36 protein-coding genes and 1 rRNA gene (1 of these 37 running past the window's edge) are annotated in these 57,671 nt (G+C 51.7%); 18 read left to right on the top strand and 19 right to left on the bottom strand.

Annotated elements, in window-relative coordinates:
• Positions 1-4,626 carry the 5' portion of a hypothetical protein gene (locus QZN53_RS00185; protein WP_163436604.1) on the bottom strand. 699 nt of this gene lie to the left of the window's left edge, so 4,626 of the gene's 5,325 nt are visible here — the first part of the coding sequence; its start codon is at positions 4,624-4,626; its stop codon lies off the left edge, out of view.
• A 99-nt stretch (positions 4,627-4,725) separates the two neighbouring features.
• Between QZN53_RS00185 and QZN53_RS00180 the strand changes: the two genes are divergently transcribed.
• Positions 4,726-5,622: an A24 family peptidase gene (locus tag QZN53_RS00180; RefSeq protein WP_163436602.1), complete on the top strand. Its 897-nt coding sequence runs from the start codon at positions 4,726-4,728 to the stop codon at positions 5,620-5,622.
• Positions 5,623-5,681: 59 nt separating this feature from the next.
• Here the strand turns inward: QZN53_RS00180 and QZN53_RS00175 are convergent, their stop codons facing one another.
• Both QZN53_RS00175 and QZN53_RS00170 read right to left on the bottom strand, forming a co-directional pair.
• Entirely contained in the window at positions 5,682-7,160 is a 1,479-nt protein-coding gene (locus QZN53_RS00175; RefSeq protein WP_163436600.1) for a hypothetical protein, read from the bottom strand.
• 85 nt (positions 7,161-7,245) lie between these two features.
• Entirely contained in the window at positions 7,246-8,070 is an 825-nt protein-coding gene (locus tag QZN53_RS00170; protein ID WP_163436598.1) for a TIGR02147 family protein, read from the bottom strand.
• Positions 8,071-8,307: 237 nt separating this feature from the next.
• Here QZN53_RS00170 and QZN53_RS00165 point away from each other — a divergent pair, with 237 nt between their 5' ends.
• On the top strand, positions 8,308-10,434 hold the full coding sequence (locus tag QZN53_RS00165) for an immune inhibitor A domain-containing protein (protein WP_163436596.1): 2,127 nt from the start codon (positions 8,308-8,310) through the stop codon (positions 10,432-10,434).
• Positions 10,435-10,477: 43 nt separating this feature from the next.
• On the opposite strand, the gene QZN53_RS00160 is transcribed toward QZN53_RS00165, so the two are convergent.
• Positions 10,478-11,338 (bottom strand): TIGR02147 family protein, encoded by an 861-nt coding sequence (locus QZN53_RS00160; protein ID WP_163436595.1) that lies wholly within the window; start codon positions 11,336-11,338, stop codon positions 10,478-10,480.
• A gap of 129 nt (positions 11,339-11,467) precedes the next feature.
• Between QZN53_RS00160 and QZN53_RS00155 the strand changes: the two genes are divergently transcribed.
• From QZN53_RS00155 to QZN53_RS00130, 6 genes are all read left to right on the top strand, one after another.
• Complete coding sequence (locus QZN53_RS00155) at positions 11,468-13,096, top strand: LamG-like jellyroll fold domain-containing protein (RefSeq protein ID WP_163436594.1); 1,629 nt, start codon at positions 11,468-11,470, stop codon at positions 13,094-13,096.
• 171 nt (positions 13,097-13,267) lie between these two features.
• Positions 13,268-14,653 carry a right-handed parallel beta-helix repeat-containing protein gene (locus QZN53_RS00150; RefSeq protein WP_205428102.1) on the top strand — a complete coding sequence of 462 codons (1,386 nt, stop codon included), beginning with the start codon at positions 13,268-13,270 and terminating at the stop codon, positions 14,651-14,653.
• A 15-nt stretch (positions 14,654-14,668) separates the two neighbouring features.
• Complete coding sequence (locus tag QZN53_RS00145) at positions 14,669-16,180, top strand: polysaccharide lyase family 1 protein (RefSeq protein WP_163436590.1); 1,512 nt, start codon at positions 14,669-14,671, stop codon at positions 16,178-16,180.
• 107 nt (positions 16,181-16,287) lie between these two features.
• Positions 16,288-18,681 (top strand): DUF4859 domain-containing protein, encoded by a 2,394-nt coding sequence (locus tag QZN53_RS00140; RefSeq protein WP_163436588.1) that lies wholly within the window; start codon positions 16,288-16,290, stop codon positions 18,679-18,681.
• Between the two features lie 287 nt (positions 18,682-18,968).
• A complete protein-coding gene (locus tag QZN53_RS00135) occupies positions 18,969-21,878 on the top strand; it encodes a glycoside hydrolase family 43 protein (protein ID WP_163436587.1) in 2,910 nt (969 codons plus the stop codon).
• Between the two features lie 108 nt (positions 21,879-21,986).
• A complete protein-coding gene (locus tag QZN53_RS00130; RefSeq protein WP_294650714.1) occupies positions 21,987-24,791 on the top strand; it encodes a T9SS type A sorting domain-containing protein in 2,805 nt (934 codons plus the stop codon).
• A 64-nt stretch (positions 24,792-24,855) separates the two neighbouring features.
• Here the strand turns inward: QZN53_RS00130 and QZN53_RS00125 are convergent, their stop codons facing one another.
• Positions 24,856-26,388 carry a hypothetical protein gene (locus tag QZN53_RS00125; RefSeq protein WP_163436585.1) on the bottom strand — a complete coding sequence of 511 codons (1,533 nt, stop codon included), beginning with the start codon at positions 26,386-26,388 and terminating at the stop codon, positions 24,856-24,858.
• A 231-nt stretch (positions 26,389-26,619) separates the two neighbouring features.
• On the opposite strand from QZN53_RS00125, the gene QZN53_RS00120 reads away from it, so the two are divergent.
• Positions 26,620-28,326: a hypothetical protein gene (locus QZN53_RS00120; RefSeq protein ID WP_294650711.1), complete on the top strand. Its 1,707-nt coding sequence runs from the start codon at positions 26,620-26,622 to the stop codon at positions 28,324-28,326.
• Positions 28,327-28,329: 3 nt separating this feature from the next.
• Here the strand turns inward: QZN53_RS00120 and QZN53_RS00115 are convergent, their stop codons facing one another.
• The 4 genes from QZN53_RS00115 to QZN53_RS00100 form a co-directional block, all read right to left on the bottom strand.
• Positions 28,330-29,394: a histidine phosphatase family protein gene (locus QZN53_RS00115; protein ID WP_163436581.1), complete on the bottom strand. Its 1,065-nt coding sequence runs from the start codon at positions 29,392-29,394 to the stop codon at positions 28,330-28,332.
• Entirely contained in the window at positions 29,394-31,307 is a 1,914-nt protein-coding gene (locus tag QZN53_RS00110; protein WP_163436579.1) for an SUMF1/EgtB/PvdO family nonheme iron enzyme, read from the bottom strand. The genes QZN53_RS00115 and QZN53_RS00110 overlap by 1 nt, the downstream gene beginning before the upstream one ends.
• 178 nt (positions 31,308-31,485) lie before the next feature.
• Positions 31,486-32,850, bottom strand: a complete 1,365-nt coding sequence (locus QZN53_RS00105) for an SGNH/GDSL hydrolase family protein (protein ID WP_294650707.1) — start codon at positions 32,848-32,850, stop codon at positions 31,486-31,488.
• A gap of 107 nt (positions 32,851-32,957) precedes the next feature.
• Positions 32,958-34,607: a glycosyl hydrolase gene (locus QZN53_RS00100; protein ID WP_163436578.1), complete on the bottom strand. Its 1,650-nt coding sequence runs from the start codon at positions 34,605-34,607 to the stop codon at positions 32,958-32,960.
• Between the two features lie 178 nt (positions 34,608-34,785).
• On the opposite strand from QZN53_RS00100, the gene QZN53_RS00095 reads away from it, so the two are divergent.
• Positions 34,786-35,634, top strand: coding sequence for a TIGR02147 family protein (locus QZN53_RS00095; RefSeq protein WP_072801375.1), 849 nt, complete (start codon positions 34,786-34,788; stop codon positions 35,632-35,634).
• 2 nt (positions 35,635-35,636) lie between these two features.
• Complete coding sequence (locus tag QZN53_RS00090; protein ID WP_163436576.1) at positions 35,637-36,866, top strand: CIA30 family protein; 1,230 nt, start codon at positions 35,637-35,639, stop codon at positions 36,864-36,866.
• 69 nt (positions 36,867-36,935) lie between these two features.
• Here the strand turns inward: QZN53_RS00090 and QZN53_RS00085 are convergent, their stop codons facing one another.
• From QZN53_RS00085 to QZN53_RS00075, 3 genes are read right to left on the bottom strand one after another with little or no spacing between them, the layout of a single operon-like run.
• Positions 36,936-38,828: a glycoside hydrolase family 5 protein gene (locus QZN53_RS00085; protein ID WP_163436574.1), complete on the bottom strand. Its 1,893-nt coding sequence runs from the start codon at positions 38,826-38,828 to the stop codon at positions 36,936-36,938.
• Positions 38,829-38,854: 26 nt separating this feature from the next.
• Positions 38,855-40,057 carry a carboxypeptidase-like regulatory domain-containing protein gene (locus QZN53_RS00080; RefSeq protein WP_294650693.1) on the bottom strand — a complete coding sequence of 401 codons (1,203 nt, stop codon included), beginning with the start codon at positions 40,055-40,057 and terminating at the stop codon, positions 38,855-38,857.
• Positions 40,057-40,896 carry a TIGR02147 family protein gene (locus QZN53_RS00075; RefSeq protein WP_163436572.1) on the bottom strand — a complete coding sequence of 280 codons (840 nt, stop codon included), beginning with the start codon at positions 40,894-40,896 and terminating at the stop codon, positions 40,057-40,059. Before QZN53_RS00075 ends, QZN53_RS00080 begins: the two co-directional genes overlap by 1 nt.
• Before the next feature lie 296 nt (positions 40,897-41,192).
• Between QZN53_RS00075 and QZN53_RS00070 the strand changes: the two genes are divergently transcribed.
• Positions 41,193-43,520, top strand: coding sequence for an Ig-like domain-containing protein (locus QZN53_RS00070; RefSeq protein WP_163436570.1), 2,328 nt, complete (start codon positions 41,193-41,195; stop codon positions 43,518-43,520).
• On the opposite strand, the gene QZN53_RS00065 is transcribed toward QZN53_RS00070, so the two are convergent.
• The 3 genes from QZN53_RS00065 to QZN53_RS00055 form a co-directional block, all read right to left on the bottom strand.
• Positions 43,492-44,979 carry a DUF2339 domain-containing protein gene (locus QZN53_RS00065; protein ID WP_163436569.1) on the bottom strand — a complete coding sequence of 496 codons (1,488 nt, stop codon included), beginning with the start codon at positions 44,977-44,979 and terminating at the stop codon, positions 43,492-43,494. The genes QZN53_RS00070 and QZN53_RS00065 overlap by 29 nt on opposite strands.
• A gap of 46 nt (positions 44,980-45,025) precedes the next feature.
• Positions 45,026-46,126, bottom strand: coding sequence for a protein kinase (locus tag QZN53_RS00060; RefSeq protein ID WP_163436567.1), 1,101 nt, complete (start codon positions 46,124-46,126; stop codon positions 45,026-45,028).
• A gap of 75 nt (positions 46,127-46,201) precedes the next feature.
• A complete protein-coding gene (locus QZN53_RS00055) occupies positions 46,202-46,999 on the bottom strand; it encodes a TIGR00730 family Rossman fold protein (RefSeq protein WP_163436565.1) in 798 nt (265 codons plus the stop codon).
• Between the two features lie 127 nt (positions 47,000-47,126).
• On the opposite strand from QZN53_RS00055, the gene QZN53_RS00050 reads away from it, so the two are divergent.
• The gene (locus QZN53_RS00050) at positions 47,127-47,339 is read left to right on the top strand and encodes a hypothetical protein (protein WP_163436563.1); all 213 of its coding nucleotides are present in this window, start codon (positions 47,127-47,129) and stop codon (positions 47,337-47,339) included.
• Between the two features lie 114 nt (positions 47,340-47,453).
• On the opposite strand, the gene QZN53_RS00045 is transcribed toward QZN53_RS00050, so the two are convergent.
• On the bottom strand, positions 47,454-48,155 hold the full coding sequence (locus QZN53_RS00045; protein WP_163436562.1) for an outer membrane beta-barrel protein: 702 nt from the start codon (positions 48,153-48,155) through the stop codon (positions 47,454-47,456).
• 86 nt (positions 48,156-48,241) lie between these two features.
• On the bottom strand, positions 48,242-50,839 hold the full coding sequence (locus QZN53_RS00040; protein ID WP_294650681.1) for a TIGR03960 family B12-binding radical SAM protein: 2,598 nt from the start codon (positions 50,837-50,839) through the stop codon (positions 48,242-48,244).
• Between the two features lie 191 nt (positions 50,840-51,030).
• On the opposite strand from QZN53_RS00040, the gene QZN53_RS00035 reads away from it, so the two are divergent.
• The 3 genes from QZN53_RS00035 (at position 51,031) to truA (ending at position 54,378) form a co-directional block, all read left to right on the top strand.
• The gene (locus QZN53_RS00035; protein ID WP_294650679.1) at positions 51,031-52,365 is read left to right on the top strand and encodes a GGDEF domain-containing protein; all 1,335 of its coding nucleotides are present in this window, start codon (positions 51,031-51,033) and stop codon (positions 52,363-52,365) included.
• 298 nt (positions 52,366-52,663) lie between these two features.
• A complete protein-coding gene (locus QZN53_RS00030; protein ID WP_163436558.1) occupies positions 52,664-53,626 on the top strand; it encodes a hypothetical protein in 963 nt (320 codons plus the stop codon).
• Complete coding sequence (gene truA, locus QZN53_RS00025) at positions 53,626-54,378, top strand: tRNA pseudouridine(38-40) synthase TruA (protein WP_163436556.1); 753 nt, start codon at positions 53,626-53,628, stop codon at positions 54,376-54,378. Before QZN53_RS00030 ends, truA begins: the two co-directional genes overlap by 1 nt.
• On the opposite strand, the gene QZN53_RS00020 is transcribed toward truA, so the two are convergent.
• Together QZN53_RS00020 and QZN53_RS00015 are read right to left on the bottom strand one after the other, a co-directional pair.
• On the bottom strand, positions 54,375-55,103 hold the full coding sequence (locus QZN53_RS00020; RefSeq protein WP_163436554.1) for a pyridoxine 5'-phosphate synthase: 729 nt from the start codon (positions 55,101-55,103) through the stop codon (positions 54,375-54,377). The two genes, truA and QZN53_RS00020, sit on opposite strands and share 4 nt — an antisense overlap.
• Positions 55,104-55,116: 13 nt before the next feature.
• Complete coding sequence (locus QZN53_RS00015) at positions 55,117-56,184, bottom strand: divergent polysaccharide deacetylase family protein (RefSeq protein WP_294650673.1); 1,068 nt, start codon at positions 56,182-56,184, stop codon at positions 55,117-55,119.
• A gap of 72 nt (positions 56,185-56,256) precedes the next feature.
• Between QZN53_RS00015 and miaA the strand changes: the two genes are divergently transcribed.
• Entirely contained in the window at positions 56,257-57,141 is an 885-nt protein-coding gene (miaA, locus tag QZN53_RS00010; RefSeq protein ID WP_163436550.1) for a tRNA (adenosine(37)-N6)-dimethylallyltransferase MiaA, read from the top strand.
• 468 nt (positions 57,142-57,609) lie between these two features.
• Positions 57,610-57,671: ribosomal RNA gene (locus QZN53_RS00005) — 16S ribosomal RNA — on the top strand; the annotation flags it as partial.

Raw genomic sequence — 57,671 nt, 5'->3', positions numbered from 1 at the left:
GTTGAACGTGGAATTATTCTTCCACGTGCTACCGTTCAGTTCGGCCAGGTAAACAGCGTTGCTCTTGAGGTACATGACCAAAGCGTTTGTGGCGCCGCTCTTTACAAGAATCTTTGCCTGCGTAACGCCTTCAATGGTGTTGCCGATCTGGGTGAACGACTTGTATACGCTGAACTTGCCTGTGCTATCGAGCACGCCGACATAGACCGTAGAACCATCTGCCGCCAACTGGATCGAAGTTACCGGTTGGGTAAAGGTAAAGGAACCGAGGTCTTCCCATTTGTTGTCCTGGAGTTGTTTTACGACAATCTTCTTGGCCGCGTCATCATGGTAGGCGACGGTAGGTACGTCGCTTACAAGCGTCATGACCGACGGCGTATTCGATGTGCTCTTTGCAATGACGGTGTCCGGACCCTGATTACGCCAAGCCTTGCGGAAGTACACCTTGCGGCTGACTTCTTCGGCGCGGTGCCTGTTGTAGAAGGAATGCGTCGGAGTTGTTGACGTACTGTCGCGGTAGTCTAGAGAAATGGTCATGGAGCCTTCGGTCGTTTTGCGGATGAAGGCGGTGTTGAATTCAGCGATGCTTGTGTCGAGGCCGCCGTCCTTCTTGCCCTGATAGAAGTTGCCGTCGACGTTGCTGAATTTCCACCAGTAATCCTGCATGTTTTCGTTACCGAGGTCGCCCATGATGGAATTTTTGGCGGTCCATTCCGGCGTGTAGAAGTAGATAGCTTCATCATCGACGGATTCGTCGCCACTCCACAGGTAAACGGTATCTGCTGCGGTAATGACACCTACCGGATGATGTTTCATCAAGAGAACTTCGGTCGTGTCGCTGAAGGTTGCCTCAGTGCTGGATTCCTGAGCAGACACAATACAATACATGTCTTTACCCTTTTCGGAGTATGTCGAATCCTTGGGGATTCGGAGCGTTTTCCCGTTGGCGGTGTAGTCGTACTTGATTTCTTTCGGTTCCAGGGTCTTGCCGGTGGCTTTGTCCACACAATTCCATTTGAACCAGTCAATGCCCTGCCATACGTCGTTAACGGTGGCGTCGAGAATAAATTCATCGCCTTCGTTAATGTAGATGAGCTGTTCCTTGACGCGAATAATTGGAGTGTCTGTCGAGTAGGTAATCTTCATGGTGTCAGAAACCATGTTGCCGTCGTTATCGGTAGCGCGAGCGACGCAGTAGAATTCTGCTTCGGCTGCGGGGGCTTTCCATACGGTGTCAAAGTCGCTGACGGTTTTCCACTTGCTTGCAATCTGTTCGGGCGTGCCGCAGCTCCATTCTCGCTTGGCGATGCTTCCCGGGTCCGAAGGCAGATTGTTATTGTCGTAGGCGTCGGCATTCAAGGTGATGTTGTAGCCTGCGCGAACGACCAAGCTCTTCTTGGTGACTTCGATGCTCGGAGGTGCAAGGATAATGTCAATCTTGACGGTATCCTTGGCAATGTTGCCGTCATCGTCGGTGACGCGGGCAATGCACTTGTAGCCGTTCTGTGCGGTAGAAGGCATGACCATGGTCGTGCGCGGCGATGTGGCGGAACTGTAAGTAAAGCCGATGTTTTCGGCGGAGGCTGAACCGCAACCCCATTCGTACTTGACAAGCGAACCCAAGGAGTCCTGTGCGTGAGCGTTCAGTTCCACAACGTCCTTGATGGTAACCTTGCTGTAGTTGACGTATGCGGTGACAGACGGCATACCGACAACGACCTTGTAAATGGCTGTGTCGCGGGCGGTGTTGCCGTCATCGTCAGTAACCTGGACTACGCAGTAGTAAGCGTTTGTGGCGGTCTGCGGCATAACGACTACGGTCTGTGCCGAACTCATATCTTCCCATGCCGGGTTCTTGAGATCGGCAAGCTTGTCGCTACAAGCGCTTTCGTATTTGGCTATGTAGCCGAGCTTGTCGGATGCAATTGCTTTGATTGTCTGTTGACTGTTGATCTTGACCGTGTCTCTCTTGGTGTTCAGACGAATGGTGGGCGGGTCGAGCAAAGTCTTGAAAATAAGCGTGTCAAAACCTTGTTCGCCATCGTCGTCGGTAGCCTTGAAGATGCAACGGTGGTTATCAACTTCAGCGCCCGGAAGTGTTAACTGGAGGGCGATGTCGCTGACCGATGAAGTGGGCGGGTCAATGTCTTTCTTATAGTCGTAGCTGACCATTCCGTTGCTGCAGCCCCATTCAATCTTGTTGATGGTGCCGAACTTGTCGCTTGCCGATGCCTTCACGGTGACGACGCTGTTGATCTTGTATTCGTTCGTCTTGCTTTCGGTGGTGACATCAATCGTCGGCGGATCGCTAATCACGATTACCTTGGTGGTGGCGGTGCTGGATTTGTCGTTTTGGTCAGTAACGGTTGCCGTAATCGTGTAGGTGCCCACGGCCATGTAAGCGATGTTAGCTTCTTCGGTATTGTTTGCGGGGCAGACGTAGCCAGTTGCCAACTTATCTTTGCCGGAGCAGTTCCACGTGATTGTCATGTCCGAGCTGGACTTGCCCTTGTAAGTCTTGACCTTGAATGCGACAACGTCGTTAAGGCTTACGGTGTCATCGAAAGCGGGCTCGGTAAAGATAATGGTGGGGTCGTCTCCGCGGATACCGAATTTGACTTGGGCTTTTACGTCAGCTCCGTTTTCGGTGTAAGATACGGTCATCAGGTATTCTTCACCTGCAGTTGCCAAATCTTTGAGTTGATTGTAAGAGTATGTTAAAGTGGCCCTGCCGTCTTCATCGACTTCGGTCGTTTTTTTGGTATCGTCCAAGCTCCAAGACCATGTGACCTTTCGGGGGGCGGGCAAAGCATCGCTGATTTCCGCGTTGAATGTGAGGGTCTCATCTTCGCCAATGCGGGCGTTCTTGTCGCCATTAACATCCAGAGCAATCTTGGTTGCCATGATGGTGATGGTTTGTTCCAGCTTTTCGATGTTGCCGGCTTTGTCCTTGGCGCTGTAAACGAGCTTATGGTTACCGTCGACTAGATTGTTCAGGCTCAAGGCGCAGTTGTAAATGGCGCCCTCTTCGCCGATGCTGCATGTTAAGCGCTCTACCTTGCCATCGATGCTTGCGCTGACTGAATCAATGCCGGTACCCAGGTCGCGGGCGTAAAGCGTTTGATTGTAGGCGCGTGTTGTCAGGGTGTCGATGTTTTTCACGAGAAGCATGGGCGGTACGGTATCTTTCAAAATGATTTCATCCATGCTGATGGTGCTGCCCGATTCAACAAAGAGACTGTCAATCGTGCGGCTCTGGTATTCCCTGAGCGAATCAGAGGTGATGGAGGCGGCGTATATGCCTGCATCGACCTTGACGGTGTAGTTACCCTTGCTGTCGGTGTAGGTGTCGAAGGTCTTGTTTCCGTTGCTGAATTCAACATGAATGTTGGAGTGGTTGTCTTTGCCTTGGTATTTGGCCACGCCAGTAAAGGTTCCTTGTGCGGAACTCAGGTTGCCAATGAAGAAGTTCCACGGACGGCTTGTATTTTCGCCGGTAGAAATACGCGTGAGTCTTACGATGTCGTAGCCGTCGGTAGCGTACATGTCCCAGTAAATGCGGCCAGTTAAAGCCTTGCCCGGTTCGCTAATGAGGGTGATGTTGTTCTTGCCGTTGGCGTCAATCGGTTCAAAAATGTTCGAGGTGTATGCCTTTGCAATCAAGTCGTCGTCAGTGAAAGCCTTTTGCGGCGGTTGACTGTTCTTGGAAACCTGTGCATATATAAAGTACTGTAAGTTCTGCGGGTTGTCGTCGTCTTCGCCTTCGTAGTAAAAGTAGAAACGGTCGTTAATGTTGTGACGGGCGCCGTCTTGCGGGTAAATGACCTTGAGCCTTGGAATGCGGTTGAAGTGCAGGTTCACGCTATCCTTGGTTTCATTGCCGTCATCGTCGGTCACGATGACGTAAATCTTCTGGTTGCCAAGGGAATCAATCCTGCTCTTGTCGTTCTTGATAGTCAGGTAGAGCGAGTCGTTGTCTTCGTACATCTTGTACTTGACGGTCTTGGCGGAATCTTTCTTGCCGCCGGCATCGAGGTCGACCTTTACGTCTACAATCGTTCCGAAGGAGTCGTTTGCCAAAATCGGGAAGGTGATATCGCCATCGTGCTTGGTCCAGAGGGTGTCCTTGGGGACAACCAAGGTGGGTTTGGTGTCGATGACCTTGACCCATGCCTTTCGGGTGGCTATACCGGAGGTGTCGGTTGCGTTGTTTCCGTCAAAGGCGACGAACTTGGGCTCGTAGAGGCCCGGTTTAGCGTATACCCATGTCTGCAGTTTGGCGTTGTCGCCAATAACGGTGGTGTCCTTTCCGTTCTTTTTGGTAAGCGTCCACTGGAACCTGTAGATCTTGTCCACGTTATAGGGGAGGACGGCGAACAGGTACACGGTGTCGTTGACAGTAACGGTCAGGGTGTCCGGAATGGTGTCGGCTTCCATGACTGCGGTATTTATCATGGAATCCGCGAATACCTTGGGGTCCTGAATAGGCTCATTGAAGACGAAAACGCGGGAGTGGTTGTTCTTCAGGTTGACGTTTTCCTTAACGGGAGATTCCCTAGAACATCCGAAAAGGGCTAGAGCAGCGCTAAGGCCGAGGGTGAACATTAAAAAATGGGGTACACGCATAGCACATCCTCAATTAAATACTAAACAATTTTTACACTTTAAATCTATCTTTTTTATTTGAAAAGCGTGAGTGAAAATTTACACTGATGGAGCAAGATTATGGAAGAAATCCCACTTTGGTACTGCCTGGCCGTATTTTTTATGCTGGGAGCCTGTGTTGGCAGTTTTTATAACGTAATTGTGTACCGCATGCCCCGCGGAATTTCGCTGATTAACCCGCCTTCGCATTGCCCGCTTTGCAAAAAGCATATCCCGCTGTATTACAACTTGCCTATTATAGGTTGGATTATTCTAAGAGGGAAGAGTGCCTGCTGTAAGCAGCCCATTAGCATTATTTACCCCATTGGGGAATCTTTGTGTGGCCTTTTGGGTGCTCTTGCCTTGTATGCGGCTACCGGTTTTACTACGGATTTTACTGCTCCGGTGCAAGGTGTTGAGGTGTGGGCCGATGCGTTGGCCTTGTTCTGGTTACTGCTTGGCATTTACCCGGTAAGTGCTGTTGACTTTAAGTACAAATTAATTCCTGATTCTATTTCGGTGGGCGGCATTGTCGCGGGCCTTATCATTTCTTTTATTCCGGGGGGCGTGACTCCGCTTGAAAGTATCGTGGGTGCAGTTGCTGCTGGTGGTGGCCTTTATTTGCTTGGCTGGGTGGCGACCAAGGTGCTGAACAAGGCTGCCATGGGCTTTGGCGATGTCAAGTTGCTGGCCGGTTTTGGCGCACTCATGGGTGTGACCCGCGCGGTCGAAGTGCTGGTGGTTGCCTCGATTCTTGGCATTTTGATTATGGTGCCGTATGCAAAGATTGCTGAAAACCGTGCCGCTAAAAAGGCTGCTCAAAGTAAGGCTTCGCAAAATAAGAATGCTTCCGCCGAAGAAGACGAAGGCGCTGGCCAGATTCCTTTTGGCCCCTTCCTTGCGGTGGCCGCCCCGTTCATGTACCTGTGGGGCGATGCCTTGAAGGAACTTTATTTAAAGCTCGTCGTGGGCGAGTAAAAACGTCCATAGTAAGTAGATTGCTTCGCCCATTTGTAATGGGCTCGCAATGACGTATTCTAAATATCTTTCTGCATTTCGTAGAAGGCGTAGAGCCAGGCTTTTAGGCGGGTCCAGCTTCTGTCGCCCTTGTAGCGAATGTAGTCCCCGAAGGAATAGAACAGGATGTCTTTTGCAAGACCAGGGGTCGCCCTGATTCCTTCGACGCTGTAGAATTTCTCGGACAGTTTCAAATCGGTATCGCGGATGGTAACGCCGTCCACCGCAATAGTCAAGTGCTTCTTGTGGATTGCGAGCGAGTAGTGGTGGCGCTTGCCGTCAAGAATGCTGGCCTTGCCGTATTCAATGGAATCGGTAGAGGCGGTGTCGATGCCGTTATAGATTCTAGTGCAGATGGCGGTAGAATCTTTTTGGCAACGGCGGATTTCGAAGCCCAGGCTATCGCAGTTGCCCAGCAGGACGGTGCTGTCGGCAAGGCTGTCCAGTTCAAGCCAGAAACTGATGGCGAAGCTGGAATCTTCGAACACTTCAATCCAACGCCAAAGAGTGTCCGTTTCTACTTCGGGCCAGTAGGCTCTGAGGCGATTATAAGTATAGGAGTCCTTTAATTCTCCGCTTGCTAACGTCAACTTCGCGGTCGGATCCATCTTGGGAACGACAATCCAGTATAGAGTCGTGTCGTTGAGCAAGTCTTTTTTCTTCGAAGAAGTGGAGATGACGTTGCCGAGTTGGTCTAGGAAGAAATCTGCTTTCCAGTTGTAATGGTAGAAATCGTCATCGGCAATCTTGACCGGGACAATCAGCGAATCGATCACGGCACCGCCTATCGTGTCGTACATGTCCGATTCCGGAAGCTTGAAGTCGAAATCGAGCAATGTTTTTTCGGCGATGAAGGCGTCGCTTGCGTACAGGGTATCGCCTGCGCTGAAATTCCATTCGACACCAAGCGTGCGGAGTTCCTTGCCGCTTTGAATTTCAATTTGCTTGACGTAATCATCGTTGTCAAAAAGCGGGATGTTCTTGACAATGGCGTAGCCGCGCTTGATGTCGTCCTTGGAAATCTTCTTGCAAGTGAGGGTTCCCGTAATGCAAAGGGTTGAGCCTTCAGAGAAAATTTCTTGCGTTTCTTCGCCGTGGCTACTCTTGACGGTTTCGGTGTAAGAGGTCGAAATCTTCAGGGTGGCAGGTTCCTGCACGTGGACGTATACCGTGTCCACATCGTTCCGCTTCAAGACATCGACGCCGTAGAGCGTGTCTTTTTCGCCGTTTAGTCCTGTTGCGGTCGCAACGACGCTGTAAGCGCCCGTTATGTCTTCGAATACGGCGTAGTCCCCGTATTTGACTGTGGCGGAATCCAACAATTTTGTCTTGCCGTCTACGATTTTGGTCAGTGCGAAATTGACCTTGGCCGACTGTTTGGGGTTGTATTCGTCGACGTAGGAGTGGAGGGTAAAAGCCACGGTGTGCCCCGATTCAGTTTCGGTGAGCACTCCGGCGTGGTCCGATTCGTGGGCGTCATTCGGTGGGCTGCATGCCACAACCTGAGACAATATTGCCGCAACGACGAGGGACAAATAAGATTTGATTTGTTCTTTTTTCATTTTACATCCCTATCGTTAGTGGCTAATCCAAATTTGAGAACAGGTGAATGTTCAACTGGTAAACCCCATCGGCTTTTTCTTTGTCCTCGCCGATAATGCGCCTGGCCTTTGCCTTGAATTCCTGCAGTTCGGCTTCGAGTTTCTTGTAAGCTTCGCTCGAAATGCTGAAGGTGAGCGTGCTCATCGTAGTCGGCTGCTTGGGCGGCGTCATGAGGGCTTGCTTCGAAAGTTCAAAGCATTGTAACTGGTATTGCTTGATCAGGTCGGCGTTGTTGTACGGGCCGCTGCTGATGCTTTCTTTAGTGGGCTTCCAGAATCCGTTTTCGTTCTTGCGGGCGAGCCCGAGCCTTTCGAGCAGGGCGAGCGAATCTTTCAGTTTGCCAAGCGGAACCTTGGGGAATATCCGCTTTTGAACCGGAGTCATGTCGTCGTCCACGTCCATGGCGTCTAATACGGCGAAAAGGGCGCTGTTGTACCAGTGACTGTAGTACTCGTAGGCGTCCTCGTTCATGATATGCTGCGGGTTCGGGTGCTGCTTTAGCAGTTCCTGCATCGCGGCGTTGCGGATAGATTCGTTTTTGGCCTGGTCCAGTTCGACCAGGGTTTCAAAATATTTGGCTTCTTTTTTGTCGAGTTCCAGGATTTCGATAAATTTCTGTACCATGCGGGGGCTAACCTTTTTGCCCCTGACAACGTCTGCAAAGTAGCTGCGGCTTTTTTCGAGGCCGAGCAGGTTGCAAATTTCGGTACGGGTAAAACCGGGTTCCTCTTTGGCTCGGGCAACCTGGTATTCTTCCAAGAACTTGCGGAAGTGAGTAAACTGGTAAATGTCTAAATAGCGATTCACGTTTTTTAATATAGATTTTTTGCGGGGATATTGTATAAGAATTTTTAAAATTTTTGAGAACATGTTGAACTGCTCACAAAAAGGCGGTAAAAGGGTGAAAAACGGGAATTTTTTACACATTTTCATGTTTTTTAATGAATTTGGCCCTTTTCTTACACGCTGCTAACACATTTTTACTACTCTAAATAGGAATATTTGGGCGAAATTGGATTATTTTATGGGAAAGGATTTTGGGAAATGAAAAAGGTGCTTTTTACATATGTGATAGCGGCAATGGGCATTCTGGTTTCGCAGGTGAATGCACGTCCGGCTGCTCCGGGTTTCCAGACTATTTCTAATAAAGACGGTAGCTCCGTTTCGATTCGTCATTTTGGTGACGAACATTACTTCTTTACAGAAACCTCTGACGGGTTCCTTGTAACGGGTGATGGCAACGGCAGTTACGTGTATGTGGGCGAAGACGGTACTCCGAGCAAGTTTATTGCAAAGAATCCGGTGGACCGTACCGCCGAAGAAAAATCGTTCTTGAACGGGCTAAATCAGGAGGCGGTTCACCAAAAGCACCAAGAACTGAATGGTGGCCGATTTCCCGATGAAGAAGGACTGAACAGCGAACAGACGTTTACCCATACGCCCGTGATGGCGTACAACCAAGACGGCGTATCTGCCACGATGCTTCGCCGTGCGGTTTCTGAAAAGTGGACGAAGGGAGAACGCTGGTTCCCGGTGCTTTTGATTGGCACGTCCGATAAAAATCATGGCGATTCGGCTGCGTTCTATGATTTCTTGAACAAGCCGGGCTACAACGTCAACAACAATATCGGAAGCCTGCGTGACTACTTCTTGTATGTGTCCGACAGCATGTTTTCGCCGCATTTCGACGTGTACCCGATCAAGCTCAACAAGGCGTTGACGGACTATGGCACCGGCGACAATTTTAAGGAAGGCCAATTTACTGCCGAGGGCCTTACGGAGTTGGCAAAACGTGCCGATTTCCAGGCTAATGCGGCCAAGTATTGTTTCAGCGGAACCAATGTCGATGGCTTTATCTTCTTGTTCCCGGGCATGGAAGAAGATGCCCTTAAGCAGAGCGGTCTGTTCTGGGGACACCAGTTCTGGATGCAGTCGAACGGATCTTCTTCGGGTTGGTTCCCTTCGGCGTATAAAACAGGCGGCTATACTTTTGACAAGTACTTGTTTATCGCCCAGTATGCGGACGGTTCCAGGAATTCGAAAATCAACAAGATGGGTACGTTTGCCCATGAGTTCAGTCATGTGATGGGCTTGAATGACCATTACGGCAAGGACGCAAACAACAACCAGGTCGACGGTCCGAGTGTCTACGACATTATGTCGCTGGGTATGTATAACGGCTCTACGTTTAACGAGGGCAACGCGCCCATGGGCTATTCCGCCTACGAAAAAGAAATTATGGGCTGGCTGAAGCTGAAAGAACTTGAAGCCGATAAAACGTATTCGCTCAAGAAATTGAGTCAGTTGCAGGCGTACTCCGTTACGAACCCGAACCAAAACGATGAATACTATATTGTGGAGTATCGCCCTGCGGAATCGTATGATTCGTATATCAAGAATTCCTTGGGTTGGGGCGCTCGCTCCAGTGCCAACGGCGTGTACGTGTGGTATATTGATTTTGACCAGAAAACTTGCGTGACGAACAATAACGCAAATGGAGACATTAATCACCAACGAGTGGCGATTGTGGCGGTGCAAGGTGCCAAAGGTTATTACGCGGATTTCTCGTACGTAAACAAGAATGGCAAAGCCTCTGTACCGGGCATTTACAATATTGTACTCAACGGTAATGATAGGGCTTGCTTTACTACGTCGCAGGGAATGTCTTTGTCGGCTTGCCCCGAAGAAGAATCCAGTTCTTCTGTGGCAAGCTCCAGCAGCATTGCAAGTTCTAGCAGTATCGCCAGAAGCTCCAGTAGCATTGCGAGAAGTTCCAGCAGTTCGGCCAGAAGTTCTAGCAGCGTGCGCAGCTCCAGCAGCGAGCAGAAATCGTCGAGCAGCGTTGCTTCTAGCTCTAGCCAGGCGGTCGCGGAATCTTCTTCAAGTGTTGCGCCGGAATCCAGTTCGTCTGCGTTTATGAGCGTTGTCGATGCCGGTACCGTAGTGCCGCAGGTGCATTACTCGCTGGATGGCCGCATGCTCCATGTGTCTACGAATGTCGCAGGGGTAAAGACGCTTCGCCTATTCGATATGCAGGGGTACTTGTTGTATGCAGAATCGTTTACGGGAAATGCGGCGACGCTTGACCTTGGCAACGTGAGCCGTGGCGCATTCGTGGTACGCCTGACGGTAGGCAGCAAGGTAATTGCTGTCAAGAAAATCAATCTTTAAATGCTTGATTACGAGCGCCGCCAAGTGTCGCGCGGCGGGCGGTCTATTTCTCGCTGCCTTTTCCGCCGACGGGGAACAATGCAAATTCCAGTTGGAAAACTTTATCGCTCCCTTCGTCTTCTTCGGCGAGGAGGGCGATTTCTTTACGGAATGCGTTGATGCGTTCTACGATGCGCTCGTAGCCTTCTTGGCTGATGCCGAGCGTAAGGCCCGAAACATGGCGCGTGCCCGGAGCGTCGCGGTCGATAGAATCAGCCGCAAGTTTGAGGCAATTCTGGTGGTAGCCGCGGAGTGCCAGTTTCGAGGTACGGTCACCGGTGGTAATGGCGCTTTCGGTCAGCACGTACTTGCCCGATTCATCTTTCTTGATGAGTTGGCATTCTTCGAGTAGCTTTACGGACTGTTTTGCCTGTTCAACAGTGATGTTCGGACGAACTTGCTTGGCGAGCGCCTCGTAGTTGCCGTCAAAACCGAACATTCCGATAAGGCTGCGAATAGTGAGGTGACGCCAGTCGGAATATACCATGTACTGAGCATGCCCGAGCAGGTGCTGCTTTTCGGCGAATCGTACGACTTTGAGCACGGCCTGCATTTGTTCGAAGGCGACGTTGCGTTCGTCGGTGGTTTCGGCCTGGTTGAACTTGACAAGCGCCACGAAAAATTCGGTTTCGTGCTTGCCGAGGCGAAGCCCCGAAGCCACTTTGGGAATGCTTTGGCTCGAAAGGTTCTTGCCGCCGTTCATGACGCGGCTAATAAAGTCCTTGGCCTTGAAACCGATCTTGTCCGAAAACACGCGAAGCGAAAAGGCGGGGTTCGCCTCTTTCTTTGCGTTGTAGTAATCTTTCAAAAATTCCCGGTAATCCAGGTATTCGAAGATCCTTTTTGTCGGTTTCTTTTCGCCCATGCCTTAAATGTAAGAAAAATGGTTGCGAAGAGGGGTGATAGTGCAATATTCCCGTTGTCTAGAAACAACGCGTTATCATAGGGAATATTTGTTTTCCTTTTTAGCGAAACTATATTTATATTAGTGGTGATGGATACTTTGAAATACTTTTTAGCGGGTTTCGTTGCCCTTTTTGTGGGTTGTTCTTCGGACAGCCATGTGGCGGGCAATAGTGCCGAAACGGGTTCCCCGGAACTCGCGGGTATCTTGGTGCTTGATAATGGTAAGCCTGCCGCCCGTACGAAAGTTCAGTGTGTGCCGGGCGACTACAACATCGTTGCTGCAAGCGAGGCTGACCAAGTCCTGCCTTCCGCGTTCGAAACCGAAACGGATGAAAACGGAAACTATGAATTTGACACCATTCCGTCGGGCAGTTTCTCCTTGGAGGCTTTCCACCAGGAATCCGGCCAGATGCTTCTAGTGCAGGACCTGAGTGCCGAAGAGGACGAGCCCCTTGCTGTAAATGACACCTTGCGTAATTCCGGAACGGTCAAGCTTCTCGTATCGGGCGCGTTCCGCGAAAACCAGGGTGGCGAAGCCATCGTTATCGGGACGACAATTCGCAGAAGGGTTTCTGTACAGAACGGGAAAATCGTGGTCGATAGCCTCCCGGCAGACACGTTTGAACTTATTGTTTACATGGATGGCATGAGCCCGTTTGGATTTAAGGATGTTTCCGTAAAGCCTGAAGAGACTACAGTCTGGGGCGATTCGGTGACATACTCCTTCAAGGCTCCGCTCGCACTCCCCGATGAAATCGATTCGCTCGGCACCGTCGTGAGCGATTTCCCGCTGGCCATTCGCTTGACGGAAAAAGAAATTGCTTTCGATTCTGCGGAGGTGGTGAACGGCCGCTGGGAGGCCGTGCGCATTTCGCAGGACGGAAACCGCAGCAAGAAACTCCCTATTGCGCGAACCTACTTTGATGCTCGGACCAAAGAGGCTGTGTTCTGGGTGCGTGTCGATTCGCTGAATGTTTCAGATTCCCTGGAACTCCATTTTGACAACACCATGAACCCCGCGTACGCAAAGGATGTGTTCCCCACGAACCGCAGCTATTCTTTGGTGTGGCATTTTGATAGCGGCCTTGCACCCGTGGACGATGGAGCGGAAAAGGGATACTTCGAAGGTCTGCCGACAGGGGCCGTGGCTGCCGACGGTGTTGTTGGTAGGGGAGTGGAACTTGATGAAGGCGATGTTATTGTCGTCGAGAATTCGAGTGCGACTGATTCCTCGCGCAAGGTGAACTTGAATTACGACGGTAGCGAATATTTCTGTTTCTCGGTGTGGGTAAAACTTGACAATCTCGAAGAAAAACAGACCATCTTTGAAAAGTCCAAGGAATATGCGTTGCGCTATGATCCGGAGAAGGGCTTTGTGGTTGACCTCTGGGTTCCCGATACGAGTTCCGATTCAATAAAATACGCCTGGGTGTCTGGAACGTCTGATATTAAGGCGGGCGAGTGGGTCTATGTTGCCTTCAGCCGCCACACGACTTCGCAGTCCAATTTCTACGTGAACGACCGCAAGATTGAAACGGAGCCGGAACAAATCGCTTGGACGGGCGTCCGTGAACTGGCCGACTTCAAAGTGGGCGGCTTTACCGGCATGATTGACGAACTCATGCTTGGGAGCTGTTACCGCGATGACGACTGGACACGCCTTACCTACCTGAACCAGCGTCCCGAAAATTACTGGCCAGCCCTTTCGGCCCGCTAGGCGTAATCCATAAATAATTATTTTTTTGTAAAAATGAGAACATTTTTGCAAAAAAATCGCTGTATCTATTGACTTTATGAAAAGAATAACTTATATTCTGTTTTGATATTTTGAGAACATTTTTGAGAACGAAAATGAATGTTTGTCGGAATATCAAAGGATGTACTTGGGATGAATTATTTGAAGAATATCCGCTTGGTGGAAATTTTGACGGCAACTTTTGCCGTTTTGGCGCTTGCCGGGAATACCCATGTAAAGCCTGGCGACGATTTTGTTTCGGCCATGACTAAGGCCTCCGCCGGAGATACCGTCTTTTTTGAAGCGGGAACATACCAGGTGCCCTATACAGAGGGTCAGGCGAATACGATTACACTTTCTAAGTCAGGAATGGCGGACAAGCCCATTGTGTTCTATGCGGCGGGCCATGCGACCGCCGTGATAGACTTCCAGTTCCCGGAACTCACCTATGTCGACAAGGGCGTGGGGCTGAGCATGACCGGCAGTTATTACGAACTTCACGGTCTCGCCATTACCCGTGCGGGATACCAGGGAGCCTATGTGACAGGGTCGTACAACAAGTTCTACAACATGTCGTTTTTCGAAAACCGCAATTCCGGTTTGGAAATTAACAAGGGCGGGAATCATACGCTGGTGGTCAACGTAGATGCGTACCGTAATTATGACCCCAAGAAAAAGGGCGGCATGGCTGACGGCTTTGCGAGCAAGCAGACTCAGGGAGCAGGAAATGTGTTCATCAACTGCCGTGCTTGGGAAAATTCCGACGACGGTTTTGACTTTTTTGATTCACCCGACAGTGTCATTGTCTATGATTCCTGGGCGTTCCGGAATGGGGTCAATGTTTTTGGCTATGCGGCCGAGCTCTTTGATGGAAACGGCAATGGCTTTAAGATGGGCGGCAATAAAGCCCAAGCGAATCACCGTTGCACGCGTTGTATTGCGTTTGACAATCCGGTAAAGGGCTTTGACCAGAACAACAATACGGGTGGCATTACGGTGGAACAGAGCCTTGCTTACCGCAACGGAAGCAGTGGTGCCGCCAATTATGGAATGGGTGGGGCGCTGAATGCGGGGCAAAAGCATCACCTGCGGAACAATATCTCTTATAAGGGCAAAAATGCCGACTCTTTTGGTTCGTCTAGCGAACAGAAAACGAATTCCTGGAACATTTCGGTGACTGTGAGTGACGATGACTTTGAGTCGTTGGACACGAGCCTTGCGACGATTGCCCGAAATGCGGATGGACTGCTCCCGTACACAAAGTTGTTCCGCCTGAAAAAAGGGAGCGTCTTGATTGACAAGGGGACGGAAATTGGCTTTGATTATGTTGGCTCGGCACCGGATCTTGGACCTTACGAATATGGCGAAATTGCAGCAGAATCCAGTTCTTCGGAAGTGTCTTCTAGCAGTGCTACAACGACTGTTATTCGCCGCAGGGTGGCCCCTGCTGACAGACGTAAAGATGCCCCGAGGTTCAATGCATTGGGGCGTTCGGTAAAATCCGCGGAACCTTTCCGTTGGAGCGTCAGTTGGTTTTAATAAAGAGGTGGAAAAATGAAAGCAAAATATTTGGCAATTCTCTTGATGAATGTGGGGCTCTTTGCGGCTACCCCTAACTTCGATATGGTGGGGTATGCCACTTTGGAAGGGGGCACTACCGGCGGTAACGGGGGCAAGGTTGTGGAAGTCTCCAACTTTGCAGAATTTAAGCAGTACGCCGAAGATTTGGAAACTCCTTACGTCATTATCGTGAAGGGGGAAATCAATACCGGTATCAAGACGTTTATCGATGAAAATGGCCATGTGGCCTCTTCGGGTACGGCAACGACTTATGGCGAATTGGTCTTGGTCGGCAATAACAAGACGATCATCGGTAAAGGCGAATCGGCGTTCCTTAATCGAGTGGGCCTGATGATTCAGAATAAACATAACATCATCATTCGTAACATCAAGTTCACCATGAGCGATGTTCCCATTAGCAAGACCGACGAAAACAAGGTGATCGCTTTCCGCAATGGGGCAGAAGTTGTCCTCAATGACCCGGACTGCATCGCGATTTCTGCGGACTCTGCTGCCACTAACTGGGCTGACAAGAATAAGCAGGGAAGCCATAACATTTGGATCGATCACTGCGAATTCTATAATGCCTACACCGGCAACAAGGACCGCTACGATGGTCTGCTGGATGCCAAGAACAACATTTACAATGCGACTTTTAGCTGGAATTATTTCCACAACCATCATAAGGGAAGCCTCATTGGCAATAGCAACGGAGATAGTCTTCGTCATGAAATAACTATCCACCATAACTTTTATAAGGACCTGGATGCGCGTACTCCCATGATGCGCCATACTAAAATTCACCTTTATAACAACTATGTTCTCGGTCAGGGAACAGGCAACGGCCCGAATGTTCGCTATGGTTCTGACGACTACTTTGAAAATAATCACTATGCGGGCCTCAGCAAGGCGATTTTCGCTGGCGATGATGGCGTGGCTACCATTGTTGGAAACTATTACGAAGGCTGCGCCAACTTCCAGAGTAGTGGCTGTAACAGCAAAAAAATGAAGATTTCCGTAAATCCCGGTACTTCGCTTACTTCCAAGGATACCGCATGGGTCACTTACGATACGGAAATCCCTAAGGGAACTTTCAATCCCAAGAGCGTCTACAGCTATAGTGCAGATCCCGTAGGCGATGTGAAGGGCTTGGTGACAAATTATTCTGGCATTGGTAAAATTGATATCAGCGAATATGAAAAAGGAACGAAAATCGACCCGGTGATTGTTAGCTCAAGTTCTGTCGCCGAAGTAAGTTCTAGTAGCGTTACGAGTTCTTCAAGTAGCTCCGAAAACACAACGCGGTTGATTGCAACCGATGTCGAGTTCACCATTTCGCCTATGACCAAGGTGCAAATTTTCTCCTTGACAGGAAAACTGATCAAGCAGGGCTTTTACAGCGAATGGGAACAATTGAAGTCTAGCCTCCCGCAAGGCCACTACATTGTGCGAGGGCTTCACCAAACATTAATATTCCAGTCCCGAAGAAAATGCTCTCGTCTTTAAGGTAGTGGAGCAATCGTTGTCTGTAGACAACACGTAAACAAAGTTTTCGACACTCCTTAGCTTGCTAGGGAGTATTTTTTATGTCAGCATAAAAGTTGGAGTGTGTTATGCGAAAAAGTTGTTTGGGATTGATTCCGGGCGCCGTTTTGTCGGCTGCCCTAGGTGTTCACACATACGCGGCGTCGGGTGATGCTTACACATGGCCCGGTTACCGCAGCGACCTGGATTACGACACGAAGTCTAATCTGGGCGACATTCAGCCGCCGACCAAGTTCAATAACAATTGTTCGGGCGTTACCGGAAAGAAGGCCGGTAAATGGTGGGCGTTTTACTGGGGCAAGGATCGCGACAGCCGCATTACCGACGTGACGATTGATTCGATCCTCAAGAAGTACGATACCGATTTCGAGTACCTGTACAATGAGATGGGATGGGCGCCGGATGCCCAGGCGCAAGAAGGCCAGTACAGTGCCGTTTATTACTATGGCTCGGGTACGTGTGCCGGTGGTGCGAAGGACGATACCACGGGTGGTTGGCAGACATGGGTGGCGGGCTACACGGCGGTGGCGGCTTCGTTCTATCCGCTCTACAGTTTTAACACGAGTTGCCCCTACCGCGATCGCGTGGCGCAGATGGATGCGATGATTCACGAGGGAATCCACTCGATGACGAACGGCTACCCTGGCGCAAAGGATGCACACTGGTTCCAGGAAGCGGGTAACACATGGATTCAGCAGGATATGTTCAGTCACCGTGATGGTGTATACAGCGGTATGGGATTTTTGAATGCGGCGACGGTCATTGCGCCGTTCATGCCGATCGAATGCTATTCGGGCTGGCTCATTGACGGCACCTTCGGTGGCCCCGGCGGCGGTGCCGATGACGGAGGCGTGACCGGCAAGAATCAGCGCTACCTGCTGGGCGGCTCGCAGTACAGCAACATCTTCCCGACTTTTATCGGCACATGGATTGGAACGGGTGCTGTGCGCTGGATTTACGGAAACGCTTACGGCAAGACCAAATACCTGCTCGAAACCTACGGCCTCGACAAGGGCCTTGGCGATGCGGGCGTGCGCAGGCTCATTACCGAATTCCGCGCAAGGCTTGCGATGCTTGACATGAAAAAATGGTCCGGCGAAATCAAGAATTTGCTGAACCAGCATTTTGGAAGCGACACCTACTGGGAACAGGACATGTGGGACAATAACAGGAAAAGCTACACCTGGACCATGACGCCCTACCAGACGGTGACGGAAAGCAACGGCTACCTTGTTCCGAATCAGGAAACAACTCCGGGTTGGTCTGGCTCGAACGTGGTGCCGCTGAAGGTACAAAGCGGCGCTAAAGAAGTGACGGTGAGTTTCTACCCGAACGGCGCGAATTCCAATAACAGTAACATGAATTTCTTGCTGTGCTACCGCGCAACTGACGGTACACCTGTGTACAGCGAACCCATTACGGGCGAGGGCTCTGCAACGCTTCGCCTGGACAAGACGCCTTCTTCGACAAACGGTGCGCAGATGGTTTTCGCGGTCATCGTGAATACCGATTACCAGTACACCGGCAATACGGGAATTCGCAAGCTGCATTACGATTATAAGTTGAAACTGGAAACGGGCGTGAGTGGCGCAGGGGCTGCAAACGTCAAGTATTACAACGACTTTAAACTGGATTACAAGTGGCCCGAAATCGGCGAAACCCCGGTTGTGTCCAGTAGTTCTGTGGCATCGAGCAGCTCTGTCGCTCCCGCAAGTTCTAGCAGCGTGGTGGCTTCCAGCAGCTCCGAAAAGATTGTCTTGGACGGAGCCACGACATATTCCATCTCGGTGACGCTTCCGATTGACGACAATTATGCGACGGTCGCGGCAAAATTTGATGTAAATGAAATCGCGCAAAAGCTTGGGCTTACTGCGGCGACTCTTTCCCAGGCGACCTTCTTTGCCCAGGAAAGCGACGGCAACATGGTGACCAACAGCACCGCCACCGCTCCGGGACACTGGTTCGGTAAAGACGGCAAGGTGGTGGAATGGGGTGAGTCCGCCTACGTGTTCAGCGAAGCCGACTTGTCGAAGGGGACGCTTGCCGTTGGACATTATCCGAACCGCGTGAAGGACGGCGAAAAATACAGCTTTACGCAGGGGCTTTCGTACAACGGAAAGTCGGTGCTGTTCAAGGTAAATGTGACTATCACCAACGAAAAGGGGAGTGGCGAGGCGACAGCGGCGTTGATGTATGGACTCGAGGGACTTTCGACTCATGTTGACCTTGCGCTTCGTCGCGGCCAGATCGAGGTGCGTTACACGCTTCCGCTGCGTGACAATGTAAAAATCAGCCTGTTTACGGGCTTTGGCGCTCTAATAGCCCAAGAAATGGTTGGCGTGCAGAATGCCGGTGCGCATACGTTTGCGTTTGATATGAATGGCTTGCCTATGGCGACCTATATCGTGAAGGTGACGACCGGCAGCTACCGCGAGGCGAAATCGATAAGCATTTTCCGATAAATCGATGATACCAAACAAAGGCATCCCGGCGAATGCCGGGGTGCTTTTTTGCTTTGCTAGGGGATATTTTTTATTTGGTGTAAATCTTATGCTCGGCCATATAGATAGCTAGGTAGTCGATGACGCCGGATTCTGCGCCCTTCGGGGCGCATTTTGTAAAATGTGGACTTTTTTTAAGAAAAACGTTGCTAAAATCTCATCATATTATTCTAAAATATTGTAAAACTATTGACTTTTAATTGCAAAAAGTGTAGTTTTTTTATATATTCTCTGGAAAGGAGTGTGGTATGGGTGTATTGGAAACATTCAGGGCGGCGTGTGTCGCCTTATCTCTCGCGGCTGTTGCCGCATTTGCGGCCTCGGTCGCCGTTCACGATCCTTCCGTCATTGTGGTCTATAAGGACGCGGGCGGGAATTCGTATCCTGAAAACGATGCGGCCAAGTCGCGGACGAAGTATTATTACATATTCGGGACCATGAACGGGGCGGCATATTCCCGCGATATGCTGGACTGGACCCCGTTTACGCCGCAGCTTTCGAGGGGCGGCACGGTGTATGTCACTGGCAACGAGGCCAGGGACGATTACTACAGCGTGTTCAAGGCGGAAGCCGACTATGCGGAACATACGAATTCCGCGACCGCCAAGGGGAACTTGTGGGCGCCCGATATCGTGTGGAACAAGAAGCTGAAAAAGTGGTGCTTGTACTTTTCGATGGCGGGCGAGGACTGGAAAAGTTCCATTGTGCTCCTGACATCCGACAAGATCGAGGGGCCGTACGAGTACAAGGGTGCGGTCGTCTATGGCGGGATGGACAAGCAGACGGCGGGATCTGCCGCCAATGCCGACTACGCGAAGGTGACGGGTTCTTCGACAATCGACGAGCGTTACTATATCGCAAACAACGGTGTCACTAATTTGGGCAAGTGGGATGGCGGCTATGGTTCCAGCTGCATCGACCCGAACGTGTTCTACGACGAGGATGGAAACCTGTGGCTCCTGTACGGTTCGTGGAGCGGCGGGCTTTTCCTGGTCAAGCTCGATGAGTCTACCGGTCTCAGGGACTATTCGTACAAGTACGGGAACAACGGCGCGGCCAAGTGGAGCGGGACTTCGATGCTCGAGGACCCTTACATGGGTATCCACGTGGGTGGCGGTTATTATGTGAGTGGCGAGGGTTCGTACATCCAGTATTTCAAGGATGCGGACGGCAATGGCTACTACTACCTGTTCGTGAGTTACGGGTTCTATTCGCCCGAGGGCGGCTACACCATGCGCGTGTTCCGCAGCAAGGACGTGAAGGGGCCCTATGTCGATGTGGATGGGACTCCTGCGATTTTTGAAAAGTTTATCCTGAACTATTGGGGCAATACCGACCGCGGATTCCCGATTGTCGCGAATTACCGCTGGAGTTTCTGGGCCGAAGACCGTGCCGAAATTGCGGATGGGCACAATTCGCTATTGCGCGACGACGATGGCGGCATGTATCTGGTTTATCACCGCAAGTTCAACAACCATACGGGTTGGCACAATGTCGAGACTCACCAGCTGTTCTTTAACAGGATGGGCTGGATTGTGGTGGCACCTTTCGAGTATCACGAGGGTTACGGGCTACTGGCGCGTGCGCTCGACCGCAGCGATATCGCGGGCCCGTACAAGGTGATTATGCATAACCCGCCCAGGAACAACCCGCAGACCTGGGAAGATTCCGTGGCGGTGAACCAGGAACAGAACATGCAACTCAATGCCGACGGTACGGTGACAGGCGCCTACACGGGAACCTGGGATTACGACTATGCGAAGGGCCGGAGCTACGTGACGCTTACTCTGGGTGGAACTGTCTACGAGGGCGTGGTGCTTGACCAGTTGCAGAACGATATGAGCAAGCGGACGCTTACGTTCTCGGCGATGAACAAGGCGGGGAACCGTGCCTTCTGGGGTTACCGTGTGCCGAAAACCGAAGTGCTGCAGGATGCCCGCTATTACGGCGACAGCGTGAAGGTCGTTGGGAAAAAGGACTTTAGCACGGCATGGGATGCCTATGACGAATTTGAGTCCGTGAAGGTAAGCGGGAACTTTGTCACGGAATTTGAATTCAGGAACAAGGTAAAGAGCGGAGCCGAAAACTGGAACAACTGGGTGCTCGTCTTTAGGAACGGTGGCGACATGTGGTACCTGCGTGCCGACGGCTATTCCGTGGAAACGCTCGGTGGCGAAAATACGGTGCACTACTGGAATGCCTGGGGTGAAAACTGGGATGCCTTCAAGAAGATGTACGACGGTGCAAAAGTCCGCCTGCGTGCAGAAAAGGACGGCTACCTGATAAATGTGTATGCGTTCTTGCGCGGTGCGGCGAAGGATGGATCCGACTCGCTAGTGTATGCGGTTACGGCTACGGGGACACCGGTTGGCGATTACGAAATCTTGCTCGGTGCCGACGCGGCGTCGCTCGAGTTGAGCCGTGTTGCCTACGGAGCACTTGAAAATCGCATCGTGGCGGGTACGATAAACGACGGTGGCGAATACAATGTAGCGTTCAATGCGCAGAAGACGGCTGAATACAAGGTCTCGGGCGACTTTAGCGCAACATTCCGCTTTATGAATTACGGAAACAAGCCGGTTTACGGGCTTGCCGATGCGAACAAGGTGAACAACTGGGACAATTACATTGTGCGTGCGACTGCCGGCGGGGCGACGACGCTGTTGCGTGCCGATGCCTTTGCGATGGATAACGCGGGGACGTTCGATTACGATTTCGACTGGAACTGGGACGATTTCGCTGGCATCATGCGCAACGCCGAAGTGGTGATGGATGTCTCGCGCGAAAAGGATGTCGTTACCTACTCGGCCCGCATCACGGCGCAAGATGGCAAGGCGTATCACTATAAGGCGGTAAACAGGGGCGCATCGACTGCCGAGATGTCGCTCGGGTTTACTTGTGAGAAGAGTGTGGTCGACCTGCTTTCGGTTTCCGTGAATAGCGTGGCGGGCGACAGCACGCAAATCCAGGTGGAAGATCCTGATTCTTCGACCACTTCGTTTGCGGTTCGCAATGGCGTTGAAACAGGACGCAGCCTGCAGGATATGCGTGGCGCGAAGGTTTACGATGTGCGCGGTCGCCTGTTGGGAACTGCGGACAGCCCGCGGGTAAAGGAAATGCGTTTGCGCAAGGCCCGACCGCCCGTTTTTGCGAAGTGACAAAAGCACCGCAGGTGCCCGCCGTAGTCCGTGGACAACTGGAAATTTCTTTTACCCTACCCCCGGAGCAAATCCGAGGGTATTTTTGTGGGCAGAAAGGAGTTTTGTATGGGATGTTTGAACTCTATTCGCGTATTGGGCCTCTCGGCGGCGCTTGCCTTTGCTGCATCGCCCGTCATCAAGGTCGATTTTGACATGAGCGGACGCAATTCGAGCGAGGTTACGGAACCGAATTACGTGCCCTGGGTGGTTTCGGGTGTCGCTTCGAAAGATACGACGCTTTCGGGCGTGAAGGTGAATGTTGCCGGAAGTGCTAACCTCAAGGCCAACTGGTACAAGGCCGGGGTGCAGTCCCCGAGCTATGCGCGCCTTGTGTGCGACGGAGTGATGGTCGAAGGCGGTGGGGCGATTACGCTCACCTTCTCGAATCTTGCGGCAGGGACGCACAGTCTCTTGTTGTACCTGAACAATGTCGATGGAACGGTGGCGAGCAACAGCATCGATGTCTACGTGAACAACTCGAAGCAGGCCTCGATCAAGCCCACGAATCGTGCGCTCTCGACAGGCGAGGCGGCGATTGCCTACGTGACTTTTAATGTAAGCGGTACGGGAGCCTCGACCGCGATAAAGTTGAATACGGGCACGGTTACCCTGAACGGCTTTGAACTGAACGTGCCCAATGCGGCGGCACAGGCGACAGGGCCTTCGCCTGCGGATCTGGATTATCACGCTCCGCATGAAAACGGGGCGCTGACGCTTTCGTGGACGGCGGCGAAGTCGGCCGTAAAGCATCGTATCTATTTCGGGACGGATTCGGCGGCTGTGCTTACGGCAACGCCCTCGAGCACTGCGGTTTACAAGGGCGAACAATCCGGCAGTTCGTATAAGGTGAGCGGTACGACTCCGCTCCAGACATACTACTGGCGCGTAGATGAGGTCGATGCGAACGGAACGGTCACGGCAGGGAATGTCTGGTCGTTCAAGCCGGGCCGCGTCGCGTTCGAGGGTGCCGAAGGTTATGGCCGCAACGCCCTGGGTGGCCGCGGTGGCAAGGTGGTGTACGTGACGAACCTGAACGATGACGGTGCGGGTTCCTTGCGCGAGGCGTGCACGGCAGAAATTGGCCCGCGTACCATCGTGTTCAAGGTGTCGGGAATGATCCAGCTGAAATCGCGTTTGGTCTGCAATCAGGATTACGTGACGATTGCGGGGCAGACGGCTCCCGGCAAGGGAATTACCATCAAGAGCGCCCCCATCGGGTTCACGGGCAAGGACATGGTCATCCGCTTCATGCGTGTGCGCCTGGGCTACGGTGCTACCTACGATGGTATGGGGCTCACCGGTGGCGACCACAGCATATTGGACCATGCAAGTATCAGCTGGACGATTGATGAGGCGTTTAGCAGTCGTGGTGGCAAGAACCTTACGCTGCAGCGCACACTGATTTCGGAGGCGCTGAACATTGCGAACCACCAGAATTACCCCGTCGGGACGGGACACGGGTATGCGGCGACTATCGGCGGCGATATCGGCAGCTTCCACCACAACCTGCTTGCACACAATGCGGGCCGCAACTGGAGCCTGGGCGGTGGCCTCGACGGGAACGGCTACTACGCGGGTCGCCTTGACATATTCAACAACGTTGTCTATAACTGGGTGAGCCGCGTGACCGATGGCGGTGCGCACGAGGTGAACTTCGTGGGCAATTACTACAAGGAGGGCGCCGCCACTACCTTGCACGGCTATACTTTGCGCGCACAGTTCGAAGGTACGGGCAAGGGCTCGCAGGCGTATTACTACCACAACAACGTTCTCGAGGCTGCGGGCGGCAAGTTCACCTGCGACGGCACCAACGACAATTGCGGTCGAGAGTATTCGCTTTCTGGCGGGCAGGTGCTGGATTGGGAACCCTGGAACAGCAAGCCCTTCTTTGCCTCGTATGCAACTGTCCAGAGTGCGAAGGCCGCCTACAAGGATGTGCTGAGCGATGTGGGCCAGCGCATGCCGGTACTTGACAATCACGACACCCGCGTGATAAATGAGACCAAGAACGGAACCTACAGCATGAAGGGTTCCGTGGGTAGCATGGCGGGCATTCCCGACCGCGAAACCGACGTGAAGGATACGGCGAACATCAAGGGCTGGGAGCCTTACCCGAGCGTAAGCTGGGCCAACGATTACGATAGTGACCTCGATGGCCTCCCGGACTGGTGGGAAAGTATGTATGGTTACAATCCGAAGTCGAAGAGCGGTGACTTTAGCGAAGCGAACAGGGACCGCCTGGGCGATGGCTGGACGGAACTGGAACGCTACCTGGAATGGATGGCCCGCGCGCACTACACCTTCGCGAAGGGTGAAACCCAGGTAATTGACCTTGCGCAGTTTACCCGCGGTTACGACGGCGGAACCTACACCGTGTCGGCCCCGAGCGGCGTGACGGCGACCGTGAGCGGTTCCAGGTTGACGGTGAAACTCGCCGACAGTTTTGGCGGCGTAGACTATATCAAGTTTACGCTCAAGGATAACGCTGGCGATACCTTTAGCCGCTACATCGGCGTGACGCAGCAACTCGCAATTCAAAATTCTGGCGAAGGAGATTCAACGGTGCTTAACGATACAACTCAAACGGATTCTTCGACAACCTTAATTGCATCCTTCTCTCCTGCACAGAAATTTCATTATGTCGTAGAGGATGATGTCGTGTATTTTTACGGTATTCCTGTCAACGCGCAAATTCGCGTGACTGATCTGAGTGGCAAAAATCCGATGCTGAGCAAGGATGTCGTGACTGCAAACGGCACGGCATCGGTAAATCTGCAACCCTTCGGCAGGGGCGTCTATATCGTGAATGTTCGCGGAATGGATCGCGATGGCTCCTGTTTGAGCAAGACTATCAAGGTTATGCGCAGATAAGTTTCGAAATAAGTGCGCCTCGGCGAATGCCGAGGCGCTTTTTATTGACAAAGTTGATTCAAAGCTAGAATCCTGTATAGCTGAACGATTTATGGCCGAGCTTTTGGCCACAACTGCTGACAAATACAGCGGTCAACTTACCGACGCGAATGCCTGCAAGATTTCCGCCATTTTCGCCAAATTCACGGACGAGGTTACCCTGCAAGTCGAACAAGCGGACTTTCGTGCCCTCGGGTGCGCCTTGTACATGCAAGAAGCCGTTTGATACAAACATGCTCATTGACGGAGCGAGGTGTGCCATCTTCAGGGAGGTCTTCGAAGTGTCCTGTTTGGAAGTGTCCTGCACGGTCGTGTCCTGCTTGGAGGTGTCCGGCTTGGGTTCTTCGTACGGGAGCGAAGGCGTTTCCCAGTCAATCCAGTCGGCATAGTTGTCAATCTTGAAACCCTTGCCGTTCGTGGGCTTGACGTGGATATCGGTATTGGCGCTCTTGCCGCGCAGGAACTTGTCGACAAATGCTGTTACGGTGTTGTTCTGGCTGCTGGCTGCCTGGCAATGCTCGTGGCCGCCGGTAAAGTCAAAGCCGATGCGGTCCTCGATGCCCATGGACTTCCACACTTCGCTTGCTACCATCATGGACTTGTAGCCCGATTCGTCGCCGAGCCATTCGTAACCGGGGTTTCCGAGCGCAACCACCGCACGCGGGGCAATCATGGCGATGAGTTCGTGGTGATCGTGCGGGAGCTTGTAGGGGTCCTGGCTCTTGAGGCTCTGCATGAACCAGCTGTAGTTTGTGTTGTCGATTTTTTCGATGTTCGTGCCGCGGCTTGCGAAGTCGGCGGAAGTGCGCCAGGAGTTGATGCCGCCACCACCCGATTCTTGGGCGATGGTGAGCGTCACGCGTTCGTCAAAGGCGCCTGCGAAGAGAGCCATCTTGCCCGCATAGGAACAACCAGTGACTGCAATTTTGCTCATGTCCAGGTGGTACTGGTCGGCAATTTGCGCAAGGCCGTCAATCAGGCGGCTTACGCCCCAAGACCATGCGGAATAGTCACCGTTCTGGTTCTTGTTGCCGTAGAACTTGTAGAAGCCCACGTTCGTGTCCTTCTGACCGTTCATGGAGTATTTCGCCACCTGGTCGTGGCTGAAAGGCACCTGCACAAAGCCGCTGAACAGGCTCGAGGAAAGCGACCCCGTACCGCTATTCATGCCGATGATAATCGGGTGCGGGCCGTTGCCAGACGGAATGTTGAATTTCGATGTGATCGTCATCGTCTTGCCGCCTTCCTTGACGGTGACCGTGAGGGTGCCGCCGCTGTAAGTGGCGCTCACGTCGGAAGGAATCGGCTTGTCGCCAATTTCGTACTTTTCGATATCGGCCTTGATTTCGTTACGGCGTTTGCTCCAGTCGCCATACTTGGTGACCTTGGAGCCGTCGTGGAATTCAAATGGGTTGGGGAGTTTTCTATTGCTCTTAAGTTCGCCCGCCTTGGCGCCAAGATCCTTGCCGCGGTTTTCGGTGTCGAAATTGAGCGGTATTTCTGCAAATACCATGGAACATAAACCAAAAAGAAGCGCCGTATGGAGGCCCTTTTTCATGTTTCACTCCTTTCGCCAAACAGAAACCCAAACCCATTGTGTTAAACAACCTTAATTATAATGGGTACTTTAAATATATGCTTGAATAGCATAGATATGGTGTTCAAATTCTTTTTACTGTGGACAAATATGTCCACATGTTTTGTGCCGTAGTCCGTAGACAACCTTTTATTGGGGAGCCTATATTTTTTTGGCTGCTTTTGATATATATTAGGCAAAAAAGGGATGCTCATGGGTTTGAAATTTGGTTTTTGCAAGAATTTTGCGGTTCCGGCGCTTTGCCTAACAGTGTTTGGTGTTATGGGGGCGGGTGCCGAGCCGCTGGCTTTTCCTGAGGCGCTCGGTTTCGGGGCGCAAGTCACGGGCGGTCGTGGCGGAACCGTGTATCACGTGACGAACCTGAACGATGACGGCGCGGGCTCTTTCCGCGATGCGGTCAGTCAAGGGAATCGCATAGTGGTCTTTGACGTGGGTGGCATCATCAACATCAAGACGGCGGTTTCTATCAAGAGCAACATTACCATCGCGGGGCAGACGGCTCCGGGCGAGGGAATCGCCATTCACGGCGGTAAACTCAGCACGGGCAAGCAGAGCAACATCATCATTCGCTACCTTCGCATTCGCCCTGGCGAAAATACCGCGTCCGAAAAGGATGATGCGCTGAACCTTTACGATTCCAAGAACGTGATTGTGGACCATTGCTCGGTGGAACTTGCACCGTGGAACAACTTCGGCGGTTCCTCGGATAATGCAAGCTATCGCGTAACGGGGATAACGGTACAGAATTCATTGATTGCAAACCCCATCGGACAGCAGTTCGGGGCGCATATCGAATCGGTGGATGGCACCTGGGCGTGGTACTACAACGCCTTCGTGAACACGCACAATCGAAATCCGCTTGACAAGATTAATGACGTGTTCGTGAACAATATCCTCTACAATTTTGAGGCGGGCTACACAACGCATACGAGCACTCATTTCAATCACGATATCGTGAACAATTACTTTGTCTATGGCCCGACTGGCAAAAACGAATGGTTTCAGGTGGATAAGAACCAGAGTATTTACGCGAGCGGCAACATGATTGACAAGGACCGTGACGGAAAACTGAACGGCGGGCCTTCTAGTATTTACTACTACCAGGGTGTGGGCGAGGAACTTGCGAAACCCTGGAGCGAACTTACGACATCGGGCCCGATGCTTAGTGCGGCTAGCGCTTGGCGCTACGTGAATTCGCAGAGCGGAGTGCTCCCTTACGACGATATTGATTCCCTGATATGGCACCAGGTGGGGACACTGGGGAAAGAAGGAGCCTTGGTGAAAAGCGTTGGTGCCATGGGAATCAAGACCAATAATGGTTGGGGTGAGGTGATTGCGGGCGAGGCCGCTACGGACAGCGACAAGGACGGTATGCCCGATTACTTTGAAGACGCGATGGGTTACGACAAGTCGAAAGACGATGCCATGACCAAGGAAAGCGATGGCTATGTGCGCATCGAGAAGTATATCAACTGGCTGGGTGCTATGCACATGCGCATTGCGGACGATGTTTCTCGCGATTTTGACTTGCGCACGATTACGCGCGGGTTCCAGGAAGTAAAACCCACATATAGCGTGTCTGCGGCGGAAAATGGCTCGGTTGAACTGCAGAATGATGGCTATACGGCCCGATTTACTCCTGCTGCAAAGGGGCTTGCATCATTCAAGTACACCGTCAAGGGAAACGATGGTACCGAATATACGGGTCGCGTGGAAGTGCTTGTGGAAAGTGTGGCAGGAGCCGACACTACTGTTGCTACGGGCGATTCTTCGAAAACGGCAATTGTAAATCGTGGGACGACTCTCCCGAACGGCTTGCAAATTCCCGCCCGCAATGGGTTCCGTGACCTGAAGGGCCGACGCTATAGCAAGCAAGTCCCGTACAGGGTATTGTTCTAGACGCTATTTGGTGTAAATCTTATGTTCGGCCATATAGAGGGCCAAATAGTCTATGACGCCGGATTCTGCGCCTTTTACGGGGATGTAGCGCAAGTTGTTCTGCGCATCGGCAATGACGGCTAGCCCGGCGATGTAGTTAATCCAGTGATAATCTTCGTGATACTTGAGAGCGACCTTTTTCTGTGAACCGAAAACGGCGAGTGGCATCACAAAGATGTCGTGCGATACCATGATGGTGATGCGTTTCCACTTGGATAAATTTTTCAGGATGACCGCTTGCATGAATTCTTGTGCGCGGGGCTCTAGCTCGTAGAATGCTTCGGAGAATTCGCCTTCGTATGCCCAGTGAGCCATCAGTTCGATGGAATTGCCTTTTAGACCGAGTGACGTCGCGTATTTTGCGAGAGAGTCGGCCGAAATTTTCAAGAACCAGTTGCCGGTGATGTCGTAATTCGTGATAAGTTTCGGGAGTGAGGCTTCTCCGCGTCCTTTCGAGATTTGGTTTGCGGTTTCGTTCGTGCGCACGAATCCCGAAGTGACGTACGAGAATTCTTCTTCGCTCTTGAGGGTTGCCCCTAGATCCTGTGCCATCTGGATTCCGTTTGCGGTGAGTTCGGTTTCCAAAGCCACGTCATCTTCACGTTCGGAATGGCGGATGATAAAAACAGCCTTTTCGTCGGGCGCGAGACTCTTGTAGACATCGGCGACCGTGGCGAATCCGTCTTTGTCCAAAACGATTTCCGGAGAGGTATCCATGATTGCGGACGAAGAAGATTCCTCAATCGAGGAGGAACTGCCGACTTGCAGTTCTGCTGAGGATGATAGGGCGAGCAGAAGATACTCGCTAGAAGAGGATGCCGGAATGGCCGAGGATGACATTGCCAGAGAAGGCGTTGCCGAAGACGACCATTCCGGGGAATCTTGCTCGGACGACGACACGGGTATCCAGGAGTGATTAGAGGATTTGTCGGACGAGCTTGATTCAATATCGGGGTTAGATACGTTGTCGTTGCATGCCGTGAGTGCTGCAACGCATGTTGTGGCAAAGATGAAATTGGACGTGCGCATTATGACCCCCACTGGTAATCTCCTGCTTCGTAAACGGGATTTTCTCCGTTGAAGCCGCGGGGACGCTTGATTTTGTCATCGTAAAGGGTCTTGTTGAATATGCGGAAATCGCCTCGTTCATAACTTTGGAATGAAATGTGACAGAAAATGGGGCCTGCAGGCATGTATTCGCTGTAGCTCATGGTTCGTTCGCCAACGGTGTAGAGGTAATTGAAGTATTTCCCGTTCAGCACGATGTGTAGCCCGATGTTGCCTACGGTGAACCAGCGACCTTTTGCAAGAATATTTTCGTGATGAGTGTCGTCGTAGTCCATTACCACGAATTCGGCGTCGCCGCTCTTGTCGAGATGGAAACGGTACTTGTGGTTGCCTCCGCAACAACGACCGTCAAAGAACCAGGTGTATCCGCTGGCTGCGGCGATGCGTGGGTCTCGTATGCTTGTGTCGGGGTGGGCGAGTTGTTCGTCTGTCACGAGGCGCTCGGGTTCCACAGCCGCAATCAGTTGTTCCAGTGTTTTCGGGTTGCTTACTGTCGGGGTGTTTACCTTATTCTTCGCTTCGCTCAGGGCGCGACGGTACAGTCGGTAAGGAATGCCGTCGTCACTAATCATGGTGAGTTCATCTTGGCTGAACACGTAGTAGGCGTACGTTTTGGTTCCGGTTTTGGTGACCACGTTGAAACTGCGGTTGTTGAGCGTGTACCATTGCCCCGAAACATTGGGAAATCCGGAAACGGCAGCAATTCCGTCTTCGCCGATGATAACGGTATAGTCGTCGCTGATCCAGGCTTCGTCGGCTGCGGTAATGAGGCGGCAGTCGCGGTTTTTGTCTCCGGCACAAACCGCGTCGCTCGGGTTCGCCGCTTCGCAGGCGCTGATCATTCCCGGCGGAAGTTCGGTAGAGGCTCCTAGCCTAAATCCCATGTCGGCGGCGCCATCGCGGCTACGGATGGCCCGGCGGCTCACCCGAGCGAATTCGGCGGGTTCGCCGTAACTGCCGCCACGTCGCGTCTTGTTGCCAGAACCCGTGAGCTGAACCGGGTTGACTTTATCGCCTGCAGTATAACCCACGAGCCAGTCGTACACCCATTCCCAGGAATTGCCGCTCATGTCGTAAAGCCCGAGCTTGTTCGGCTTCTTGCTGGCGACGTCGTGTGCCTTGCCACCGCTGTTTTCGGAATACCAGGCGACATCGTCAATGGCGTTGCCTCCTGAGAATTTGAAGCTGTCGGCAATCCCATCCTTACCTCCGCGAGCAGCAAATTCCCATTCGGCATCGGTAAGCAGGCGGTATTGCCTGCCTGTCAATTGCCCTAATTTACAAGCAAAATTATTCGCATCAAACCAGCTTACACCTATTTTGGGGGCGTTCCCTGATTCCCAAGCGTTTTTCTTGCCGCCCATGACGGCGTTCCATTGGCTGACCGTGACTTCGGTTTTGGCGGCAAAGTAGTCGCTGACGGTTACCTTGTGCGCGGGTGTCTCGTAAATTTTGTCTTGTTCGGCGCAGTTGTCACACCCGCGTGTGTACGAACCTCCCGGAACATGAATCATGTCAAATAAGACGCCGTTTACAGTGTCGGAAAAATTTGCAGGTGCAATATATGAAAATCCGGTTCCGCTTGAAGAACTTGGAGAGGCTACAAGTTCACCAGACGAGGAGGAGCTAACAAAAAAGACGTCCGATGAACTTGTTGCAGTGAGTCCGCTCGAAGAATGGGTATCGCCTGCGCTGAAAGCGGTTTCGGAGCTGATTTCCTGAAGAGAATCAGCGTTTGATGAATCCGGAAAATTCGTTGCTGAGGAATCGCCCTCGGTGGGGGGAGTTAACCCACTTCCGGGCGATTCCGAGCAACCTCCAAACATCCCGGCGATAAAAGTAACCGCTATAACACCCGAGGAAAACTTGTGCATGCGCACCCCCATCGAGTCTACATCCTTAACCGGTTTTAATATAAACTTAAACTAAAAGGAAAAGGCGTTATTTATTCTTTTACTGTGGACAATTGTGTCAACACCAATGTTTGCGTTTCAAAAAAAGAAGCACTCCGTTCGGGGTGCCTCTTTGTTTGGTTTAGGAAGATTTGCGCTTTTACTTTGCCCGTACGGTACTTGTCTGCACCGCATTTTTGCCACGGATAATGACTATGTACTGCCCCGTCGGGATGTTTTCAAATTGTACTTGTCCGTAATTCTTAGAAAGGGCCTTTTGGGAAATGAGTTGCCCCGTTGCAGAAACAAGGGTTACGGAGGTTACATTTAGTAAGTTGCCCTCAACGAAGATATTCTTGCCTTGCGCGTAAATTCGGGGGACCATAAACGTGCCTGACATCTTTAAAGTCGTGGAGGAGTCTGGCGTTTTGGTGGCGGTGTCGCCTGCGGCATACAAGGGGGCGAGCGCTTCTGCCCACAAGTGGTGCATGGCTTGACCGCCCTTGGTTTCGGCATTCGGGTGTACACCGTCGCTCGCCAACAATTCGGGATGTTCCTTAAAGTAACTGTAGAAATCAGGACCCTGCGGCAGGTCGTTATCTTCGACGAGTTTGTCGACAGCCTCCAAAAATGCCGGATTGATTTGCCAGCCCGCCTTTGCGGAATCGGTCGCGATAATCCGTGCAATCACGGGCGTGATTCCGTGAGCCTTTGCAGAGTCGATAATCGTCTGCATGTTGCTCACGTAGGTGTTCAGGTTCCAATCGCCACCGTCCCAGGCATCGTTGGTACCCATTTCGATTGCCCAGAATTTGACGTTGCCAGCGTATTCCAGGTATTCGCTTAGGTGTTCCACGACTTCGGTGCTGTTGATGCAGCCAATGCCACCGCGCAACATGGCGGGCGTGTATTCCGGAAACTTTGCATGAATGAGCTGCGCCGTGGTGGAATCGGTATCCTGTTGCTTGATTCCCATCTGACTGATGCTTGTGCCCATAAAGAACCAGGTGTCGGTTCCGCCTGCGCTCATGTCGAATGCCTCGATTTCAAGAAGCTTGCCCACATCGCCTTCGCTTGCGATCTTGAACCAGGATTTGCCCGCAAAGTCGATGGTTACGCCACGTGCCATCACGGGGTTGTTCTGGATGGTGGCGGCCACTTCCCAGTCTCCGTCGGTACCGTCGGTGGAATTCGCCGAAGTCAAAATCCTGAAATTCGAGAGTGCGACGCCCGAGTGGCCGCAACCGCTCGTGAAATCGGTCGCCCAGGCACAATCGCCGAACGATTCCCAGTTGATCAAGAGCTTTTTGGGGCCTTCGCCCACGTTCAACGCGATTTCCTTGGCGCTGCTACTCTTCCAGTTGGTCAAGTAACCGTCCGTCAGATAATCTGTCGTTGTGGCTCCTGTATGAGCCAGCAAACCGCCAGAAACCAACTTGTTCGGGGTAATCCCGTAAGAGGCGCACATTCCGCATAACAAAAAAGTTGCGGTTGTGTTCGCCATTTTTAAAGTAAAACAACCCATAAACACTCCAATTCAAAAAAGCGACGCTCAAAAAATAAACTCCAACCCCCGTTGTGTATTCATTTTTTTTGCGTCGCCTTTAAAATTCGTTGAAACCGACTCAATAACTACTTTTTGATGTATACCGCGTTCAATCTGCGTCCCTGGATTCTTTGACGTACGATGTAGCGCCCCTGCGGAAGTCCTTGCGTAGAAATTCCCACGTAATGGCCGTTCATGTCAAAGATGCCGATTGTTGTTGCAGGGCCGTAGAATGGCGATACCTTTGCAAGACGCGTCGTAGAGGTATCCTGGTTGGGTTTGTACTTGTCCCAACCGGGCATGTCTTCGAGCGAAAGAATTCGTTCGTCGTCCATGTTGCTCTTCCACACGGCGTCTTTCGTCTGGCTGGGCCAGGTTCCGCTCCAGGTGCTGTACCACGGCATCCACCAGCTCCATACGGCCTCGTCGGTGTGCATGTTGTTCACGTCGGGAATGGGCCCGTTTTCGCTGAGTGCAAGAATCTTCGTGGAATTCGATGCGTTCTTGAACTTGTCAAAGGCGCTCGCGTTGCTTGAATGGTCGTTGTCCTTGTTGTAAATGTCTATAGAAAGTACGTCGTAGTATTCGCTGCCCGGATCCCAGGAGGTGACGGTAGAACCTTCGGGGTTGAATACCCAGATCATGTTCTTCACTCCCTTGACCTTCACCATGCGGTCAAATACCAGGCGGTAGAGGGCCGCGAACTGCTCGCCCGAATTGATACTCCACCAGAACCACTTGCCGCCCGCCTCGTGCAGGGGACGGAAAATGCCTGCAACGCCATCTTTCTGCAGTTCGAGGAAGTAATCGGCAATATGGTCAATGTCAGCGATAATTCCCTTGTAGGCCGCACTTTCGGTGTCCCATTCGGTGGTGCCGCTCTTGAATCCGGTAGAGAAGTCGAAGTCCGTATATTCGTTGGTCCCTGCCGCACTCTGGATGTAGAAGGCGTCCTTCTTGTCGAGGGGATCCTTCCAGTGCCAGGTGAATGCAGGGATACCGCCTGCTTTCCAGAGACCCTTCGCTATAGAAATCGCCTTGTCGGTGTATTCCATGTTCCAGCTACCGGAAGCGTTCGGGCCTGTTGCAAAAAGGAAGTCGAGACCGACGAGCGCCGGGTACTTGCCCGTGCGCGTGTAGATGTACTTTACATCGTCGTGGGTCTTGAAATCGGCGCCCAGCGTGTATCCGCTCATGTCGCCGGTCATGATTCCGCTAATTGTTTTCTTGCCGAAGTTTTCACGCAAGAAACTGTAGAGCTTTACTGCGTTTTCGGTCGCGTTCGGGGTGACCGGGCTTGCGGAGAGCTTGAAGGGCTTTGATTCGTAGGCAGAAATGTCGATGTAGTCCACGTCGATCCAACCCCAGTATTTTTCAATAGCGACGGTATTTGCACCTGCCTTGAGCGTTACGGCGGTCGTGATGTCTGCCCACCCGGTCGTTGCCGCAAAGTCAATCGTGCCTGCGGTGGCACCATTCACCTTGAGATAGTTTGCCTTAAAATCGCCCGCCTTGTAGCGGATAGTGAGCGTGTATTTGCCTGCCGATTCGACAGTGACTCCCGCGAAGGTAATGTTGCCTTCTTGGAGGCTTGCATAGCCTGTGCCCGAGACTTCGCTGCTGTTGACAATTTTTGCCTCGGTTGAGACGGTTGCCGATTCAGCTTCGTACTTGGTTGCAAATGCGGTTGTTGCGAGGGTTGCCGCAAGAATTGCGACTGTATTTCTTTTAAACATTCAAACTCCTTGATACACCATTGTACCCTAAATTTATGTTTGTGAATGCATTTCGAGGAGTTTTTTTTGGGGCGGGCGTGGACAAAAATGTCAACAACTCCGAAAAAAAACATTAAAAAGCAGTTGCGAAAATAGATTATTTTGATAATAGAAACTATATTATTGGGACGGGTCAACCATGTTCGCAAGAAACAAAATCAACATATACGATTACACCGACTACCGTAAATTCCTGCAGGACTTTTACGAACTCGAAAAGTCGCTCGATCCGACCTTCAGCTATCGGGTCTTTGCGTCTGCTGTGGACATGGACGCAAGTCTCTTGGTGAAAATCTTGCAGGGTAAGCGTCATGTGTCTTCGAAAGGTGTTGAACCATTCGTTGAATTGTTCCGTTTCAAAGAGGCGAAGGCTGAATATTTCCGCGAAATGGTCGCTTACGGCAAGGCAAAGACCGACGAAGAGGTGCGCAAACATTTTGAAATACTCCAGAAAATGCGCCCCGCTGCTTGCCGCGAACTTGATGAGGCTCGCTACCGTTATTTTCAACAGTGGTACTATCCGATGATTCGCTCGGCACTCGACGTATTTGATTATCGGGGCCCGCAAAATGCCGCCGCACTCGCCGAGACATGCATTCCGAAACTTACCGCTACGCAGGTTGAAAAAGCGGTCGAGGCGTTGCTGCAGTTGGGACTTGCCCGCCAACGCAAGGATGGCCGCGTGGAACCCACCGAGGCGCATCTCCGCACGCAGGAACACTGGCTGAGTGCCACCATTAGCGACTACCAGGGACGTATTGCGGAACTGGCGCGCGACTCGATAGCCAACACGCCGAAGGAAAAGCGCGATATCAGCACGCTCACCATGGCGCTTGACTCAAAACAGATCCAAAAAATCCGCGATATCCTCGCCGAAACGCGAAAATCCATCGTAAATGTGGTTAATGCGATGCCGTCGCAAATTTGCGACAGCGTTTATCAATTAAATTTCCAGTTATTCCCGATGATGAAAAAGGAAGAACGGTAAAAATGTTCCAGGTGTTTAGGATTCATAAATTATTTTATTTCGCGCTCGGCCTGATTCTGGCGGCGTTTTCGGGCTGTTCCGACAGCGGCCCTGAAACTGCCGGAGCCACGAGCGAAACGACGAACGGGATTGCGGTCGTTGCGCTTGATGGAGTTCACAGGCCGATTCCGCAGGCGCGTGTTACCTTGTACCAGCGTCCTAGAGCCGCTTCTGCGGAAAGCCCGTCCGAAGATATAACGGTGTTCCTCCCGTCCTATGTCACTGCGCTCGAAACCGCCACGGCAGATGATTCCGGAAAGGTACAGTTCGAGACTCGGCTGGATCAGTGCCAGAATGCAAGGTGCTATGTCGAGGGAATTGCTGGCGAGGATTCCTCGCTTATGGTGTGGACTAAAATCAATGCGGCAGATTCTTCTGCGAAAGAAGTAGAACTCTTGCCGTCCGTATCGCTTACGGTGCGTACCGGGGCGGCCGCTTCCGATTCTACTGTCTTGGGCTGTTCCTTGATGCTTGATGCGACTCCCTATTGCGCCAAAAATGATGGAAACGATTTCGTATTCTCGCATGTTCCGGCGGGTCTATATACCATTGTCGCGAATAGTCAGCCCGTTGGCGATATTTCGCTTGACGCGGGCACTTCTGTTGACACGCTCCTGTGGTTCCAGGATTTGTCTCACGAATACGTTTTCGAGGATTTTGACGACGGCGACAACCTGAACAATCTGGCAAAGAAATACCCGAATTACGGTTGGTACTACATACCGCACAAGGGGGCGTCCTTTGAAAGCCCCGACAGCGCGGGTGGTTTTGCAGGGGCGCTCGTAGATGACGGAGCCCGTGGCAAATATCTCTCGTTAAAGTTTACCATCCAGGATACGGGCTATGTCATGCTCGGGACGCGTCTTGGCCTCGATACGGGTTATTACGACCTGAGTGCGCTCACGGCCCTCCGACTGAAAGTTCGCGGTGACTGCATGTTTGCCGTTGCGCTTGAACATTACCGCCAAATCGAGAATAACAACTACAATAAGGCGTTTTGGTTTACGAAGGCGAGCGATGAATGGACCGAACTGGTCTTACGCCTAGGCGAAGAAATCGTGGACAGTAAGAATTATCAAGTTTTGTGGGACGAAATCTCAAGCGAAATTGGCATATTCAGCATCTTTATCTATAACGGATCTTTCCTGGAAATAGATGAAATCGTATTCGAAGGAATTCAAATTATCGATTAACCAAATAAAGATGCCTCGGCGGATGCCGAGGCTCTTTTGCTCCCTTTTGTATCGGGGAAAGGCTTTTGCTTACTTGATTGAAATCGGGTGGACGGAATTGCCGATGCGGAGAATGTAGCGGCCTGCCTGCGGTGCGCTTAGCTTAATGCTGCTTGCGTTTGCGATGCCGGAACGTAGTGTTTGTCCGAGGATGTTCGAAAGCGAGTAATGCGTACCGTTCTTGATGCCGGTGGCGATAATGTTCAAACCGTTGGTGTTTATGCGGTAATTCGCCTTTGCGGTCTGCGTTTGGACGGCGTCTGTGTTTGTGGGAATTTTTACAGGTGTATAGCCCTCGACGCTTTCGATGCACTTGATGTTTTCGACCCAAAGCGAGGTGTCAAAAAAATCGTTTGTTACATTAAAGCGGAACGCGGTCGCCGCCGAAAGAACCGGGGTCAGCGGGAGTGCTGCCTGCCAGCCATTACTCATCATCCAGCCTAAATCCACGTAGACCGTTTCCCATTCGGGTGCATACGGCATTTCGACAAAGGGGTAGTCCCAGGCGCCTTCGCCAAAGACATCGATACTGGCGTTCCAATCGTAGTAGAGGATAAACTGGTGGTTTGCTCCTTTGTAGCGGTAGCTAACCATTTTGCACTTGGACAAATCGGGCTCGCCGTCGAACGCGTATTCTGCGCGAATGTACGGGGCGTAATCAAAGCCGGTGCCGACGGTGTCAAGCTTCATGTTGTCCATTTTCACGGTAGTTTCGGTAGAGTTGTCGGTAAAGGTGGAGTTTCCCTTGTCGCCCTGTTCGTCGCCGTAGTCGTCAATGTCGCTGGTGCTGCTCCACTTGCCCGGAATATCGGTGCCGGCGCCGTATGTAATCAAGTTGGGCAACTTGTCGCTGATTTCGGTTTCCCAATTCAGATTTTTCTGGTAGGTGGTCTTTGCGGGCAAAATGTTTTCTTTGATGTAGTTATCGACATCGTTGTTTTCGAGGAAGGGCTTTTCGACATCCCACTTGGCGCAAGAAATTTTCTTCTCGTTGGTCCATGCGAGGAATTTCTCGAGTTCGGTCTTGTGGGCTTCCTTGGTGAAGATTTCATCGATGCCGCCCCATTCCGTTACGAATACGCTAAGGCCGGATTCCATCGCCTTGTTGGAACTGGACAAGTGGCTAGAAGTCTGGTGCAGGTTGGCGTAGAAATGGTAAGTGTAGGCGACGTTATCGTCTTGTACGGGGGCAGCTACGGCATCGCCTGCCATCGAAGACCACATCGGAGTTCCGACGATTACCAGGTTCTTCGAATGTTTGCGGATCGCGCTGATGACCGTGTCGGCGTAGGCTTTCAGGTCTGCCCAGGATTCACTCACGGGTTCGTTGTAGATTTCGAAAATGACATGCGGGTACTTGCCGTAGCGTTCGGCCATGCGCCCGAAGAAGGCGGCGGCATCGTTTGCGGTAAAGCAGGTCTTGTTGTCGTTGAATTCGTACTTTGGCTTTGTTCCCTTGTGGATGCAGTTGTAGTAACCGCCTTCGCTGTGCCAGTCAATCAAGACGTAAACGTCATTTTGAATAGCGGCTTGAACCACGGTGTCCATTTGCGATTCGAAATATTCGGGGCGGGTCATGTAGCTTCCGTGTCCCCAAGGCGGCACGACGCCCATGGCAGAGCGGACGAGTTCAACGTTCCAGGAGCCGACCAAAGTGTCGATAAAGGAACTCCCGTAAAAACTGCTGCCGTACGGCCAGTACTGACTCCAAGTGAGGCTCATTCCGCGAACCTGGACCTCGGCGCCGTCCTTGACGCCTTGCACGCTGCCATAAATGCGGCCTTCGCCAGCGGAATTCTTGCCGCTTTGCAAAGCGCCGTATTGGCTAACGGGGCCGACGCGCGTGGGTTGAATGGTGGCGAACGCGCTGCTTGTAAAAGCGAGAGCGCACAAGGCTACTATGCCTATATTTGTCTTTTTCATAAAGCACACTCCTATATGTGAAAATTCTAGAATCGCATTCCGAGGCTTGGCCACATGCTCGGCGAAATGCCGTCAAAGCGAATGTTGTCCAAGAAAATCTCTGCGTCTTCGGTCACCAAGATGTTGATGGTGTTGACGGCGATAAGTTCCGTGTCGAAATCGTCGGCGGTAAAAGTGAAATGTTCCCATTCGCCGCCGAGCGTCACGAAGGCGGTCTGGTGGAAGTCTCGCTTGCCGTCGTTGCCGCGCTTGGTGATTTGCAACGAAATCTTTCCGCTGCCCTTGGCGTCGAACGAAATGGCGGTGGCGCTTCGCAAGTCGTAGAACGCGAACATGTCGTCTTCATCAAAATCGTCGCCGATAGAGAACCCTGCGACGCCGTAATGGCCTTTAGTATCCTGGTCGATATTGAAAATCAGGTGCAGGCTGCTTCCGCTCTTGGCGCTGTCGCCGGTAACGAGAATCTTGTCGCTATCGATGCCTTCGGCGACGCGGCTGTTCCCGCCTTGCAGGGAGTCGGTGCAAATAAACCACCAGCCTTGTCCAAAACTCTTGCCGATAAAGGTCTGCCTGTGTTTCCAATTTTCAAAGTCTTCGACAACGGTGAAAATGCTGTCGGCGATGTTGATGTGATTTGTCGTGGCGCCATCGCTTAGGCCGGTTTCCATTTGGTAAGAGAATTTGCCGAAATACCCTTCAACGAAGGCGTAGTGCACGCCTGCAGGCAAGCCGCTGAATTCAAAGTATCCTTGTGCGTCCGTGGTGACGGTTTGGTCTAGAATGCTTACGGTTGCGTTTTCAACGGCGGTACCGTTATTGGTGATGATGCCTTTCAGGCTTTCGCTTTGGGCGATGGCGAGATTCTGCTCCGGACTGCGTTCAAAGTCGACCCAGCGCATAATGGAAAGCGAATCGCCGGAGCGCATTTCGAGCAGCTGGACGGGGGCCTTCTTTTCGCTCAAGGCGGCGGAGTTAATCTTGAGAATGCCGTTGTCGTCAAGGGAGTCTTCGTAGGCGACAAGCATGGAATCCTCGTTTAAAATCCATACACGGGCGACGGCGTTTTTGAGGGGCATTCCGTGATTGGTGGCTGTAACGATGCCGGCAATTTCGGTTTCGCCGGCGTTGCTGCCTGTGCCGTTTGCGACAGAATTTTCATTTGTGCTGCAGGCGGTGAATGCGATGCCGAGGCTGGCTGCGAAAAGCGAAAGGGCGAGAATAACCTTCATTATTTGCCCTCCTTCACCTTGGCGCGATTCACGAGCTGAAATCCGACATGACAGACGCGGTCGGGGTTCTTTTCTTCGCGGGACATGGCCAAAATCTTTTCGCGAAGCTTGGCGATTTCTTCGCGAACCTTTTCGAAACTTTCCTTGGAAAGGCTACAGGTTACGCTGGTGATGCTGCGGTCATCGCTCGAGAACAGGTCGTAAACTTCGCTATTGACTTCGAGGTTCTTTAAATGGTATTTGCGCAGAATGGTAGAGCGCACGCGGGGCGGCGTCGAGATGGTGGGTTGCTCGACATGGTAGGTTCCGTCATCGTTCAAAGAAACGAATCCGGCTTCCTTTAGGTACTTGATTCCGCTTTGCACTTGCGGGGCGCGAAGCGCGGGCGTGAACATCCGGCCGATTTTTTCGGCAGGGGTGTTTGCGGGGAGGAGCGGCAACAAGTCGCGCAAGACGGGGTAGTACCACTTCGAAAAGAACTTGAGGGCGGAATCCTGGAGTTCGTATTCCTGATTTTTTGCGCGTACGGCGAGGAGTTTCTTGAGCAAGTTTTCGCGTTCGTCCACGTTCTTTTCGTTGCCGAAGCGGACTAGCGTCAGAAAGTATTCGGATTCTTCATCGGAAAGCCCCCAGGCTTTGGCGAGCGTCTTTGCGTTTGCAGCAGAAAGCGGGCGGGATCCGTCCAGAATGCGGTTGAAGAAGGCGGAACCCGAGACTCCGGCGCTTTCTTGAATGGAACGGATGGATTGCCCTCTGGATTGCAATGCTTCCACGACGGCCCGGATATAATCCCGGTAATCAAAATACATAAATACACTAATTGTGGAAACATTGTTCATATTGCTAAAGTTAGATAAATATTTGCAAATGTAAAGTAAAATTTTATTATTATTGTGTATAAAATACATTAAAAATGGAAACATGTCGGCGTTTTTTGGTCGTAGTCTACGGACAACCCTAAATTTCAAAAAAACTACCCAGCACTCCGATAGGAGTGTATTTTTTTTGCGTAAAAGGAGCTTTTACAATCGTTGTCAATGAACAAACACATATTAATGGGCTTGGTGGATAACGTTTTGAAAACAAAAGTGCCAAAATTAGATTATAAAAGGCAATATTACAACAAGAGGAAAAAATGGGAGTAAAAAAGGATGTTGGGTTGGCTTTAGCGGGCGTTGTCTCGCTTTTTGGAATTTCCACCGCCGCAATTCCGGCGACAGAGGTGGTGACGCTTCCGTCGGAATCGGCTTATGGCGGTGGTGACAAGGTCAGTTCGCAGTTGGTTGCCGCGACTTATAACGCAGGCGAAGGTCCGGGTATCTGGATTGTGGCCGATGGCGGCTACAGACTTTACCACAATGGCGCTCTCCTTGCACAGGACAACCAGGCGGGCCGCGTGCGCTTTGTGCCGATGACGTTCCTTCCCGGTGAAAATGCAATTTCGGTCGTGGGCGTGAACGGTAAAGGTGCCCCCGGCGTCATGGTGCAGATTGACGACCTGGACAAGTCTTACTATTCCGGCAGTGGTTGGAAATCAAAGCCTGCAGTGAGCAACAACTCGTGGAAAAACAAGGGCCGCGACCTTAGCCAGTGGGGCGGTGCGACAACCCTTAACTACGCAAGCAACAAGCTCCCGAGCGGGGCGGCGCTTTCCGGCTTTGCTGCAAACACGCAGGCCAAGTGGATTTGGACTTCTGCCGAAACGGATCCGACAGCGGTTCTGCTTTTCACGTTCAACGTGAAGGCCGAAGGCTTCGGTGCTTCTACGACGGGCGGCGCTGCCGGCAATATCGTTTTCGCGAGCGATTCCGCAAGCATCCGCAAGTACTTGCAGAGTAACGATGCGGTGACAATCCTTGTGCCCGAAGGCACTTACGATTTTAGGCAAATGCGCAATGCGGTGACCGAGGCGAACAAGCAAGGGCGTACTTGGTGCCGCACGACTTGTGGCGAGACGAACCGCGTGACAGGCAAGACGAATAAGTTCTACCGCATCGCCTTCGAGAAAAATAGCTGCGCGAGCCTCGGTGAATCCGGACTCGAAATCGTGAAGGAATCGGACAATCTGCAGGCGTGGAGCAACTGGATTACCACCAAGCCCAACAAGAGTCTTGTGGGCATGGGTCGCGGTGCGAACCTGCGCGGTGCCTCCATTGTGGTGCGCAGTAACGAGGGCTCTTACAACCACATCTACCGCAACCTCGCCATTTACGACGTGAACCCGCACTTGATCGAAGGCGGCGATGGCCTCGAAACCGTAGGTTCAGCCTCGAAGCATGTGAAGGGCTTTTGGGCCGATCACATCAGTTACAAGTGGATCAGTGACGGCATGGACATGGAATTCGTGGACGATGCCACCATCAGCTACCTGGATTTTGACGGCGCGAACGAATACAACTGCTGGGGTACCGACCCCTACATGGCGCTTGTCGAAGATGCCCACCTGACTTACGCAAACAACTACTGGCACAATACCTACGGCCGCGTGCCGAAGGTCACTGGCGAAAGCAATGGTTCTCAGGTGCATCTGTACAACCAGTATGTAGATTACAACCGCTTCTTTGTGGCGGGTGCAAACGGCCATAGTGCAAGCGCGAAGGCCTACGTACGCTACGAGAATAGCTATATCGATAACGGCCAGGGTTACCTCGCCGAATGGGGCGACAACGGCTACGTTTACTTTAGTGGAGTCACGTTCGGGAGCGGCACTAAGCAACAGCACCGCTACAACGGTACTGTGACGCAGGGCGTTCCGAATGCGGCGACGTTCAACCCGAGCTACAGTTTCGAAAAACGCACGGTGGCGAATATCCCGAAAGAAATCCCGAGCCTTGTGGGCGTGGGTGGCCGCTACGGCAAGATGCCCGAATACAACCAGGGCTTTGGCCAGAGCAACAAGGCTGCAAGTGTTTCCATGACAGTGCCTTCTGCAGGGGCCAAGTTCGATGCCGGCAAGGCTGTCACCTTGAAGGCTGATGCGAAGGACAGCGACGGTTCTGTCAAGAAGGTTGATTTTTATGTCGGAACGACTTTAGTCGGCTCTGCGACTGCATCGCCTTACCAGGTGAATGCCGAAGGCCTTGCTCCGGGCACGCATTCTGCCGTCGCTGTCGTGACGGATAACTCCGGGCTCACCTGGATGTCGGAATACGTCACCTTTACGGTCGAGGGAACGGTTGAACCCGAATCGTCTTCGTCCGAGGTTGCAGAATCTTCGTCGAGCGCGGAACCTGAATCCAGCTCGTCCGAAGTCGTAGAATCCAGCAGCGGAACCACCGCAATCGCCCAGCACGTGAATCGCGGCACCGAAGCAGAAACGGCCTACTACCGCATTTTCGACCTGCAAGGCCGCCCGTTGTTTACGGGCATGCAAATGCCTGCTAGGATGCCTGCCGCCCACGTGATGGTGGTGGAATATTCGAAAAACGGTAGCGTTAACCGCCGTTACGTGAAGAGTCGATAAGCGCTTTGTAGGAATCCAGGATCTTTTGCGCTTGCTTAGCCAAGATGTCGGTTTTGTTCATCTCGATGACTTTTTGCAAGTGCTTGAGACCGTCTTCAACATCAATTTCGCGAATGACGCAGGTCTCGCCCAAGGTATAGAGGGCGCGCCTTGCGAAGTTCTTGTCTTTTTCAAGCGAAAGGCCTTTCTTTAAGAACATGATCGCTGCTTCGGGGGCGTTCTTGTTCTTTGCGATTTCGCCCCATTCGAGCCACTGGTTGCTTGAAACTTCAATATAAAGCTTGTTCATGCTGTCGGCCAGCGAAAGTACCGTAGCCTTGTCAATCGGGTGTTCTTGCAAGAGCTGGACCATCGCCTGCGTCAGCAGGCTGAGAGCCTGCTCGGGGCGACCGCCCTTGGCGTTTTCAATTCCCGACTGAATCATGGTGCGGGTCTTGGATTTCATTTCGGCCATGGGGTTACGCTTTTCAATGCGGCGGGCACGTTCTTGCAACGCTTCTTGCTTGAGTTCGTAACGGGTCTTGCGGCGAGTCTCAATCTTTAAGCCGGCAACGGCTCCTGCGCCAAAGGCGACGGGCGAAAGTACCGCGACAGCGCCGAAAATGTTCGGGTTGATAAACCAGTTGACGGCCATGTCGAGCAAAAGTCCCGTAAAGCAAATGGCAGAAAGAGCCTGCGAAGAAAGTTCCTTGCGCGGGGCGAATGCGGTTGCGCCGAGCAGGAATGCAATCGTAAGACTCATGCCCATATAGCGTTCGCCGCTGTAATGGTCAAAGAAACTCGTGCCGGTCATGACACTTACCAGAACGCCGCCGATAAGAGCCCAGCCGACAATGCATCCCCACAGAATAAACCATTGCCAACGCTTTTCCAAACGAACAAGCGTAAACACAAAGAGCACGGCGAATAAAATGTAGCTCCACACGCTCGGGAACAGAATCCAACTGGTGAGCAGTCGGTCGTACTGCCCTTTCTTGGGGACAAACGCCATGTTGTAGCGTGCGAATTTGTCGGTGTACTTGTCAATCCATTCGGCAAGTTCACGCCTAAAGTCAGATTCGCTGGGGTAGCGGTTGTTCTTTGCTATAAATTCTTCTTTGCCGCCACGGATTTCCCACCATTCGCGGAAATCCTTTCTCATGAGCTCGACGCGGTCTTCGATAATGTACGAAGGCTTTAGCGCAAAAGCCCTGTTGCGGAATTGTTCGAATTCTTCTTGTCTGACTTTTTCGGTCGGTTCAACTCCGACAATCTTGAACTGGTTTGCACCCTCATCTTCCCACCACTTGTTAAAGGATTTTTCGATTCCTCGTTCGTAGCGGCTTTGTTTGACTTGCGGCATGATTCCGGTGACGGCGTTAAAAATGCCGATACCTATAATTGCCAAAACCACCAAGTAATGGACTGGTTTCACTTTTTTTAAAAGAGCGATAATATTCGAGATAGAGGGCTTATTCATACCCTGAATATAACTAATGAATTAGAAAGTGAAAATTTTATTTTTATTAAAAACGATTGTATTCGCGCAGCTGGTTCCACAAGAAATCAGTGTTCACGTCGCGGTAGCCTTGGGCGTTAACGCGTTCGCGCAATTTGTGAGCAATATCAAACAAGTTCGGGCAGCACTGCATGCGTTCGAAGCTGTCGAAAATGGTGAGGTTGTCAATCCACTGCGTGAGTTCCGGGAATCTCGGGTCGTTAAATCGGTTTTCTCGACCGGTCTTCAGGTATTCCAGGTAACGGTCGGTAATGCGGTAGCCGTCTTCGATAAAGATGTCCATCGAATGCGGGAACAGCTTCTCGCCGGTCAGGTATTCGTGCACGATAATGCCGAAACTGAAATAGTCCACCGAGGCCGACAGGTTTTCACCCATGATCGCCTGTTCGGGCGCACTGTAGCAAGGCGTCATCTGTCCACCATATTCGGTGATGGTGTCGCGCATTTTCGCTTGGGCGTAACCGAAGTCGCACACGAGAATCTTGTGGTTGTTCTTGTGTTGCGGATTCTGGCACAGAAGCAGGTTCTTGGGCTTTAAATCCTTGTGCACTACCTGGTAGTAATGCAGCTGGCTAATCGTGTTTGCCAAGTAGGCAAGCTGGGCAACTCGATGCAGAATTTCGTCATCGGTCAGGTCTTTCTTGAAAAGCCTGTCGAGGGAACAACCCTTGATGAATTCCATTTTCAGGTAAGGGTGTCTGCCGGCGATGCCGCCGCCCATGCTCTGCACCACGCCTTCGATATTGGTGGCGTGAATCAGGTTGTTGATGCGGATTTCGTCTTGGAATGCGCTCAAGAGGCTGTTCAGGCGGTGGAGCCTGTTCTTGCCGGGGCTTGCCCAGAACTTGCAAATCTTGACGACGATTTCTTGCTCCACATAGCGGCTGGGATCGTTCGGGTGTTCCAGCCAGTATTGGGCGCGGTAAAGGTTGTTGGTGCCTTCGAGCGTCAGGGGCTCGACGAGCTGGATATGCTGCATGGCCCCGTTGTGCATGTATTCGGGATTCTGGTCGAACCACCGCTGGTATTCTTCCATGGTGTAGTTCGGGCGGAGAGCCAAGTTTCTAGATACGCGATCTAATGTTTCTGCCAGAATGTTTCGAATCATGTCCTAAATTTAGCTAATCCCCAAAACAAAACAAGGTGCCGCCGAGCGACACCTTGCAATAAAAGTTATTTGAGATTAATCCATAGTCTTTTCGAGAGCCGTTGTAATGACATTGTAAGCATCTTCTACGTTATCGCAGAAATGGAACAGCTTCAGGTCGTCCTTGTCGATCATGCCGGTTTCGGCGAGGTGATTCCAATTGATTACCTTGTTCCAGTACTTGCTGCCGTAAATCACGACGGGCATCTTGTCGCCGTATTTTTTTGTCTGGATCAGCGTCAAGATTTCGAACATTTCGTCGAGCGTGCCGAAACCGCCAGGGAACACCACGAGTGCTCTGGCCATTTTCATGAACCAGTACTTACGGATAAAGAAGTAACGGAACTGCAGGTTCAGATCGTCGTCGATGTAGGGGTTCGGGTGCTGTTCAAAGGGCAGCTTGATGTTCAGGCCGACTGAAGAGGTACCGACGTCGTTTGCGCCACGGTTACCTGCTTCCATAATGCCCGGACCGCCACCGGTCATCACCGCAAAACCATGGTCGTGCTGCTTGTTTGCCCAACGGCCAAGTTTCGCGCCCAGTTCGCGCGCGGCGTCGTAGTATTCTGCGACGGCTTCCAGTCGTTTGAGTCGTGCAAGTTCGGCCTTGTTCTTGCAGCTTTTTTGGCGTTTTTTGAGTTCGGCCATGGGGAGCGTGCGGGCAGAACCGAAGAACACGATGGTATTCTTGATGCCTTCCTGTGCAAAAATCTGGTACGGCCCCATGAATTCGGAAAGAATTCTGATCGGGCGCCCGACATCGCTATCGATAAATTCCAGATTATGGTAGATCATTTTGCCGGGGGTCAGTTTGATTGCCTTTTTCTTTGCCATGGTAAACTCCTTGGTTGGGAACACCCAACAGCTATATTATATCCCTAAAATACACTCAAAAAGGCAAAAAGCAACAAAAAAACGCTTTTTTTCTACTTGCAAACAAAAAAAACTTTATATTTATAACATGCTAGTAAAAATTTGGACCGACAGCTTTATCATCACGGGCGAAATCGATACGCTCCGCGACGAACGTCTCACGGACTACATCCGTGAAAACAAGGACTTTATTGCCGTAACGCAAGTGCGCGTGAGCGACAAGAGCGAAAAGGATTTGTTCCGTACGCACTTCTTGAACGTGAGCACGCGACATATCGAGATTATACTGCCTGCAGAATAAATAATGCCAAGCGAAGGCAATAGGCCCGGTAGCCTATTGCCGAAGCGCTGGATGAACATAAAAAGACCGCCCTGGTGGACGGTCTAAATTTTTTGCCTTAACAGGTCTTCTTAATTACAGGAAGAACCAGGTGGCGTAAACGCCGGCCTTAAGACCGAAACTCAAGTTAGACATTTCGGTTTCGGAGCTGGTGTTTGCGGCGATTGCCGTGGTCTTTGTCGTAGAGGACGTGTACACGAATCCGAGGCCAGCCTTTCCGGAAAGCTCGAAGTTCTTGACGAGTTCTGCATGGACACCAAACATCAGGTTGATGTTCAGGTTGCTCGAAGAAAGGGTGGACTTATTCATTCCGTCGTTGGCTAAGAGCTGTTCGCCGTTGCTGATGTAGGCGATTTCGGCACCCACAGAAGTCGGAAGTACCGGAGTGTCGAGGTAGTAGTCAATTCCGGCGCCGATACCGAATGCGGTATAATCGTCACCCATATCCACTTCTGCACCGCCTGCTTCGTAGGTGGATTCACCATGGTGGTTCAACAGCAAGATACCGGTAGCGGTCAACGTGCTGCTAATCTTATACTTGATGTGAATTTGCTGGTAGCTGTCGGTAAGACCCATACCGAGGCCCAGGAAGGCGTCTCCAGAAGAGGCTTTGGATTTCTTTTCTGTTTTTGCAACCGGAGCGTCGTCTTCTTCGATCGCCGGAGCTTCTTCACGAGCCGGGGCGTCGTCTTCTTCGTATTCGTCATCATCGTCTTGTGCGTAGCTGTAAGAGCACAAGGCGAGTGCCGTCACGGCAGCAAGAAACATTTTTTTCATATAATACTCCTTAAATGGGTGTTTCAAAAATCCACTAGGAATACTAATAAAAAAAGTCAAAAAGTGTTATAACCTTTGCTAAAGTTTTACCATTCCATCGCAATTTTCTTGATAAGGAAGCGTCTTGACGCCTCATCAAGCTTTTTGGGGTCAAAATTGACGCCCATCAAGGCCGCGTAAATATTGAACGGGCTTGCGGTGGTTCCCATGTTGTTACACTTGATCTTAAGGATAATGGCGCCGCCTGCAATTTGAATTCCAAGAATGTGTTCATTCAAGTTGATTTCCTGACCGCGGTGGTTGAGTACCACGGGGAGCGTCTTGCTTTCGAACTTTTCCATGATGCCTTCGGGAATGGATTCGGGCGTGAACGAATAGATCATTGCCGTCGGCATGTGCTTCGAAAGCTTTTCCTTGAGCGGTTCGATGTTCACGATTTCCATGCCGCGCGGGAACGGCCTCGAAAGTTCGGCCATAATCTTCGGCAAGTTTTCCTTGGAAATGTCAAGCGGTTGCAATAAGTCTACGCTGATGACTTCACAGTAGGTTTCAAGACCGAGCGGGAGTGCGCCCATGTTCGAAATGCGGGGCTTCGGGCTGAAGCCTTCGCTGAACTTGATGGGAATGCCTGCGCAAAGGAACGTGCGTTCGAAGAAACTGAGCATGTTCTGGTGCGGCAAGAATCGGCTGAGACCAGTCTTCTTGAAAGTAATCTTGTAGCTGTGGCAGCTCTTTTGCGTGGGGCGGCGTTCAGCGACAAGTTTCTTGATTTCCTCGGGTGTGCGGCTCGGGGCCTTGTGGCGCACCGGGTCGTTTGCGAGCTTGATTTCGGCGCCGAAGCCCGGAATGCCGCACTTTTGGCAGTCGCCCCATTTGCAGTTGGGCACCGGTGCGGAGTCTTCCTTGAAGGCTTTTTCCCATTCGCCGCGCAGGTACTGTTTGCTTGTGCCGGCGTGAATGAAATCCCACGGGAACACTTCGTCTTTTTCGCGCATGCGGTACACCCAGCTGGTGTCGTAGCCGCATTCTTCCCAGACCTGCTGCCATTTTTCGAAATCGAAACGGTAGGAGTCGCTTTCGAAGATGATTCCCTTCTTGTAGGCGGCGTAAATCACGGGGCCGAGCCTGCGGTCGCCGCGGCTGTATATGGCTTCGAGGAAGCTTGTTTCCCAGCCGGCCCAGTTCACCTTCACGTTCGGGTGTCTAAAGAATCGTTCGCGCACGTAGCGGATATGCTTGAGGGCGGTTTCCTTGTCCATGAACGGAGCCCACTGCAGCCCGGTAAAGGACTTCGGAATCAGAATACCCATGCTCACGGCGATTTGACATCCGCGCAGGTACTTGCGACCAATCTTGACCAGGTTTTCAATCAGGTTGCAGAACGCTTCCATGTCCTGTTCATTCTCGGTCGGAAAACCAATCATTGTGTACAACTTAATCTTGTTGAACCCGCTGCTGAAGGCGTGTTCGGCGGCGTTGTACATGTCCTGGTCGCTGATGGTCTTGTTGATCATCTTGCGGATTCGTTCGGAACCGGTTTCAGGTGCGAAGGTCGCGCTGCGGCCACCCTTGAGGGCAGAAATCTTTTGGGCGAGCGTTTCGCCGAAGGCGTTCACGCGGATGCTCGGGAGACTCACGTCTACCGTATCGAAGAACGGGTCGTCAATGATGGAGTCGGTCAAGCCTTCCACGGGCTTGTAGTCGGCGGTGGAAAGCGAAAGAAGTCCAAGTTCGCGTTCGCCGGTTGCCTTGATGCCAGCCTTGGCGATGTCCAAGACGTCATCGGGGTCGAGTTCGCGGCAGGGTCTGTACCAAATGCCTGCCTGACAGAAACGGCAACCTTGGGCGCAGCCTCGCATGACTTCGACGCTGAATCGGTTGTGTACCAATTGCATGTTGGCAATCAAGTTCTTGATGGGGTAGTTCTTCGGATCCATTACCGGAATGAACTGCCTGCGCACACCGTTCGTGTTCTGGTAGCTGCCCTTGGCAGGCTCTGCAGGAACGATGTCGCCAAATTCGTTGATGACGGTGGGTCGGAGACTCGGAACGTACACGCCGTCAATTTTAGACAAATTCTCTAGAATCTGGGCACGGGGAAGTTTAGCTTTACGGCCTTCGCCCACGCAGCGCAGGAACTTGATGATCATGTCTTCGCCGTCACCAATCATGAAGGCGTCAAAGAAGTCTACAACCGGCTCGGGGTTTGCCATGGCGGGCCCGCCTGCCACCAAAATCGGGTCTTCTTCGCGGCGGTCTTTCTGCCATACGGGAATGCGCGCGATGTCAAGCACGTAGGGCACGTTCGTAAAATTGAGTTCCGTCTGGAGCGTCATGCCGACCACTTCGAAATCACGCACCGGCGTATAGCTTGCGTAGCTGTACAGCGGAATGTCGTACTTCTCCATTTCTTTTGCCATGTCGTCCCACGGTGCAAAAGAGACTTCGCACAGCAAATCCGGTTCGCGGTTGATGACATGGTACAGGATGCGGATTCCGTTATTGCTCATGCCGATTTCGTACTTGTCGGGGAACACGAACGCCATGCGGCAAAGCATCTGGCTATGGTCCTTCACGACACTGTTCGCTTCACCACCCATATAGCGGGCGGGGGATTCGACGGCGGGAAGGGCAAGAGCAATTTTTTCGAGAATGGTCATGTTGGCAAATTTAGCTAAATGCAAAAGCCCTCCTGTTTTACATGGAGTTACAAATGCTTAGTATTAACTGAGGGCGTTTTGGGGGTTGTTGCCCCATTTTTCTGTTAATAAACTTGCAGTTCCCGTTTTTTTGGGGTTATTTATGTGCCGTGTATCTATAAATTCACTTTTTAACTACATTTAAGAGCATGAGCATGCTAACATATTTCTTTTGGTTGGTTACGTTTGTCGCGGGTGTCGTCGTCGCGTTTTTTGTGCCCGAAACGACGGTCCCCGTTGGTGGCAAGTTCGTCTTTATCGGGGCTTGGGGCGCTGTCCTTGGCCTGGTACTCTACAACGTGTGCAAGCGAAAGCTTGATATTGCCGAAGAGGACTTCAACGAAGCTCTCTATTCCATCAAGGACTCGAAGCTGTCCATGACGTCTGGACTTTCGACGCCGGAAACGGATCCTCTGGCTTCGTCGCCGGAACCCGAAGACATGCCTCTCCCGACGGGGGCTATCTCTTCGAAGGAAGCTCTTGCTAAAAAGGTTGATGAAATTTGCGTGAAGTTCCCTCTCGAGGCTTGGAAAAAGTATGCTCGTTGCCTCTTGAAGGACCGTCCGGTTCCCGAAGTAATCAAGGCTCTGCAGGATTTGCTCCCGCAGCTGTTCCCGAATGCTTCTGGTATTCTGTATATGTATGCCGGAACTCAGACCGATTTGCACAAGGTTCTTTCTTTCGGTGAAACCGTTATTAGCGACGATGTGATTCGCCCGGTTGAATGCGCCAGCTTCGATGCCGGCGATATCGTTATTACGGACTATTCGAACCCGAGCGTGAATGGGGGCTGCACGCACTTGCATCTCCACCCGCACGGAATTTCGTTCTGCGCCCCGATTGAAGGCGTCGAAGAACATTTCGGTATTTTCTCTCTGCAGACCGATGCCCTGCCTGACAACGAAACCATGGATGACTGGCATGCCAAGGTGAGTGCGGTTTCTGCAACGTTTGGTCTTTATATTGCGACCCAGAACCTGAATGCCCGCTACAAACAGCACAGCATTCGCGATGGCCTTACGGGCCTGTTCAACCGCCGCTATATGGAAGAATCACTGATTCGCGAAGTTTCTGCGGCAACCCGCCACCGTTCGCCGATTGGCCTTGTCATGATTTATCCGGATTCTGTGTCCCAGATTCAGGAACAGCGCGGTCGTCATGCGGTGGAACAGCTCCTGTGGGAACTGGGACAGCGCCTGCCGGGCTATGTCCGCAACGAAGATATCCCGTGCCGTTACGAAGGCGATGTGTTCTGCGTGATTCTGCCGGGCGCAGACCTCAAGATTACGCGTGCCCGTGCCGAACGAATCCGCAACGAGATTTCTCAGCTCAAGATTGCCTACGGCGAAAGCGTCCTCGAAACGACCCTCAGTATGGGCGTGGCCGTCATGCCGGCTCATGCAGGCGATGCCCGCGGACTTCTGCAGGCTGCAGGCGAATCGATGCAGATGGCTGTCCAGTCCGGCGGCAATCGCGTGATTCTTGCCGAGGCCCTGCCTCCCAGGAAATAAGCAGTTAAAGACATCATTTGTTAATTTGTCTGCAAAGTAGCTCCGCTTTGCAGGCTTTTTTGTTATAAGCCCCAAATGGTCCCGGATTTGGTCGGAAATAAAAAAACTCAGCCAACTTGCGCTAGCTGAGCTTTTTGGGGGTTAGGAGGAGAACAAAGAGTTCTTGAGTAGAAAGATAGAAAATGAGTGGGGTAAAAGGGGTACTTAGCCTTATCTTTGTTGAAAAGCGTTGAGATTTCTTCAACATTCTCAACGGATTTCATTGGGCGTATTTTCTTTTTTTTACTATTTTTAAGCTATGAAAAAATTTTTAGCTCCCATCGTGCTGCTTGTCTTGGCATCCGCTTTGGCTGTGTATCTCTTGATGGATTTCTCTGGTTCGGGGAATTCTTTTGACGCCGAAGCTTATCTCGTAGCGCGTTCTAAAATTGATTCGCTTGAACTTGAACTGTGGAATGCAAAAGCGAATCCGGACCTTCAGGTAAATATCCGTTTGCAGTTGGACTCTGCATGGGAAGAGCTCTCCTCCATGCGTTCCGCACCTGCGTCTGCCCCTGCAGAGGGAGCCTCGGTCGAAGGTCAGTCCCATACGTCTGACATTGTCAAGTGGATCCTCGGTGGCGTTCTCGCCATCGCTGTCTGCGTTGTCGTTCTGGTGTTCGTCCTGAGAAAGCGTCAGGAAATTATTACCCGCCGCATGGAAGCCATCAAGGCCGAACGTTTCAAGGAGCCCAAGGCTGTTCTCGACGATGCGACGATTCCACCGCGCCCGCGCCGCGAAAAGCGTTCCATTATTGCTGACGCCGAGGCGTATGCCGCCCAAAAGCGTGAAACGCTTGCACAGGAAGCCGCTGCAAAGCAGGCTCCCAAGCCCGAAGAAGAACCGAAGGTTGAATTCGAAGACGAAAACGGTGTTCCCGAAAACAAGATTTTGACGGGCGTTCCCGACAGCAAGCCGACTCTCAGACCTACTGCCAAGGAACGTATCACTTCTGCTATGCAGAATCTGTCTGACGTATTGCGAGCCCCTCGCGGTCTTTCTCGTGAACGCACCATGAAGCTGCGCGCCCAGAGCCGCAACCTCACGGGCGACCCGAACCTCAAAAGCCCGCTCGAAATCACTCGCTTCGATCGTGAATCCAACGAAAAGATGAAGATTCTCCAGATGTCCCGCCGCGGATTCCCCGCCTCGGCTATTGCCTCTAGCCTGAAGATTTCTCAGGAAAAGGTGGAAGCGGTCATCAAGGAAGCCATGGGCTAATGCGTTATCGTTTCCGCTGCGAATACCTGGGGTCAGCTTTTTATGGCTGGCAGGCCCAGAACGAGGGCGGAAAAACCAAGTTCGTTACTGTTCAGTCTGCGCTAGAACAGGCTTTTAGCGTCGCTCTTCGTACGCCGGTACGCATTACGGGTTCTGGCCGTACCGATACGGGCGTGCATGCCCGTGGGCAGTGTGTGCATTTTGATTTCGATGGCGAAATAGATTGCGCCAAAGTGGTTCGCTCGATTAACGGGCTTACCCAAAGGCTTATCCGCATTCGCGACCTTGAACCTTGTGCGCCGGATTTCCATTCTCGCTATGATGCCTTGTGCCGGTATTATCAGTATACGATTTTTACGCGTCCGGTCGCACTCATGCGTGACTTCGGTTGGGAGTGTGGCTCCTTGAATCTTGATCTCGATGCCATGGAGCAGGAGGCCAAGTCCTTCTTGGGACATCACGATTTTATTGATTTCTGCATTCCCCGAAACGACGGCAAACCGACGGACTGCATCCTCACGGAATTCCGCCTGGAACGCCTGAATGACTGGAGCTGCATGTTCCATATCAAGGGCAACCGATTCTTGCACCGTCAAGTGCGAGCCATGGTCGGCACGCTGTTCGATGTCGGTCGCGGCAAACTTCCGCTGGGAACAGTGCAGACTATTTTCGACAGAAAATTTAAGGGCGAACGCACGTGGGCGCCGCCCCAAGGGCTTGTACTTCAGAATGTGGAGTATAAGGACTACTAGCCCTTAATCGCATCGATCATGTCGCGGATGGCGCGGTCGATGCCAATCATTACAGCTTTGCTCACAATGCTGTGGCCGACGATGATTTCGTCGATGCCTTCGATCGCTGCGATGGCGCCGACGTTTCTGTAGTTGAGTCCGCGGCCGGCCTTGACCTTCAGGCCGTATTTGCGGGCGAGAACCGTCATGTCTTCGAGAGCGGAAATTTCGCGTTCCACTTCTTCGTTGCTTCCGAGCGTGAAACTGGTAGCGTACTTGCCGGTGTTGAATTCGACAAAGTCTGCGCCAATCTTCTTGGCTGCCTTGACCTGTTCGGTTTCGGCGTCAATGAACACGCCCACGGAAATGTCGTTGTTCTTGAGCGTCATGACCGGCTTCACGAGGTCGTTTGCCTTGGCGGCAACGTTCAGACCGTCTTCGGTCGAAAGTTCCGTATGGGTTTCGGGGACAAGCGTCACCGTGTCGGGCTGGTTGTTGATTGCCACCTGGAGCATTTCTTGCGTGGGGCTGATTTCCAAGTTCATCTTGGTCGTAACCGTGCGGCGCAAAAGCTGTACGTCGCGGTCCTGGATATGCTGCTTATCTTCGCGCAAGTGCATCGTAATGCTTGCAGCGCCTGCGATTTCTGCAAGTACTGCCGCTGCAATCGGATCCGGTTCGCAAATCTTGCGGGCTTCACGGATGGTGGCGATATGATCAACGTTAAATCCAAGTTTTACGGTCATACAAGGCTCCTTGTCATTTCTTCATAAAAGTAGATAAATTTATTAGAGTGGTACCCTGGGCTTTCGCTTTTGCCGGCAAATCGTTCAATTTTTCGATAGAGCTCATGCTCAAGGGAAGAATCATCACGGCGAGGCCGTTGCGCTTTGCTTCCCTGATTTTTGCCTTGGAATAGTCGTCAAGCGAGCTGTTTTCCGGGTTGTAGGCCGTGGCGGTCTTGCATCTCATTCCGATTTCTTTGCAGGTTTGCATCACGATGGAACGCTTGTTCGCCGAAATATCCAAAAACCAAAGACCTCGGTCCTTGGCGGGTGTCAAAATGGCCTGCAAAAGTTGCTTGTGTTCTACGGCCTGCTCGCCGTAACGCGAAACAATGCCCCTTGCTTCCGGGAACTTGGCATGTGCATCTCCAATCACGGTCTCGATTTGTTCTTCAGTGTGGTGGATGCGCAAGGGTCTTAATTTGTTGTGAGCCTTGTTCAGTTTGGTCGATTCAAGCGTGAGCCAAAGGGTTTCGCTCTTGTTGTTTATGTTGTCTAAACTCGCGTAGTCAGCTTCGCTTAAACCGAATGGCGGAATCAACAGGTCGTACGGGTAGTCAAGTTTTTTGAGGGCGACAATCAGTTCGGGCGTCAGGTTTGTTACCTGGAAGGCGACTGCGAGTAACGAGGCTCCCGGCTTGAATTCATTTCGGGAGACTTGAAGTTCCAGTTTGAGAGTGTCTCCCTTGTCGTTCAAAAGGTCGACCTTTGCGGCTTGGAAAATAGAAGGGTCCAGATTGTAGAGTTCTTCCATGTAAAGAATCTTGCCCCCATTCTTTTCGGCAAAACGCTTAACCTGCAGCAAATACATGATGACCGTTTCGCCGCCACCCATTGTCCAGATATGGCGCTTTTTACGCTTGGCGTAGCTGACCTGCAGCGGCGACAAGGCCGCGTCCATTTTTTCTTCGAACGGACGGGTATCCTTTTCTACAGTCTGTTCAGCCGTAGAATCCTTTTGGCCAAGTAGCTTCTGTACCTTTGTCTTGTATAGATCGGGGAGTTTCGGAAGTAAGAATACGAACCCTCCGATTAAAATCACTAAAACAATAATTATGGCAAGAATGTGCTTCATTTTTCCCATGGTAGGTGCTAATATAACTAAATTGCCGGTATGCCTATTGTGTTTGCCTTGGTCGGAGCGACCGGAATTGGAAAATCGGAATTGTCCCTGCGACTAGCGGAATCGTTTAATGCCGAAATCATTGGCGTTGATTCCAGGCAGGTGTACAAAGGATTTTCAATAGGCACGGCGCAGCCGGATGCGGCAAGCCTTAAGCGTGTGAAACACCACATGGTTGATTTTCTTTCGCCGACTGAAACTTTTTCGGCGGGGGAGTTTTGCCGCCAAGTGAAAAGCTTGTTGGCCGAAAACCCTGACAAAAACTACATCTTGGTCGGTGGTACAGGACTTTACGTACAAAGTCTTCTTCTCGGTTTGCCCAATATCCCTGCCGTTCCTCCAACAATCCGTAAAAAGTTTGAGGATATGGCTGCTTGCGAGGGGTCTTCTAGTTTGTATAAAATGGCTTGCGAAGTAGATCCTGAATCGGCTGCGAATGTGGACCCGAATAATGCGCAACGCCTTGTGCGAATCCTTGAAGTTTTTGAGGCTGCTGGTCGTCCTTTATCTGGTTACCAGAAGGAGCGTGTTGGTGGGATTGGGACGCTGTCTGTTTTCTGGCTGCAGCGCGAAAGGGATGTTTTGTACAAACGAATCGATTCTCGCGTAGATCAGATGATTAAGGACGGCTGGGTCGAAGAAGCCCGGGAACTCTCTAAAACGGTACCGCTTACGGCTCCGGCATGGCAAAGTTTGGGCTATCGCGAGCTTTTACTGGCTCAAAACGCCTCTGAAATGGCGGAAGTTATTGAAGATGTCAAGAAAAAGACCCGCAATTACGCCAAAAGGCAGCTTACGTGGTTCCGCGGACAGATGAACTGTACTTCTGTAGATATGAATGAGGACCCTTTTAAGACGATTTTGGGCCTTTTGTAGTGTATTGAGTCTCCAATACACCTTTTAACAGAATTTTTGAAGTCAAAGTTTGCATCTATAGTCGGTTATAAAACCGATTTATTGCTCTTTTTGAACGTTTTTTGGCGAAAAGACTTTTGGGGCTCTTAAAAAAGTTGTGAATAGTTTGTGAACTCTCGGGTAATTCCCTGCGCAAGAGTCGTGTTATTCCCGTTTTTTGCGAAAATAAGAAAAAAATGCGATTTTTTCTGCAAAAACACCCTTGCAAAAGTTCCTGAAAATTCTATAATTGGCGTCGTTCCTGAGAGGGACGGCCGAAAACGAAACGCTAAACGCGAAGAACCAAGTAAGCCGCGATCAAGGGACAGCAACCCGAGAGGTTGCTGAGTAGATTGAAGGAATCGGAGATGTGCTTAGTGACGGGTCCAAGAGATTTCTTGGAATAGTCAATAATACGAACGTGATTAACGGGACCAAGACTTTAAAAAATTAATGAAGAGTTTGATCCTGGCTCAGAACGAACGCTGGTGGCGTGTCTTATACATGCAAGT

It is taken from the genome of uncultured Fibrobacter sp. (assembly GCF_900316465.1).
Classification (GTDB): Bacteria; Fibrobacterota; Fibrobacteria; order Fibrobacterales; family Fibrobacteraceae; genus Fibrobacter.
Note: the sequence above shows the minus strand (reverse complement) of the source record. Positions and strands in the feature narration are given on the sequence as shown.

Excerpts from the sequence above, each read along its gene's own strand:
- QZN53_RS00070 (WP_163436570.1), top strand. The coding sequence starts at position 41,193 with ATGGGAGTAAAAAAGGATGTTGGGTTGGCTTTAGCGGGCGTTGTCTCG.
- QZN53_RS00155 (WP_163436594.1), top strand. The coding sequence starts at position 11,468 with ATGGATACTTTGAAATACTTTTTAGCGGGTTTCGTTGCCCTTTTTGTG.
- QZN53_RS00075 (WP_163436572.1), bottom strand. The coding sequence starts at position 40,896 with ATGAACAATGTTTCCACAATTAGTGTATTTATGTATTTTGATTACCGG.
- QZN53_RS00020 (WP_163436554.1), bottom strand. The coding sequence starts at position 55,103 with ATGACCGTAAAACTTGGATTTAACGTTGATCATATCGCCACCATCCGT.
- QZN53_RS00030 (WP_163436558.1), top strand. The coding sequence starts at position 52,664 with ATGAAAAAATTTTTAGCTCCCATCGTGCTGCTTGTCTTGGCATCCGCT.
- QZN53_RS00140 (WP_163436588.1), top strand. The coding sequence starts at position 16,288 with ATGCGAAAAAGTTGTTTGGGATTGATTCCGGGCGCCGTTTTGTCGGCT.
- QZN53_RS00105 (WP_294650707.1), bottom strand. The coding sequence starts at position 32,850 with ATGGGTTGTTTTACTTTAAAAATGGCGAACACAACCGCAACTTTTTTG.
- QZN53_RS00115 (WP_163436581.1), bottom strand. The coding sequence starts at position 29,394 with ATGCGCACGTCCAATTTCATCTTTGCCACAACATGCGTTGCAGCACTC.
- QZN53_RS00135 (WP_163436587.1), top strand. The coding sequence starts at position 18,969 with ATGGGTGTATTGGAAACATTCAGGGCGGCGTGTGTCGCCTTATCTCTC.
- QZN53_RS00080 (WP_294650693.1), bottom strand. The coding sequence starts at position 40,057 with ATGAAGGTTATTCTCGCCCTTTCGCTTTTCGCAGCCAGCCTCGGCATC.
- QZN53_RS00100 (WP_163436578.1), bottom strand. The coding sequence starts at position 34,607 with ATGTTTAAAAGAAATACAGTCGCAATTCTTGCGGCAACCCTCGCAACA.
- QZN53_RS00120 (WP_294650711.1), top strand. The coding sequence starts at position 26,620 with ATGGGTTTGAAATTTGGTTTTTGCAAGAATTTTGCGGTTCCGGCGCTT.
- QZN53_RS00150 (WP_205428102.1), top strand. The coding sequence starts at position 13,268 with ATGAATTATTTGAAGAATATCCGCTTGGTGGAAATTTTGACGGCAACT.
- QZN53_RS00110 (WP_163436579.1), bottom strand. The coding sequence starts at position 31,307 with ATGCACAAGTTTTCCTCGGGTGTTATAGCGGTTACTTTTATCGCCGGG.
- QZN53_RS00085 (WP_163436574.1), bottom strand. The coding sequence starts at position 38,828 with ATGAAAAAGACAAATATAGGCATAGTAGCCTTGTGCGCTCTCGCTTTT.
- QZN53_RS00095 (WP_072801375.1), top strand. The coding sequence starts at position 34,786 with ATGTTCGCAAGAAACAAAATCAACATATACGATTACACCGACTACCGT.
- QZN53_RS00125 (WP_163436585.1), bottom strand. The coding sequence starts at position 26,388 with ATGAAAAAGGGCCTCCATACGGCGCTTCTTTTTGGTTTATGTTCCATG.
- QZN53_RS00065 (WP_163436569.1), bottom strand. The coding sequence starts at position 44,979 with ATGAATAAGCCCTCTATCTCGAATATTATCGCTCTTTTAAAAAAAGTG.
- QZN53_RS00160 (WP_163436595.1), bottom strand. The coding sequence starts at position 11,338 with ATGGGCGAAAAGAAACCGACAAAAAGGATCTTCGAATACCTGGATTAC.
- QZN53_RS00090 (WP_163436576.1), top strand. The coding sequence starts at position 35,637 with ATGTTCCAGGTGTTTAGGATTCATAAATTATTTTATTTCGCGCTCGGC.
- QZN53_RS00060 (WP_163436567.1), bottom strand. The coding sequence starts at position 46,126 with ATGATTCGAAACATTCTGGCAGAAACATTAGATCGCGTATCTAGAAAC.
- QZN53_RS00180 (WP_163436602.1), top strand. The coding sequence starts at position 4,726 with ATGGAAGAAATCCCACTTTGGTACTGCCTGGCCGTATTTTTTATGCTG.
- QZN53_RS00045 (WP_163436562.1), bottom strand. The coding sequence starts at position 48,155 with ATGAAAAAAATGTTTCTTGCTGCCGTGACGGCACTCGCCTTGTGCTCT.
- QZN53_RS00145 (WP_163436590.1), top strand. The coding sequence starts at position 14,669 with ATGAAAGCAAAATATTTGGCAATTCTCTTGATGAATGTGGGGCTCTTT.
- truA (WP_163436556.1), top strand. The coding sequence starts at position 53,626 with ATGCGTTATCGTTTCCGCTGCGAATACCTGGGGTCAGCTTTTTATGGC.
- QZN53_RS00130 (WP_294650714.1), top strand. The coding sequence starts at position 21,987 with ATGGGATGTTTGAACTCTATTCGCGTATTGGGCCTCTCGGCGGCGCTT.
- QZN53_RS00050 (WP_163436563.1), top strand. The coding sequence starts at position 47,127 with ATGCTAGTAAAAATTTGGACCGACAGCTTTATCATCACGGGCGAAATC.
- miaA (WP_163436550.1), top strand. The coding sequence starts at position 56,257 with ATGCCTATTGTGTTTGCCTTGGTCGGAGCGACCGGAATTGGAAAATCG.
- QZN53_RS00055 (WP_163436565.1), bottom strand. The coding sequence starts at position 46,999 with ATGGCAAAGAAAAAGGCAATCAAACTGACCCCCGGCAAAATGATCTAC.
- QZN53_RS00165 (WP_163436596.1), top strand. The coding sequence starts at position 8,308 with ATGAAAAAGGTGCTTTTTACATATGTGATAGCGGCAATGGGCATTCTG.